Source organism: Nocardia inohanensis NBRC 100128, assembly GCF_001612945.1.
Taxonomy (GTDB): Bacteria; Actinomycetota; Actinomycetes; order Mycobacteriales; family Mycobacteriaceae; genus Nocardia; species Nocardia inohanensis.
The window spans coordinates 1-56741 of the sequence record NZ_BDBK01000017.1; the positions used below are offsets into that span (position 1 = coordinate 1).

General features: G+C 67.7%; 59 protein-coding genes (1 of these 59 running past the window's edge). 38 read left to right on the plus strand and 21 right to left on the minus strand.

Going from position 1 to position 56741, the window contains the following annotated elements; genetic code table 11:
• Positions 1–106: 106 nt before the first annotated feature.
• From NI1_RS30690 to NI1_RS30700, 3 genes are read left to right on the plus strand one after another with little or no spacing between them, the layout of a single operon-like run.
• On the plus strand, positions 107–766 hold the full coding sequence (locus tag NI1_RS30690; RefSeq protein WP_067827900.1) for a hypothetical protein: 660 nt from the start codon (positions 107–109) through the stop codon (positions 764–766).
• A 9-nt stretch (positions 767–775) separates the two neighbouring features.
• A complete protein-coding gene (gene nucS, locus NI1_RS30695; protein WP_067827903.1) occupies positions 776–1456 on the plus strand; it encodes an endonuclease NucS in 681 nt (226 codons plus the stop codon).
• A gap of 10 nt (positions 1457–1466) precedes the next feature.
• On the plus strand, positions 1467–1772 hold the full coding sequence (locus NI1_RS30700) for an Rv1322 family protein (RefSeq protein ID WP_067827906.1): 306 nt from the start codon (positions 1467–1469) through the stop codon (positions 1770–1772).
• Between the two features lie 142 nt (positions 1773–1914).
• On the opposite strand, the gene NI1_RS30705 is transcribed toward NI1_RS30700, so the two are convergent.
• On the minus strand, positions 1915–2886 hold the full coding sequence (locus tag NI1_RS30705) for a coiled-coil domain-containing protein (RefSeq protein ID WP_067827909.1): 972 nt from the start codon (positions 2884–2886) through the stop codon (positions 1915–1917).
• A gap of 86 nt (positions 2887–2972) precedes the next feature.
• On the minus strand, positions 2973–3443 hold the full coding sequence (gene mce, locus NI1_RS30710; protein ID WP_067829059.1) for a methylmalonyl-CoA epimerase: 471 nt from the start codon (positions 3441–3443) through the stop codon (positions 2973–2975).
• A 116-nt stretch (positions 3444–3559) separates the two neighbouring features.
• Here mce and NI1_RS30715 point away from each other — a divergent pair, with 116 nt between their 5' ends.
• From NI1_RS30715 to NI1_RS30730, 4 genes are all read left to right on the plus strand, one after another.
• On the plus strand, positions 3560–4741 hold the full coding sequence (locus NI1_RS30715; protein ID WP_245663486.1) for an acetyl-CoA C-acetyltransferase: 1182 nt from the start codon (positions 3560–3562) through the stop codon (positions 4739–4741).
• Between the two features lie 355 nt (positions 4742–5096).
• Positions 5097–5465 (plus strand): DUF3817 domain-containing protein, encoded by a 369-nt coding sequence (locus tag NI1_RS30720; protein WP_439957325.1) that lies wholly within the window; start codon positions 5097–5099, stop codon positions 5463–5465.
• Positions 5466–5523: 58 nt separating this feature from the next.
• Positions 5524–6384, plus strand: coding sequence for a tetratricopeptide repeat protein (locus NI1_RS30725; protein WP_067827917.1), 861 nt, complete (start codon positions 5524–5526; stop codon positions 6382–6384).
• A 131-nt stretch (positions 6385–6515) separates the two neighbouring features.
• A complete protein-coding gene (locus NI1_RS30730) occupies positions 6516–7145 on the plus strand; it encodes a TIGR03086 family metal-binding protein (RefSeq protein ID WP_067827919.1) in 630 nt (209 codons plus the stop codon).
• Positions 7146–7190: 45 nt separating this feature from the next.
• On the opposite strand, the gene NI1_RS30735 is transcribed toward NI1_RS30730, so the two are convergent.
• The 4 genes from NI1_RS30735 to NI1_RS30750 form a co-directional block, all read right to left on the minus strand.
• Positions 7191–7373, minus strand: coding sequence for a hypothetical protein (locus tag NI1_RS30735; RefSeq protein ID WP_067827922.1), 183 nt, complete (start codon positions 7371–7373; stop codon positions 7191–7193).
• A 204-nt stretch (positions 7374–7577) separates the two neighbouring features.
• Complete coding sequence (gene glgB / locus NI1_RS30740) at positions 7578–9725, minus strand: 1,4-alpha-glucan branching protein GlgB (RefSeq protein WP_067827924.1); 2148 nt, start codon at positions 9723–9725, stop codon at positions 7578–7580.
• The gene (locus NI1_RS30745) at positions 9722–11725 is read right to left on the minus strand and encodes an alpha-1,4-glucan--maltose-1-phosphate maltosyltransferase (protein WP_067827927.1); all 2004 of its coding nucleotides are present in this window, start codon (positions 11723–11725) and stop codon (positions 9722–9724) included. The genes glgB and NI1_RS30745 overlap by 4 nt, the downstream gene beginning before the upstream one ends.
• Positions 11726–11793: 68 nt before the next feature.
• The gene (locus NI1_RS30750; RefSeq protein ID WP_067827930.1) at positions 11794–12453 is read right to left on the minus strand and encodes a PaaI family thioesterase; all 660 of its coding nucleotides are present in this window, start codon (positions 12451–12453) and stop codon (positions 11794–11796) included.
• A gap of 203 nt (positions 12454–12656) precedes the next feature.
• Here NI1_RS30750 and glgP point away from each other — a divergent pair, with 203 nt between their 5' ends.
• Positions 12657–15224 carry an alpha-glucan family phosphorylase gene (glgP, locus tag NI1_RS30755; RefSeq protein ID WP_067827932.1) on the plus strand — a complete coding sequence of 856 codons (2568 nt, stop codon included), beginning with the start codon at positions 12657–12659 and terminating at the stop codon, positions 15222–15224.
• A 4-nt stretch (positions 15225–15228) separates the two neighbouring features.
• Here glgP and NI1_RS30760 read toward each other — a convergent pair whose 3' ends face one another.
• The gene (locus NI1_RS30760) at positions 15229–17283 is read right to left on the minus strand and encodes an AMP-binding protein (protein ID WP_067827935.1); all 2055 of its coding nucleotides are present in this window, start codon (positions 17281–17283) and stop codon (positions 15229–15231) included.
• 267 nt (positions 17284–17550) lie between these two features.
• Here NI1_RS30760 and NI1_RS30765 point away from each other — a divergent pair, with 267 nt between their 5' ends.
• Together NI1_RS30765 and NI1_RS30770 are read left to right on the plus strand one after the other, a co-directional pair.
• On the plus strand, positions 17551–18918 hold the full coding sequence (locus NI1_RS30765) for an NCS2 family permease (RefSeq protein ID WP_067827938.1): 1368 nt from the start codon (positions 17551–17553) through the stop codon (positions 18916–18918).
• A 158-nt stretch (positions 18919–19076) separates the two neighbouring features.
• Positions 19077–19625 carry a DoxX family protein gene (locus NI1_RS30770; protein ID WP_169815653.1) on the plus strand — a complete coding sequence of 183 codons (549 nt, stop codon included), beginning with the start codon at positions 19077–19079 and terminating at the stop codon, positions 19623–19625.
• A 164-nt stretch (positions 19626–19789) separates the two neighbouring features.
• Here NI1_RS30770 and NI1_RS30775 read toward each other — a convergent pair whose 3' ends face one another.
• Both NI1_RS30775 and NI1_RS30780 read right to left on the minus strand, forming a co-directional pair.
• Positions 19790–21832: an ATP-dependent DNA helicase gene (locus tag NI1_RS30775; RefSeq protein ID WP_067829064.1), complete on the minus strand. Its 2043-nt coding sequence runs from the start codon at positions 21830–21832 to the stop codon at positions 19790–19792.
• A gap of 67 nt (positions 21833–21899) precedes the next feature.
• On the minus strand, positions 21900–22469 hold the full coding sequence (locus NI1_RS30780) for a nicotinamidase (protein ID WP_067827941.1): 570 nt from the start codon (positions 22467–22469) through the stop codon (positions 21900–21902).
• 119 nt (positions 22470–22588) lie between these two features.
• On the opposite strand from NI1_RS30780, the gene NI1_RS30785 reads away from it, so the two are divergent.
• Positions 22589–22849, plus strand: a complete 261-nt coding sequence (locus NI1_RS30785; protein WP_067827944.1) for a hypothetical protein — start codon at positions 22589–22591, stop codon at positions 22847–22849.
• Here the strand turns inward: NI1_RS30785 and NI1_RS30790 are convergent.
• Entirely contained in the window at positions 22824–24137 is a 1314-nt protein-coding gene (locus tag NI1_RS30790; protein WP_067829067.1) for a nicotinate phosphoribosyltransferase, read from the minus strand. The genes NI1_RS30785 and NI1_RS30790 overlap by 26 nt on opposite strands.
• 174 nt (positions 24138–24311) lie before the next feature.
• Between NI1_RS30790 and clpS the strand changes: the two genes are divergently transcribed.
• The 10 genes from clpS (at position 24312) to NI1_RS30840 (ending at position 31154) form a co-directional block, all read left to right on the plus strand.
• On the plus strand, positions 24312–24668 hold the full coding sequence (clpS, locus tag NI1_RS30795; RefSeq protein WP_157535428.1) for an ATP-dependent Clp protease adapter ClpS: 357 nt from the start codon (positions 24312–24314) through the stop codon (positions 24666–24668).
• A 22-nt stretch (positions 24669–24690) separates the two neighbouring features.
• Positions 24691–25260, plus strand: a complete 570-nt coding sequence (gene aosR, locus NI1_RS30800) for an oxidative stress transcriptional regulator AosR (protein ID WP_067827950.1) — start codon at positions 24691–24693, stop codon at positions 25258–25260.
• 21 nt (positions 25261–25281) lie between these two features.
• Positions 25282–26343: a P1 family peptidase gene (locus NI1_RS30805; protein WP_067827953.1), complete on the plus strand. Its 1062-nt coding sequence runs from the start codon at positions 25282–25284 to the stop codon at positions 26341–26343.
• A gap of 107 nt (positions 26344–26450) precedes the next feature.
• Positions 26451–26861: a M67 family metallopeptidase gene (locus tag NI1_RS30810; RefSeq protein WP_067829071.1), complete on the plus strand. Its 411-nt coding sequence runs from the start codon at positions 26451–26453 to the stop codon at positions 26859–26861.
• An 18-nt stretch (positions 26862–26879) separates the two neighbouring features.
• On the plus strand, positions 26880–27158 hold the full coding sequence (locus NI1_RS30815; RefSeq protein ID WP_067827956.1) for a MoaD/ThiS family protein: 279 nt from the start codon (positions 26880–26882) through the stop codon (positions 27156–27158).
• A 2-nt stretch (positions 27159–27160) separates the two neighbouring features.
• Positions 27161–28123, plus strand: a complete 963-nt coding sequence (locus NI1_RS30820) for a PLP-dependent cysteine synthase family protein (protein ID WP_067827959.1) — start codon at positions 27161–27163, stop codon at positions 28121–28123.
• A 60-nt stretch (positions 28124–28183) separates the two neighbouring features.
• The gene (locus NI1_RS30825; RefSeq protein ID WP_245663487.1) at positions 28184–28888 is read left to right on the plus strand and encodes a rhomboid family intramembrane serine protease; all 705 of its coding nucleotides are present in this window, start codon (positions 28184–28186) and stop codon (positions 28886–28888) included.
• A gap of 69 nt (positions 28889–28957) precedes the next feature.
• Entirely contained in the window at positions 28958–29722 is a 765-nt protein-coding gene (locus tag NI1_RS30830; RefSeq protein ID WP_067827961.1) for a cyclic nucleotide-degrading phosphodiesterase, read from the plus strand.
• A 53-nt stretch (positions 29723–29775) separates the two neighbouring features.
• On the plus strand, positions 29776–30546 hold the full coding sequence (rph, locus tag NI1_RS30835; protein WP_067827964.1) for a ribonuclease PH: 771 nt from the start codon (positions 29776–29778) through the stop codon (positions 30544–30546).
• Positions 30546–31154, plus strand: a complete 609-nt coding sequence (locus NI1_RS30840) for a non-canonical purine NTP pyrophosphatase (protein ID WP_067827966.1) — start codon at positions 30546–30548, stop codon at positions 31152–31154. Before rph ends, NI1_RS30840 begins: the two co-directional genes overlap by 1 nt.
• Positions 31155–31287: 133 nt before the next feature.
• Here the strand turns inward: NI1_RS30840 and NI1_RS30845 are convergent, their stop codons facing one another.
• The 4 genes from NI1_RS30845 to NI1_RS30860 all read right to left on the minus strand — a co-directional run bounded on the left by NI1_RS30845 (position 31288) and on the right by NI1_RS30860 (position 34110).
• On the minus strand, positions 31288–31629 hold the full coding sequence (locus NI1_RS30845) for a DUF3817 domain-containing protein (protein ID WP_067829077.1): 342 nt from the start codon (positions 31627–31629) through the stop codon (positions 31288–31290).
• Between the two features lie 44 nt (positions 31630–31673).
• Entirely contained in the window at positions 31674–32117 is a 444-nt protein-coding gene (locus tag NI1_RS30850; protein WP_169815654.1) for a transcriptional regulator, read from the minus strand.
• A 71-nt stretch (positions 32118–32188) separates the two neighbouring features.
• A complete protein-coding gene (locus NI1_RS30855; RefSeq protein WP_067827972.1) occupies positions 32189–33064 on the minus strand; it encodes an oxidoreductase in 876 nt (291 codons plus the stop codon).
• A gap of 125 nt (positions 33065–33189) precedes the next feature.
• Positions 33190–34110, minus strand: a complete 921-nt coding sequence (locus NI1_RS30860) for a sigma-70 family RNA polymerase sigma factor (RefSeq protein WP_245663488.1) — start codon at positions 34108–34110, stop codon at positions 33190–33192.
• Between the two features lie 89 nt (positions 34111–34199).
• Between NI1_RS30860 and NI1_RS30865 the strand changes: the two genes are divergently transcribed.
• On the plus strand, positions 34200–34865 hold the full coding sequence (locus NI1_RS30865) for a TetR/AcrR family transcriptional regulator (RefSeq protein WP_067827977.1): 666 nt from the start codon (positions 34200–34202) through the stop codon (positions 34863–34865).
• Positions 34866–34930: 65 nt separating this feature from the next.
• On the plus strand, positions 34931–36970 hold the full coding sequence (locus NI1_RS30870) for an MDR family MFS transporter (protein WP_067827981.1): 2040 nt from the start codon (positions 34931–34933) through the stop codon (positions 36968–36970).
• Between the two features lie 21 nt (positions 36971–36991).
• Here NI1_RS30870 and NI1_RS30875 read toward each other — a convergent pair whose 3' ends face one another.
• From NI1_RS30875 to NI1_RS30885, 3 genes are all read right to left on the minus strand, one after another.
• On the minus strand, positions 36992–38197 hold the full coding sequence (locus NI1_RS30875) for an FAD-dependent monooxygenase (protein WP_067827984.1): 1206 nt from the start codon (positions 38195–38197) through the stop codon (positions 36992–36994).
• Positions 38198–38396: 199 nt separating this feature from the next.
• A complete protein-coding gene (locus tag NI1_RS30880; RefSeq protein WP_067829083.1) occupies positions 38397–39059 on the minus strand; it encodes a PadR family transcriptional regulator in 663 nt (220 codons plus the stop codon).
• 77 nt (positions 39060–39136) lie between these two features.
• A complete protein-coding gene (locus NI1_RS30885; protein WP_067827986.1) occupies positions 39137–39934 on the minus strand; it encodes a helix-turn-helix domain-containing protein in 798 nt (265 codons plus the stop codon).
• A 129-nt stretch (positions 39935–40063) separates the two neighbouring features.
• Here NI1_RS30885 and NI1_RS30890 point away from each other — a divergent pair, with 129 nt between their 5' ends.
• From NI1_RS30890 to NI1_RS30905, 4 genes are all read left to right on the plus strand, one after another.
• Positions 40064–40507, plus strand: a complete 444-nt coding sequence (locus tag NI1_RS30890) for a hypothetical protein (RefSeq protein WP_067827989.1) — start codon at positions 40064–40066, stop codon at positions 40505–40507.
• Between the two features lie 30 nt (positions 40508–40537).
• Positions 40538–41557, plus strand: a complete 1020-nt coding sequence (locus NI1_RS30895) for a zinc-dependent alcohol dehydrogenase family protein (protein WP_067827992.1) — start codon at positions 40538–40540, stop codon at positions 41555–41557.
• Positions 41558–41766: 209 nt separating this feature from the next.
• On the plus strand, positions 41767–42267 hold the full coding sequence (locus NI1_RS30900; protein WP_067827995.1) for a hypothetical protein: 501 nt from the start codon (positions 41767–41769) through the stop codon (positions 42265–42267).
• A gap of 33 nt (positions 42268–42300) precedes the next feature.
• Entirely contained in the window at positions 42301–42963 is a 663-nt protein-coding gene (locus NI1_RS30905; protein WP_067827998.1) for a hypothetical protein, read from the plus strand.
• On the opposite strand, the gene NI1_RS30910 is transcribed toward NI1_RS30905, so the two are convergent.
• Together NI1_RS30910 and NI1_RS30915 are read right to left on the minus strand one after the other, a co-directional pair.
• Entirely contained in the window at positions 42924–43670 is a 747-nt protein-coding gene (locus tag NI1_RS30910) for a VIT1/CCC1 transporter family protein (RefSeq protein ID WP_067828001.1), read from the minus strand. The genes NI1_RS30905 and NI1_RS30910 overlap by 40 nt on opposite strands.
• A gap of 79 nt (positions 43671–43749) precedes the next feature.
• On the minus strand, positions 43750–44202 hold the full coding sequence (locus NI1_RS30915) for an SgcJ/EcaC family oxidoreductase (protein ID WP_067828006.1): 453 nt from the start codon (positions 44200–44202) through the stop codon (positions 43750–43752).
• A gap of 97 nt (positions 44203–44299) precedes the next feature.
• On the opposite strand from NI1_RS30915, the gene NI1_RS30920 reads away from it, so the two are divergent.
• The 11 genes from NI1_RS30920 (at position 44300) to NI1_RS30970 (ending at position 54826) form a co-directional block, all read left to right on the plus strand.
• Positions 44300–44743, plus strand: coding sequence for a MarR family winged helix-turn-helix transcriptional regulator (locus NI1_RS30920; protein ID WP_067828008.1), 444 nt, complete (start codon positions 44300–44302; stop codon positions 44741–44743).
• 75 nt (positions 44744–44818) lie between these two features.
• Positions 44819–45901 (plus strand): calcium:cation antiporter, encoded by a 1083-nt coding sequence (locus NI1_RS30925; RefSeq protein ID WP_218026855.1) that lies wholly within the window; start codon positions 44819–44821, stop codon positions 45899–45901.
• Between the two features lie 297 nt (positions 45902–46198).
• Positions 46199–47071, plus strand: coding sequence for an ABC transporter permease (locus NI1_RS30930; protein WP_067828013.1), 873 nt, complete (start codon positions 46199–46201; stop codon positions 47069–47071).
• Complete coding sequence (locus NI1_RS30935) at positions 47071–47934, plus strand: ABC transporter permease (protein WP_067828016.1); 864 nt, start codon at positions 47071–47073, stop codon at positions 47932–47934. The genes NI1_RS30930 and NI1_RS30935 overlap by 1 nt, the downstream gene beginning before the upstream one ends.
• Positions 47935–47938: 4 nt before the next feature.
• The gene (locus NI1_RS30940) at positions 47939–48967 is read left to right on the plus strand and encodes an MlaD family protein (protein WP_067828019.1); all 1029 of its coding nucleotides are present in this window, start codon (positions 47939–47941) and stop codon (positions 48965–48967) included.
• Positions 48964–49962: an MlaD family protein gene (locus NI1_RS30945; protein ID WP_067828022.1), complete on the plus strand. Its 999-nt coding sequence runs from the start codon at positions 48964–48966 to the stop codon at positions 49960–49962. The genes NI1_RS30940 and NI1_RS30945 overlap by 4 nt, the downstream gene beginning before the upstream one ends.
• Positions 49959–50972, plus strand: coding sequence for an MlaD family protein (locus NI1_RS30950; protein WP_067828025.1), 1014 nt, complete (start codon positions 49959–49961; stop codon positions 50970–50972). Before NI1_RS30945 ends, NI1_RS30950 begins: the two co-directional genes overlap by 4 nt.
• Positions 50972–52048, plus strand: a complete 1077-nt coding sequence (locus tag NI1_RS30955) for an MlaD family protein (protein WP_067829086.1) — start codon at positions 50972–50974, stop codon at positions 52046–52048. The genes NI1_RS30950 and NI1_RS30955 overlap by 1 nt, the downstream gene beginning before the upstream one ends.
• Positions 52049–52155: 107 nt before the next feature.
• A complete protein-coding gene (locus tag NI1_RS30960) occupies positions 52156–53220 on the plus strand; it encodes an MlaD family protein (protein WP_084524046.1) in 1065 nt (354 codons plus the stop codon).
• Positions 53217–54173 carry an MlaD family protein gene (locus tag NI1_RS30965; RefSeq protein ID WP_067828028.1) on the plus strand — a complete coding sequence of 319 codons (957 nt, stop codon included), beginning with the start codon at positions 53217–53219 and terminating at the stop codon, positions 54171–54173. Before NI1_RS30960 ends, NI1_RS30965 begins: the two co-directional genes overlap by 4 nt.
• 17 nt (positions 54174–54190) lie before the next feature.
• On the plus strand, positions 54191–54826 hold the full coding sequence (locus NI1_RS30970; protein WP_067828031.1) for a hypothetical protein: 636 nt from the start codon (positions 54191–54193) through the stop codon (positions 54824–54826).
• 55 nt (positions 54827–54881) lie between these two features.
• Here NI1_RS30970 and NI1_RS30975 read toward each other — a convergent pair whose 3' ends face one another.
• Both NI1_RS30975 and NI1_RS30980 read right to left on the minus strand, forming a co-directional pair.
• Positions 54882–56471 carry a GMC oxidoreductase gene (locus NI1_RS30975; RefSeq protein ID WP_067829092.1) on the minus strand — a complete coding sequence of 530 codons (1590 nt, stop codon included), beginning with the start codon at positions 56469–56471 and terminating at the stop codon, positions 54882–54884.
• Between the two features lie 103 nt (positions 56472–56574).
• Positions 56575–56741, minus strand: the 3' end of a protein-coding gene (locus NI1_RS30980) for a YdcF family protein (RefSeq protein ID WP_157535429.1). Its footprint extends 379 nt past the window's final position; the window shows 167 of its 546 coding nt (coding positions 380–546); the start codon falls outside the window, past its right edge; the stop codon is at positions 56575–56577.

The following is a 56741-nucleotide window of genomic DNA, read 5'->3' on the forward strand; positions in this document are numbered from 1 at the left end:
CATTCGCGAAACCCCCTGACTTCGGTCAGGGGGTTTCTGCGTTTTCAAGGCAGCTCTGCGTAGTCCTACGCTGTTGCCGCGCAGCCGATCCCGCGAAGCTCTTCCCATGAAGCAATACTGGGGGCTTTTCTGGGCCGGCGCGGTGATGGTGATAGCGGTTGTGGCTCTTACGGTTTGGGCGGATCTCGACACGCACACTGTCGTCGCAGTCAGCCTCGGCCTCGTGGCCTTCTTCTGGCTCCTGGTCATCCTCACTGTCCCGTGGAATCTCTATTACGCCGCCCGGCAGGCCGCTCATCGCATGAGTTCGGCTCAGCGCCAGGAGATCCCGGTCCCACCGACCAACACCGCCGAACTCTTCGCTCTCACCAAACGCCTCCTGGCCATGGCCGTCGGCTCCCACATCATCTCGGCGCTGATCGCCGTCATCATCTCGATCGCCTTCGGCTACATCCTCGGCTACTACTTCGCCGCCTTCTTCCTGCTGAGCGTCGTATTCCGCCCGGTGGCAGCGTATTTCGCCTACGTCCGCGCCCGCATCGCCGCGATCTCCTACGAGGCCGACTACCCGCCCGACACGGTCCTGGCTCTCCGCTCCGAGGTCCAGGAGCTCGCCCATCGAATGGACGAACTGCAAGCCTCGGTCCGCACCTGGCAGTCCACCGCCGACTCCGCCCTGCTGGATCAGCGCGAGATAGTGGCCGGTCTACGCGCCGTGGCGCGCCTGCTGCGCACCGGTTCGGATCCGGCGCCGGGCACTCACTAGAGTGGACCGGTGCGCCTCGTGATTGCTCGTTGCCAAGTCGACTACGTTGGCCGTCTCACCGCCCATCTGCCGATGGCCCGTCGCCTCATCATGGTGAAGGCCGACGGCTCGGTGCTCGTCCACTCCGACGGCGGTTCGTACAAGCCGCTCAACTGGATGAGCCCGCCCTGCTGGCTGGAGGAGCGCGAAAGCGATTCGGAGACAGCGAAAGCCCTGTGGGTGGTGACCAACAAGGCCGGCGAGGAACTCCGCATCACCCTGGAGGAGATCGAGCACGACTCCTCGCACGAGTTCGGCATCGACCCCGGTCTCCAGAAGGACGGCGTCGAAGCCCATCTCCAGGAGCTGCTGGCCGAGCACATCGAAACCCTCGGCGCGGGTTACACACTCATCCGCCGCGAGTACATGACCGCCATCGGACCGGTGGACATCCTCTGCCGCGACGCCGACGGCGCGACGGTCGCGGTCGAGATCAAGCGCCGCGGTGAGATCGACGGCGTCGAACAGCTCACCCGCTACCTGGAGCTCCTCAACCGCGACCCCCTGCTCGCCCCGGTGGCCGGCGTCTTCGCCGCCCAGCAGATCAAGCCGCAGGCGAAGACTCTCGCCACCGATCGCGGCATCCGCTGCGTCACCCTCGACTACGACGCGCTACGTGGCACCGAGAGCGACGTTTTCCGGCTGTTCTAACCTCGATTACATGCCCCGCCGGAAACCTCGGCCCAATCCCGCCGCGGCGCGGTTCCAACAGGAGCCGCGCCCGATCTCCGATTCCTTCGGGCGGACGGAGGAGGGCCCCGACGGTGAGACCTATCAGGTCCGCAATATCGCCGGCTCCCGCGCGACCAAGACCTACCGCTGCCCGGGCTGCGATCACGAAATCATGCCCGGCGTACCCCATCTCGTAGCCTGGCCCGCCTACGGCGGCGAGGACGACCGCCGCCACTGGCACACCGGTTGCTGGAACGGCCGCCGCACCCGCACCATCACCCGTAAGTGGTCATGAACCGAAAGTAACTGTCCGGCTGGGCAACTCGTCTGGATGCTGCGCGTAATGCGCCGATCCGGTGCGGCCGGAGACATAAGGAAGGCCGCCTCCTGGAAAGGAAGCGGCCTTCGAACGGTGGGTGTCGCCCGGGCGGGTGGAATTAGCTGGAGATGTCGGCGTTTTCGCGCTCTTCGTCGACGATCTCGTCGTCCCGAACATCGGAGATGGCCTTGCGGCCCTTGTTGGCCAGGGAGCGCTGTTCCGGTGCGCCGTCGAGCAGTTCGCTCTCGCGGTTGACGGCGGCGAGCATGGCCGGGACCGAGTCGAGCTGGCCGCGGATGCCGAGCAGCTGGGCCAGGACGCGGCCGCGCAGCACGCGCATCTCCTCGGCGAGCTCCTTGGCGTGCGCGATCTTGCGATCGGCGGTGTTGGTCGCCGAGGTGATGAGGCGGTTGGCCTCGTCGGTGGCGTCCTTGATGCGCTGGGCGGCCTCGGCGCGCGAGGTGGCCTCCAGCTCCTCCATGGCGCGGGTCAGCTTGGTGCGACGCTCGGCCATGGTGACCTCGAAGTCCTGCTGCGTGGCCTTGCGCTTGGCCTCGGACTCCTTGGTGAGGCGGTCGGCCTCGGCATTGGCGGCTTCGACGATCTTCGCGGACTCGGAACGCGCGTTGGCGAGGGTCTGCTCGAATTCGATCTCGAGCGCTTCGCGCTTTTCCTTGGTCTCGGAGAGGAGCGATTCGTACTTACCCCGCATTTCGGTCGCCTGCTGTTCGGCGATCGAAATCATTTCGGCGGCCTCGGCCTGGGCCTGCGCGCGCACCTCGGAAGCCTCGTCGGAGGCCAGGCGCAGCATGCGCGAGATGCGATCGGACATGCCCTCGGCGGTGGTCGGCGGCACGGACAGCCGGTCGACTTCCTTACGGAGCTCGTCGATCTCGTCGCGGGCGTCCTCCAGCTGGGCCGCCAGGTTGCGGGCCTGGGCTGCGGCGGCATCGCGATCGGTCGCGGTGACCCTTAGCTCGGCATCGAAACGGTCGAAGTAGTTACGCACCTCGTCACGGTCATAGCCCTTCCGCACAACGGTAAAGGGCAGTGCAACGAAGCGATTACGATCGGGCTCAGTGGACGACATGCCCCACAAACTACAGCCTGCCGACCACTGATGGTGACCCGACCGCGAATGTTGTTACAGCCTCTTTAGGGAGCTGAACTCCGGTACTAGTGAGTAGTTTTCGCGGCCGGTTCGACGAGTTCGACCAGCACACCACCAGCATCCTTGGGGTGGATGAAATTGATGCGGGAACCTGCGGTTCCGGCGCGCGGGGCGTCGTACAGCAAACGCAAGCCCCGTTCACGAAGTTGCTGCGAAACAGCCTCCACATCGGTGACCCGATAGGCCAGCTGTTGCAGGCCAGGCCCGTTTCGGTCGATGAACTTGGCGATCGTGGACTCATCGTTGAGCGGGGACAGCAACTGAAGCGCAACCGAACCGGCGGGAGCGCCCGCGACGGACAGCATGGCCTCGTGCACGCCCTGCGCCTCATTGATCTCGCGATGCGTCTCGACCATGCCGAGATTGTCTCGGTACCAGGCCACCGCGGAATCGAGATCGGGCACCGCGATACCGACGTGATCGACAGCGGTGACGTATTCCGTGGGGATGAATTCGGTGTTCTCGGTGTTGCTCACATCATCGACCGTAGCGCGCACCCTCGGAAGGTTGCGGACGTGCCGCACGTTACCTTTGAGTAAAGGCTCCGATGGTTGGCGGGGCCGACTCATCTGACGTAAGCGAGGCCCCCATCGTGACCACCACCTCCGTCATCGTCTCCGGTGCGCGTACCCCCGTCGGGCGACTGCTCGGTTCGCTCAAGGACTTCAGCGGCTCGGATCTCGGCGGCATCGCCATCAAGGGTGCGCTGGAGAAGGGCGGCGTCGCGCCCGAGCTGGTCGATTACGTGATCATGGGTCAGGTGCTGACCGCCGGCGCGGGGCAGATCCCGGCTCGGCAGGCGGCCGCGGCCGCGGGCATCTCCATGGATGTTCCGGCGCTCACCATCAACAAGGTGTGTTTGTCCGGTATCAACGCAATCGCCTTGGCGGATCAGCTGATTCGCGCCGGTGAGTACGAAGTCGTCGTCGCGGGTGGCATGGAGTCCATGACCAATGCCCCGCACCTGCTGGAGAAGTCCCGCGAGGGCTTCAAGTACGGCGACGTGACCCTGCGCGACCACATGGCCTACGACGGCCTGCACGACATCTTCACCGATCAGGCGATGGGCTTGCTCACCGAGCAGCGCAACGACGCCGACGTGATCAGCCGCGCGGACCAGGACGCGTTCGCCGCCGCCTCGCATCAGAAGGCCGCCGCCGCGTGGAAGAACGGCGTCTTCACCGACGAGGTCGTGCCGGTCTCCATCCCGCAGCGCAAGGGTGACCCGATCCAGTTCGCCGAGGACGAGGGCATCCGTGCCGACACCACCGCCGAATCGCTCGGCAAGCTGCGCCCCGCCTTCCGCAAGGACGGCACCATCACCGCCGGCTCCGCCTCCCAGATCTCCGACGGCGCGGCCGCGGTCATCGTCATGAGCAAGGCCAAGGCCGAATCCCTCGGCCTGTCCTGGATCGCCGAGATCGGCGCCGCGGGCGTCGTCGCCGGCCCCGACTCCACCCTCCAGGACCAGCCCGCCAACGCGATCGCCAAAGCCTGTGCCAAGGAAGGCATTTCGCCCGCCGACCTCGACCTCGTCGAGATCAACGAAGCCTTCGCCGCGGTCGGCATCGCCTCCACCCGCAAGCTCGGCATCGACCCCGAGAAGGTCAACGTCAACGGCGGCGCCATCTCCATCGGCCACCCCCTCGGCATGTCCGGCGCCCGCATCGTCCTGCACCTCGCCCTCGAACTGAAGCGCCGCGGCGGTGGCGTGGGCGCCGCCGCCCTCTGCGGCGGCGGCGGCCAGGGCGACGCCCTCATCGTCCGCGTCTAACCCCCACCTTCAGCGACCGCTGCGGCCAAGGCCGCAGCGGTCGCTGCGTTAAAGGGGAGCGGGGGCAAAGCCCCCGGACCCCCTTGGGCTGACGCCCGACCCTGTCGGTGGGCTGGCGCCCGATGTCGTTGGTGGGCTGGCGCCCGATGTCGTTGGTGGGCTGGCGCCCGATGTCGTTGGTGGGCTGGCGCCCGGCGTCGTTCGTGGGCTGGCGCCCGGCGTCGTCGGTGGGCTGGCCGCATCCCACCTTGGGGGTTCGGGGGCTTGCCCCCGAGGAACCTTCTTCTGCCCGCGTAAGCGGGCTGTGACGGGCTCCACTACGAGTCGTCGTAGCTATTCCGGCACAATGGGGGCCGTGGAAATCTTCGATCTGAGCACTGTTGCCAAGCGGGTCCGGTTCTTCGGGATTGTGGAGGCTCCCTCGTGGGCGCTGCTACTGCTCGGGTCGGTGTTGAAGCGTGCTGACACCTTCGGGATCGCGGATGCGCCCATCAAGTGGCCGGTGATGGTGTTCGGGCTGCTGCACGGGATCGTGTTCGTGTTCTATGCGATCAGCGTGCTGCTGGCTTCGCGCGAGTTCGAGTGGCCGGGCAAGGTCACGTTGATCGGGTTGGCCTCCAGCGTGATTCCGTTCTCCTCGGTCTTCTTCGAGCGGTGGGCGATCAACTCCGGACATCTGGGTGAGCTGAGCCAAGCCGCGAACCCCGCCGCCGCGCGTTCGTGACAGACTGGAGGGCGTGACTCGACCTGCACGCCGTCCTTCCGCCGCAGTTGCCGCCGCTATGTCGGGCGCGGTGGATTTGTCCGCTCTGAAGCAGCCCGCTGCCGCCGCCGCGGATGTCCCCGGAGGCCATGCCGTCACCGAGGCCAATTTCGAAGACCAGGTGCTGCGCCGTTCGGCACAGGTGCCCGTCGTGGTGGCCCTGTACTCGCAGCGCAGCCCCGGCAGCGTCGAACTGGTGCGCCTGCTGGAGAAGCTGGTCGCGAACAGCGGCGGCGACTGGGATCTGGCCACGGTCGAGGCCGAGGCGAACATGCGCATCGCGCAGGCCTTCCAGGTGCAGGGCATTCCGACCGTGGTGGCCGTCGCCGCGGGCCAGCCGTTGGCCGACTTCACCGGTAATCAGCCGGAGGAGCAGGTCACCCAGTGGCTGGCCGCCGTTGTGGACGCGGTGCGCGGCAAGCTCCCCGGTGTGGGTGCGGGCGGCGCGGAGGCCGAGCCCGAGGTGCCGGAGGATCCGCGTTTCGTGGCCGCCGAGGAAGCCTTGGAGCAGGGCGACTTCGACAGCGCCATCGCCATCTATCAGGACATCCTGAACGCCGAACCGAACAATGCCGACGCCAAGGCCGCGCTGCGCCAGGTGCAGTTCATCGCCCGCGTGCAGCAGGTGGACCCGGATGCGCTCGCCAAGGCCGACGCCGACCCGGCCGACCTGGATGCCGCGCTGGCCGCCGCCGATCTCGAAATGTTCAACCAGCAGCCCGAAGCCTCCTTCGATCGCCTGATCGCGCAGGTCAAGCGCACCGCCGGGGATGACCGCACCCGGGTGCGCACGCATCTGCTGGAGCTGTTCGAGCTCTTCGATCCGGCCGAGCCGATCGTGATGGCGGCGCGCCGCAAGCTCGCCGCCGCGCTGTACTGACCCGCGCCGCAAGACATCTCGTGGTCCCCTCCCGGTTCGGGAGGGAACCACGAGTATTCCCGGGCGCGCGGCGAAATCTCTCACAGGCGGTTCGGGAGGCAGATCGCGAGCCACGAAAATAGGCTCGTGCCATGACGTCTCGCACCTACGAAGCTCTATTGGCCGACGGCCCCGCACTGGTCGCCTTGAACGCACGCGCGGTCCGCACCAGCATCGACGTCGTGTCCGGGCTGACCACCGACGACCTGGACGCCCCCACCCCCTGCGCCGGCTGGGTGCTGCGGGATCTGCTGGAACACATGATCATTCAGCATCACGGGTTCGCGGCGGCCGCCCGCGGTGGTGCGGAGGACCTGGCGTTCTGGAAGCCCCGCCCGCTCGGGCCGGATCCGATCGCCGAATACCGCGCCGCCGCCGAGCAAGTGCTCGCGGCCTTCGCCGAGGACGGCGTGCTGGAGCGCCGCTTCCCGTTGCCGGAGGTGCGCGATGGTGCGAAGCTGCCCGCCCCGCTGGCGATCAGCTTCCATTTCGTGGATTACGTCGTCCACTCCTGGGACGTGGCAAAGACTTTGGGTACGACCGTGAGTTTCGATCCGGAGATCCTGGGGGCCGCGCTGCTGGTCGCCCGCGCCGTCCCGGGCGGCGATTCCCGGACCGCGCCGGGTGCCGCGTTCGCGCCGGAGGTGAAGACCGGCGACGACGCACCCGACCTGGATCAGGTGGTGGCGGTGCTCGGCCGTACACCCGGCTGGCCGCACTGACCGGGCGGTTCCCCACCGATGGGGAGGGTGGGGAACCGGGCTCGGCTACTTGGTGGTGCCGGAGCTCAGGGAGGGGAGCAGCTTGGCGATCTCGGTCACGATGGACGAGGAGCCGGTGCCGCTCGGATCCGGCTCACCAACCGCCACGACGGGCTCCAGCTTGACGGCGTCGGCCGAGGCCAGCCCCGCACCGGCGGTGACGAGCGCGAAAGTACCCAACTTCTTCATGCGAATTTCATTCCTGTTCAAGAGAATTGAGTGGAAGGGGTGACACCCCTTCCGGCCCCTTTGGCGGGGTTCGGGGGCATAGCCCCCTGAGTTGCGGCCGCGTCTCAGTCCTATCACGATCGGAAGCCCGACCGTTCGACATCGATTCTGTTGCCCACCGATCTGGGGGCGGCAAGTCGCGGGAATCGGACCGAATCTTGCAGATCACTCCGGCAGCAGCCAGATCCCGCTGTTGGGCGGCAAGGTGATCAGCGCCGAGGCGGGCCGTCCGTGCGCCGGTTCGTTCGTCGCGTCGACAGCCCCGAGATTCCCGATCCCGTTGCCGCCGTAGGTAATCGCATCGGTATTGAGGATCTCCCGCCAGCGCCCCGCGACGGGCAGCCCGACCCGATGATCGCGATGCTCCGACCCCGAGAAGTTGTAGATGCACGCGATGATCGACCCGTCGGTCCCGTACCGCAGGAACGACAGCACATTGTGATCCCGGTCGTCGGCATCGATCCAGGCGTACCCGCCCGGCGAGGTGTCCTGACTCCACAGCGCGGGCTGCGCGGCATACAGCCCGTTCAGATCCCGCACCAGCGTCTGAATCCCTTGGTGCAGCGGGTTTTCCAGCTCGTACCAGTCCAGCCCGCGATCGTGGTCCCACTCCCGGAACTGCCCGAACTCCTGCCCCATGAACAGCAGCTGCTTCCCCGGATGCGCCCACATGTACGCCAGCAGCGCCCGCACCCCGCCCGCCTTGGCGAAATCGTCGCCGGGCATGCGCGTCCACAGCGTCCCCTTGCCGTGCACCACCTCGTCGTGGCTGATGGGCAGTACGTAGTTCTCGCTCCACGCATAGGTCAGCGAGAAGGTGATCTCGTTGTGGTGCCAGGCGCGATGCACCGGATCGTGCGCCAGATATCCGAGCGTGTCGTGCATCCAGCCCATATTCCATTTCATGGTGAATCCCAGCCCGCCGACCTCGGTGGAGCGGGTGACTCCCGGCCAGGTGGTGGATTCCTCGGCGATGGTGAGCACGCCCGGATGGTGCTTGTGCACGGTCGCGTTCATCTCTTGAAGGAACGCCATCGCCTCCAGATTCTCGCGTCCCCCATGGATATTGGGCTCCCAGTCGGGCCGTGAGTAGTCGAGATAGAGCATCGAGGCGACCGCGTCCACGCGCAGCCCGTCGATATGGAACTCCTCGATCCAGTAGCGGGCATTGGCGACCAGGAAGTTGCGCACCTCGTGCCGGCCGAAATTGAAAACGTAGGTGCCCCAGTCGAGTTGCTCGCCGCGGCGCGGGTCGGCGTGTTCGTAGAGGGCGGTCCCGTCGAAGCGTGCGAGGGCCCATTCGTCGCGCGGGAAGTGCGCGGGCACCCAGTCCAGGATGACCCCGATGCCATTGCGGTGCAGGTGATCCACCAGGAAACGGAAGTCGTCGGGTGAGCCGAACCGGGCGGTGGGCGCGTAGTACGAGGTGACCTGATAACCCCAGGAACCGCCGAACGGATGCTCGGCCACCGGAAGCAGCTCGACATGGGTGAAGCCTTGGGCCAGTACGTATTCGGCCAGCTGCGCGGCCATCTCCCGGTACCCGAGCCCGGGCCGCCAGGACCCCAGATGCACTTCGTAGATGCTGACCGGTGCGCGATTGGGATCGGTCGCCGCCCGCCCGCGCAGCCACTCCTCGTCGTCCCAGGCGAATTCGCTGGTCGTGATCACCGAGGCGGTCGCGGGCGGCACTTCGGTCGCGAAGGCGAACGGGTCGGCGTGATCGACGATGCGCCCGTCCGCGCCGTGCACCCGGTACTTGTATTTGTCGCCGACCCCGATTCCGGGCAGGAACACTTCCCACACCCCGGAACCGCCGAGTTTCCGCATGGGCGCGGTGTTTCCGCTCCAGCCGTCGAAGTCCCCGGTGACGGCGACCCCGCGGGCATTGGGCGCCCACACCGCGAACGCGGTCCCGGTCACCTCGCCGTCCATGGTCTCGTAACGTTCGGGATGCGCCCCCAGCACTTCCCAGAGCCGCTCGTGCCGTCCCTCGCCCAGCAGATGCAGATCGAATTCGCCCAACGTGGGCAGGAATCGGTACCCGTCGGCGTCGATGACGGTGCGCCCGTGCGGATACGTGGTGACGATCCGGTAATCCCACAGCTCCGCGAACGGCACGACACCCTCGAAAACCCCGTGCCCCAACGGTTCCAGCGGATGATCGACCTCGCCGATCCGCGCGACCGCGGTTTCGCCGTGCGGCCGCAGCACCCGGATGACGGTCCCCTCCGGATGTGAGTGCGCGCCGAGCACCGTATGCGGATCCGGATGGGTGCCCGCCGCCAGCAGCAGCAGATCGCGCCGGTTCATCGGAACGATCGTCTATAGGCGAGGTCGTTGCGCGCGGCGGCGGGCACGGGCGGCAGGGCGAGGATGTGCGCGGCCGCGCGCGCGGGATCCAGGCGCACGTAATTGCTTTGGCCCCAGTGGTATTCCTCGCCGCTGATCTCGTCGACGACCACCGGCCGGTCATGCCATTCGCGGCCGATGGCGGGCAGATCCAGCGACACCATGGCGTGCTCGGTGCCGAACGGATTCAGGTTCACCACCACGAGCACCGCGTCCCCGGTGGTCGGATCGAACTTCGAAAAGGCCAGTACCGCATCGTTGTCCACGTGATGGAAGTGGATGCAGCGCAGCTGTTGCAGCGCCGGATGCGCCCGCCGGATCTCGTTGAGCCGAGTGATCAACGGCTCCAGCGATTCTCCGCGCGCGGCCGCCTCCGCGAACCGGCGCGGCCGCAGCTGATACTTCTCCGAGTCGAGGTACTCCTCGCTGCCCGGCCGCACCGCCTGATGTTCGTAGAGCTCGAATCCCGAGTACACACCCCAGGTCGGCCCCAGCGTCGCCGCCAGCACCGCCCGGATCGCGAACATGCCCGGCCCGCCGTGTTGCAGTGATTCGTGCAGGATGTCGGGCGTATTCACGAACAGGTTGGGCCGCGCCTCATCGGCCTTGGCCGCCAATTCCATTCCGAACTCGGCGATCTCGTGTTTGTGCACCCGCCAGGTGAAGTAGGTGTACGACTGGCTGAACCCGCGCCGCGCCAGCCCGTAGAGCCGGGCCGGGCGGGTGAACGCCTCGGACAGGAATACGATCTCCGGATGGTCGCGATGCACCTGCGCGATCAGCCATTCCCAGAAGTCGGCCGGTTTGGTGTGCGGGTTGTCGACCCGGAAGATGGTGACGCCCAACCCGATCCAATGCCGCACCACCCGCAGGATCTCGGCGTACAGGCCGTCGGGATCATTGTCGAAGTTGATCGGGTAGATGTCCTGGTACTTCTTGGGCGGGTTCTCCGCGTAGGCGATGGTGCCGTCCGGCAGGGTGGTGAACCACTGCGGATGCTGTTTCACCCACGGATGGTCGGGCGCGCACTGCAAGGCCAGGTCGATGGCGACCTCCATGCCCAATTCCCGTGCGGCCTCGACGAATTCGGTGAAGTCGGCCTCGGTCCCCAGCGCCGGATGGATGGCGTCGTGCCCGCCCTCGTCCGATCCGATGGCCCACGGCGAACCCACATCCTCGGGTCCGGCGGTCAGCGAGTTGTTGGGCCCCTTGCGATTCACCTTGCCGATGGGATGCACCGGCGGGAGATACACCACGTCGAACCCCATGGCGGCGATACGAGGCAGCTCCTTCGCGGCGGTCGCGAAGGTCCCGTGCACCGGCTTGCCGTCGGCATCCCAGCCGCCGGTGGAGCGGGGAAAGAATTCGTACCAGGACCCGAACAGCGCCCGCTGCCGCTCGACCAGCACCGTCTGCTGCGGACCGTGAGTCACCAACTCCCGCAAGGGCGTAGCTCGCAGGATCTCGCCCACCTCGGCGCTGAACGCCGGCGCGACCCGCGCGGGCAATTGCGCGTCGCTGCGCAAAGCCGCTGCCGCCGACCGCAATACCTCCCACTGCTTCTTCGGCACCGCCTGCGCGGCCCGCTCCAGCAGCTGCGCCCCGATCTCCAGATCATTGGCCAGATCGACCGCGCTCTGCCCGACCGCGAGCTTGGCCTCCACGCCCGAGCGCCAGGTGGTGAGCGGATCGCTCCAGCCTTCGATGCGATACGTCCACGTGCCCGGCTTCCCGGGCGTGAACACCGCATTGAACACATCGGGCTGATACTCCGGCGTCATCCGGATCCGCTGGGTGCGTGACGAACCGGGCGCGCGCACCGCCAGGGTGGCGGCCACCGCTTCGTGCCCCTCCCGCCACACCACGGCGCGCACCGGGAAGACCTCGCCGACCACGGCTTTCGCCGGACGGCCCCCGGGGATTGCCGGGGCGATGTCATCGATTGCGATGCGGCCGGTCACCCGTTCGAACTTACCGGGTGACCGCGCGGGACGGCGTTCCGGACCTGCGAGCGCTCCGGCCGAACGGTTTACTGCTGGCCGGGCTTGAGGAGAACGAAGAGGCCGTTGGCCTCCGCGCACAGCCGGTCGCCGTCGTGCAGGGTGGCGCGGACGAAGATCTTGCGGCCTTCCTGGCGCTCCACCCAGCCGTGCACCTTCAGCTCCTTGTTCAGGGGCGTGATGGAGCGGTAGTCGACGTGCAGGTAGGCGGTGCGGGTGGCGTTGCCGGAGTAGACGGCCGCGGTCATGCCGAGCAGGTCGTCGAAGCCGAGGGCGATGTGGCCGCCGTGGGCCGCCGCATTGCCGCCCAGGTGGAAGGTGCGGAAGGTGATGCGGGCGTGCACACCCTCCTTGCTCACCTTGTCGACCAGGAACGGCGGCAGCGTGATGTTGCCGCGGGAGGGCAGGTCGGTGCGGTGCCAGGTGGGGGCGGACCATTCGTCCACCACGGCCGCCTCGAGCTTGGCGTTGAGCTCCTTCAGCATGGCGATGGCGTCGAGCGCCAGGTCGTCGTCGGGGCTGACCAGGCGGGCGTTGTCCATCAGGGTGCGGACCTGGTCGATCAGCTCCCCGTAGTGGGGGCCGCCGACGCTGTTGTCGCGCGCCAGGTCCCGGATCGGCCGGAACCCGCCCTCGTGATGCTCCTGGGTGGGGTCTGCCTCGACCGCCTGAACCTGCTGCTCGCTCATATGAAACACGTTATCGGTTGCTTGCCGGATGCTCATGTCCGGGATGCCGGATCGCCGACACCGCGTGGACCAGCAAGTTCGCGGCCCGGCTCGGTCTGGACCGAGTGGAGCGGAGGAGCGAAGCGGGGGAGTGGAGGGAGGGAAGAACGAGACTTTGGGGCCGCGAACCCGCCCGGAGCGAAGCGGAGGGCAGAATAAGCACCGTGAAGGCACTGCGTCGTTTCACCGTCCGCGCTCATTTGCCCGAGCGACTCTCCGCGCTGACCGAGTTGGCGACCAATCTGAGGTGGTCGTGGCACGGGCCGACGCAGGACCTGTTCGCGGAGCTGGATCCGCACCTGTGGTCGGAGGTCGCGCACGATCCGGTGCGGATGCTGGGGGAGGTGCCGGCCGAGCGGCTCGACGAGCTGGCGGCGGACGCGGCGTACACCCGGCGGGTCGATGCCGCCGCGGCGGATCTGGCCGACTATCTCGCACGTCCGCGCTGGTTCCAGAAGCAGGTGAGCGGGCCGCGGGGAATCGCGTACTTCTCCATGGAGTTCGGCGTCACCGAGGTGTTGCCGAACTACTCCGGCGGGCTCGGAATTCTGGCGGGCGACCATCTCAAGGCCGCCTCGGATCTGGGTTTGCCGCTCATCGGTGTCGGATTGCTTTACCGCTCAGGGTATTTCCGGCAGTCGCTGACCGCCGACGGCTGGCAGGCCGAACGGTATCCCGCGCTGGATCCGCAGGGGCTGCCGTTGCGGCTGCTCACCGAGGGCGGCGCGCCGGTGCTCATTCACGTGGCCATGCCGGAGGGGCGGGTGCTGCGGGCGCGGGTGTGGATCGCGCAGGTGGGGCGGATTCCGTTGCTGCTCTTGGACTCCGATATCGCCGAGAACGATCCGGAGCTGCGCGCGGTCACCGACCGGCTGTACGGCGGTGATCAGGATCATCGCATCAAACAGGAGATTCTGGCCGGTATCGGCGGGACTCGCGCGGTGCGCGCATACACCCGCGCCAACGGCCTGCCCGATCCCGATGTGTTCCATATGAACGAGGGTCATGCCGGGTTCCTCGGCATCGAGCGGATTCGTGAATTCATGTCCGCCGGAATGGATTTCGACGCCGCCCTGGCCGCCGTCCGTGCCGGGACGGTGTTCACCACCCACACCCCGGTGCCCGCCGGTATCGACCGCTTCGCCAGTGCGCTGGTGCGCCGCTACTTCGGTGGGGCGCACGGTGAGCGCGAATCCCCGGTGCTGCCGGGTGTTTCGGTGGATCGCATCCTGGCCTTGGGTCGCGAGGCCGACCCCTCGGTGTTCAATATGGCCCACCTGGGTCTGCGACTCGCCCAGCGCGCCAACGGTGTTTCGAAGCTGCACGGCGAGGTCAGCCGCGATATGTTCGCCCCGCTGTGGCCGGGCTTCGATATCGCGGAGGTGCCGATCGGTTCGGTCACCAATGGCGTGCACGCCCCGACCTGGGCCGCGCGCGAATGGATCGACAAGGCCCGCGAGCTCATCGGCGACGAGCTGGTGGAGGAGGCGCGGGGCTGGGAACGGCTCTGCGATGTGGATCTGGGTGAACTGTGGTCCACCCGGAATGCCTTGCGCGCCATCCTGGTCGGCGAGGTCCGCCGCCGGCTGCGCAATTCCTGGCTGGAGCGCGGCGCGGCGCCGGCGGAGCTGGGCTGGGTGGACGAGGTCTTCGATCCGCGGGTGCTGACCGTCGGGTTCGCGCGGCGCGTCCCCACCTACAAGCGGCTCACCCTCATGCTGCGCGACCCGGATCGCCTGCGCGCCATGCTGCTCGATCCCGAGCATCCGGTGCAGCTGGTGGTGGCGGGCAAATCGCATCCGGCCGATGACGGCGGCAAGGCGCTGATCCAGCAGATCGTGCGCTTCGCCGACGATCCGGCGGTCCGGCATCGCATCGTCTTCCTGCCCGACTACGACATGTCCATGGCCCGCTACCTGTACTGGGGATGCGATGTCTGGCTGAACAATCCGCTGCGCCCGCTGGAAGCCTGCGGCACCTCCGGCATGAAGTCGGCCCTCAACGGCGGCCTCAATCTCTCCATCCGCGACGGCTGGTGGGACGAGATGTACGACGGCGAGAACGGCTGGGCCATCCCCACCGCCGACGGCGTCCGCGACGAACACCGCCGCGACGACCTCGAGGCGTCGGCCCTCTACGAACTGCTCGAACGTGCGGTGCTGCCGCGCTTCTACGATCGCGACCACGACGACGTGCCGGTGCGCTGGATGGAAATGGTCCGCCACACCCTGCGAACCCTGGGCCCGAAGGTGTTGGCGTCCAGGATGGTTCGCGACTATGCCGTCGACTACTACGCTCCGACCGCGGCCGGTTACGCCGCGGTCGCCGCCGACGATTTCAAGGGCGCCCGCGAGCTCGCCGAGTACCGCCGCCGCATCGAATCCGCTTGGCCGGCGGTGAAAGTCGTGCAGGTCGACAGCTCCGGCCTGCCCGACACCCCGGTCATCGGCGCGAACCTGGCCCTGCGCGCCCGCATCGATCTGGGCGGTCTCGCGCCCTCCGACGTCTCCGTACAGGCCGCCCTGGGCCGTGTCACCCCGAGCGACGACCTCACCGACGTCCACACCATCGAGATGACACCCAGCGGAACCGATTCCGGCACCGACGTTTTCACCGTCGAAACCCCGGTCCCGGTCTCGGGTGCGGTCGGCTACACCATCCGCATCCTGCCGCACCATCCGCTGCTGGCCGGTGACGCGGAGTTCGGCCTGATCGCCACCCCCAGCCCGTAGCGGCTCAGGTCGGCAGGATCAGGGTGCGCTTGAGGATCTTGCCGGTGGCGTTGCGCGGCAGCGATTCCAGGAAGGTGACGTCGCGGGGCACCGAGAACCGGCTGACCCGGTGCCGGATGTAATTGCGCACCATCTCCGAGTCCAGGCCGGAGCCGGGGCGTTTGACCACGAAAGCCGCCAGCCGCTGGCCGAACTCGCGGTCCGGCACCCCCACCACGGCCACCTCGCTGACCTGCGGCAGATGCGACAGGGCCTCTTCGACGGCGCGCGGGAAGACGTTCTCGCCGCCCGAGATGATCATCTCGTCGTCGCGGCCGGAGACGAACATCTTGCCGGTGGCGTCCAGATAGCCGATATCGCCGGTGTCGAGCATGCCGTCCGCCTCGTCCGGGGGCGTGGCATCGGTGTAGCCGTCGAAGAGCATGTGATTGCCGACGAAGATCCGCCCGATCGCGCCGATCGGCAGCGGCCGCCGATCCGGGCCCAGCACCGCGATTCTGGTGCCCAGCGGCGGCCGCCCGGCGGTGGTGGGGGACAGGCGCAGATCGGCCGGGTCGGCGATGGACGCCCACGACACCTCGGTGGAGCCGTACACGTTGTAGAGGATGTCGCCGAAGGTCTCCAGGAATTTCAGCACCACCGCACCGGCCAGCGGCGCACCGCAACTGGCCACCACCTTCAGGCTCGACAGGTCGTAGCGTTCGCGCACCTGCACGGGCAGGTCGAGGATGCGATTCACCATGACCGGCACCACGATCAGCGCCGTGATGCGCTGCTCGGCGATGCGCCGCAGGCACTCCTCGGCATCGAAGCGATCGGCCAGCACCACGGTGGCGCGGATGGCGGTGGAGATCTGCAAGGCGGCCAGGCCCCAGGTGTGGAACAGCGGGGCCGGAATCAGCATGGTTTCGTTGACGCCGAACGGGATTCGCGACAGCAGCGCCGCCACCGTCCCGAAGCCTTTGGGATGCGGGCGGCGCGCGCCCTTCGGCGTGCCGCTGGTGCCGGAGGTGAGCACCACCAGCCGCCCCGGGCGCGGGGCTTTGCGCGGCGGCTCCTGCCGCATGGCGATCAGCTCTTCGAGGGTGGTGCGCCCGGGTTCGGGCGCGGTGTCGTCGGCGGTGAAACGCGGCAGGTCCGAGGGCAGGTATCGCACCAGATGCTCGAACTCGTTGTCCACGAACAGCGCCGAGAGCTGATGCCGCTGCACGATCTCCTCGATCTGCCGCGCCGGCAGCCCGGTATTGAGCAGCACCGCGTCCGCGCCCGACTTGCCCGCCGCCACCATGCATTCCACCATCCCGGTGTGATTGCGGCACAGCAGCCCGATGGAGGTCCCCGCTCCGAAACCGAGCGCGGCGAACGCCCCGGCGAGGGCATTGCTGCGCGCGTGCAGCTGCTCGAAAGTGCTGCTGTAGCGGTCGTCGACCACGGCCGGGCGCTGCGGGGAGTGCGCGGCCGCGGCGGCGTATCCGCCCGCCAGGCTGAAGCCCCATTTGGCCAGGCTGCCGATCTGCCGCAGCCCCACATCCGGCCGGAAGGTGCGCACGACTCCGGACGCCACCATCTGTTTGGCAACGCCCGCTTGCAGTTTCATCGGCGAGTCCTCGCCGTTGACGATCACCGCGGTGGGCGCGCCCGTGATCAGTTCCGCGACCCGCCGCAGCCCCTGCTGCACCCAGGCCGTCACCGCCGAATTGGGCAGTTCGGTCAGCAGCGGATGTACGTGGCTCGCCTTGAAGCAGGTGACCAGCACCCGGGTCTGCGCACCGGTCTCACTCAGCCGGATGGCGGCGAAGCTGCCGTAGTCGGGGCAGTGCAGTTCCAAGCTCTCCTGATGCCGCGCGATCCGCAGCAGGACGCGCAGGGTCCGGATCTCGATGCCGTGGCCGCCGATCCGCAGATTCAGCGTCTGATGTTCTTCGGCGGTATCGGGTGTTTCACACGCGCCGATTCCGGGAAATAGCCGGGGGTAGGTCTGTGGCTCGACGAGCACATCCCAGATTGCTTTACGGGCGATCGGGAATTCGGCGATCGCATCGATGACGTCGGTAACCACGGGCTTGCATACTCTCGTCGGCCGGTTCCCCTGTTGTCCGGCGATAACGCATTTGTAACGTCCCAGACAGTTTAGGTCAAGACTCAATAATTACCGGTCGGTAATCAGTTAAATTGCGGGGTAATTGCGCAGCTGGTCACGTGAATTCAAGGGTGTGGCAGTCGCGATTGCCAACGGTTCGCCGGGTCGGGTGCAGACCGGATGAACAGGACAAGTACGGTGCCCAGGGCATCCTTCTACCTCCTGCCGACTGGAGACAGCACACTCATGAGCACCGGCGTCCTCACGCGCACCAAGGGGCGCGTCGACGAGTACTTCGGCATCAGCCAGCACGGATCGACCGTCAAACGTGAGCTCATGGCCGGGACCATCACGTTCCTGGCCATGTCGTACGTGCTGGCCGTGAACCCGTCCATCCTCGGCGACGGCCCCAACGGCGCGCTCGGCGACAAGGGCATGCCGGTGCAGGCGGTCTTCACCGCCACCGCCGTCGCCGCCGTCTTCGGCACCCTGGTCATGGGCCTGTGGGCCAAGTACCCGGTGGCGCTCGCGCCCGGCATGGGCCTCAACGCCTTCTTCGCCTACAGCGTCGTGCTCGGCATGGGAATCCCCTGGCAGGAAGCGCTTTCGGGCACCTTGCTCTCGGGCATCATCTTCTTCGTGCTCGCCGTCACCAAGGTGCGCGAGAAGATCATCGACGCCATCCCCATGCAGATGAAGCTGGCCGTCGGCGCGGGCATCGGCATGTTCGTGGCCTTCCTGGGCTTGAAGAACTCCGGCATCGTGGTGGCCAGCGACGCCACCTTCGTGCACCTGGGCAACTTCCACCACGGCACCACCCTGCTGGCGGTGTTCGGCCTGGTCGTCACCGTCGTGTTCCTGGTGCTGGGCTGGCACGGCGCGGTGCTCTACGGCATCCTGTCCACCACCCTGCTCGGCATCGTCTGCGGTCTGGTGGAGCTGCCGAATTCCCTTGCCGCACTGCCGCACGGGCTGGACAAGACCTTCGGCCAGGCGGTCATCCACCTGCCCGACGCCTTCACTCAGCAGATGATCATCGTCGTGCTGACCATGCTGTTCGTCGACTTCTTCGACGCCTCCGGCACTTTGATCGGGGTGGCCAATCAGGCCGGGCTGCTCACCAAGGACGGCAAGCTGGATCGCGCGGGCCAGGCCCTGGCCGCCGACTCGGTCGGCACCGCCGCGGGCGCCATCATCGGCACCTCCACCACCACCGCGTACGTCGAATCCACGGCGGGTGTTTCGGCGGGCGGGCGCACCGGTCTGACCGCGGTCTCCACGGCCTTCTGGTTCCTGATCGCCATGTTCTTCTTCCCGCTCTTCGCGGTGGTCGCGGGCGTGCCGGCGGTGACCGCGCCGGCCTTGATCGTGGTCGGCGTGCTGATGGCGCGGGCCCTGGGCGAAATCGAGTGGGCCAAGCTGGAGTACGCGGTCCCGGCCTTCCTGACCGTGATCATGATGCCGCTGACCTACTCCATCGCCAACGGCATCGCCATGGGCCTGCTGTTCTATCCGGTGGTCATGGTCGCCAAGAAACGCTGGCGGGAAGTGCATCCGGTGATGTGGGTGCTCGCCCTGATCTTCCTGTCCTACTTCTGGTTCCTCGCGGAGTAATCCGGCAGCGGTGACCCAGGTCACCGCCGCGGCGGGGCGGCAGCGGAATAGGCTGCCGCCGAGGTCGGTTGAGTCTCACCGTCGGCAGCGATACGGACCATGGTCCGTTTTCAGATCGCGGCCGGGACGCAGACCGACCGACGAGGAACGAGCACGCCATGACCACCTTCGAGACGACAGTCGAGAACGCCATGACCACTCAGAACGCCCCCGCCACCACCACTTCCGTCGCCGCGAGCGATATCGGCCTGCTGATCGCCCGGGTGGGCTTCGGCGGCCTGCTGGCCGTACACGGCTCCCAGAAACTCTTCGGCTGGTTCAACGGCTACGGCTGGGACGCCACCACCCAATCCTTCGACGGCATGGGCTACAACCCCGGCAAGTTCTTCGGCACCCTGGCCGGGCTCACCGAATTCGGCGGCGGGCTGCTCCTGCTGCTGGGCCTGCTCACGCCGCTGGCGGCCGCCGCCGCGCTGGGCACCATGATCAATGCCGCCAACGCGGTGTGGAGCGGCGGCTTCGCCATGTGGGAGATGCCGGTGCTCTTCGGAATCGCGGCTACCGCATTGGCTTTCACCGGACCGGGCCGCTTCTCGCTCGATCACGGCCGGCCGTGGCAGCGGCAGGGTGTGGTGTGGGGCGCGGGAGCCGTGGCGCTGGCCGTCGTGGCCGCGATCATCACGCTCGTCCTGAAGTCGGCGCTGTAACAAAAAGTTTCGTGTCCCCGCGCCGCGTGCAGGGCTTGGCGCGGGGACGGACGACACATCCGATGTGGGAATTGGGGGGTCACCGGAGTATCGACAGCCAATTTACTTCTGATCGGAAGCATGGGCCACCCCTGTGAGTGTTCTCACAGACGTTCTTGCATTTGTCAGCTCGTTTTAGTAAGTCGCGCTAAGGCTTTCACCACAACTTGGGGATCGGATGTTTCCCAATACGGCGGCAGTGAGGCGCGAAGATATCCGCCATAGCGCGCGGTAGCCAGTCGAGAATCCAGAATTGCGATAACTCCGCGATCGTCCACACTGCGCAACAAGCGCCCCGTCCCCTGGGCGAGCAGCAGCGCCGCGTGATTGGCCGCGACCGAGAGAAAACCGTTGCCGCCCCGCGATTCCACCGCGCGCTGGCGAGCCACCAGCAGCGGATCGTCCGGGCGCGGGAACGGAATCCGGTCCAGGATCACCAGACTCAGCGACGGGCCCGGCACATCCACGCCCTGCCACAGCGAAAGCGTGCCGAACAGTGAGGTTTCCGGGTCGTCGGCGAACTTGCGGACCAGCGCGCCGGTGGCATCGTCACCCTGGCACAGGATCGGGGTGTCGAGGCGCTCGCGCAGCAGCTCGGTGGCGGCCTTGGCGGCGCGCATGGAGGAGAACAGGCCCAGGGTGCGGCCGCCCGCGGCGGTGATCAGGCGCTCGATCTCGTCCAGGTACGGCTGCGGCAGGCCGTCGCGGCCCGGGGCCGGAAGATGCTTGGCCACGTACAGGATTCCGGATTTGGCATGGTCGAACGGGGAACCCACATCGACCGATTCCCAGCGCAGCTTCTTCTCGTCCGACGGCGCCTCCTTGCCGGTGGCCAGCGCCGGATCCACCTGATTGGCGGATTTGGGCGGCAGGCCCCAGGTGACGGCCAGATTGTCGAAGGAGCCGCCGATCTGGAGGGTCGCGGAGGTCAAAATCACGGTGGCCTCGGCGAACAGGCGGCTGCGCAGCAGCCCGCCGACCGAGAGCGGGGCCATGTGCAGGGTGCGGCGGGCGACGCCGCGCAATTCGTCGGAGGCCAGCCAGACCACATCGCGATGGGCCGCCGGATCGGGTTCCTCGAAGGTCTCCAGCACCCGCACCACCGCGTCGTGCACCTCCTCCACGGCGGCCAGGGCCTGATTGCGGGCGGCCGCGCCCTCCGGATCCCCTTGCGGCGCACTGGAACCCTGCGGATTCAAGGCGGTCCGGCAGTTCCAGGCGGCATCGCGGACCAGCGCCAGTACCGGCGCCGCGCCGTCGGGCAGGCGATCCCAGCGGCCCGGGTTCAGGTCGTCGAGCAGGGTGTGCCAGGCCTCGGCCGCGCCTTCGAGGCGATCGACCTCCTGCTCGTCGATGAGCTTGGTGCAGCGCTTGGCGGCCGCCGTTATCGAAGCCGTGGACAGTTCGGCGGTGGCCACCCCGGTCACCCGGTCCACCAGCTCGTGCGCCTCGTCGATCACCACCACATCGTGCTCGGGCAGCACCTGGATCCCGCTGATGGCGTCGATGGCCAGCAGCGCGTGATTGGTCACCACCACATCGGCGTTCCCGGCCTCGGCGCGCGCCTTCTCCGCGAAGCAGTCCTGCCCGAACGAGCAGCGCGACTTGCCGAGGCATTCACGGGAACTCACGCTCACCTGCCGCCAGGCGCGGTCGCTCACCCCCGGCGTCAGCTCGTCCCGGTCCCCGGTCTCGGTATCGGAAACCCATTCGTTGAGCCGCTGCACCTCCCGCCCCAGCCGTGAGATGGCGAAGGCATCGAACAGCTCGGCCTCGGCGGGTTCGTCCGGAATCGCGCTGTTGACCTTGTTCAGGCACAGATAGTTGTTGCGCCCCTTGAGAATCGCGAACTGCGCCACCCGCCCGAGCGGCTCCGCGAGGGCCTCCGACAGCCGCGGCAGATCCCGATCCACCAGCTGCCGCTGCAAAGCGATGGTCGCGGTCGAGACGACGACCGTCCGCCCGGTCCGCACCGCGTGCCGCAGACTCGGCACCAGATACGCGAGCGACTTACCGGTGCCGGTCCCGGCCTGAACCGCGAGATGCTCCCCGGTATCGATGGCATGCGCGACGGCCGCGGACATGGTCTGCTGACCCTTGCGTTCCTTCCCTCCCAGCGCCTGTACTGCGGTGGCCAAGAGCTTCGGTACGGGAGGGATTTCGGGCACGGCGGCCAGATTACTGCGCTCCGCCGACAACCTCACGCAAACCTCCGCGAACGGGGGTTTCGGGTGGTCAGCCCTCCAGCGTCCCGGCGAGTTCGACGCCCGCGGCCCGCAGCTTGTCCAGGGCGGTGTCCACCGTCGCGGGGGAGACGGCGGCGGTGAGGCCGAGCAGGACGCGGGTGTCGAAGCCGGCGGCGCGGGCGTCCAGGGCGGTGGCGCGGACGCAGTGGTCGGTGGCGATGCCGCAGACGTCGACCGCGTCGATGCCGTGCTCGCGGAGCCAATCGGCGAGGGTGGTGGCGCCGTCGGTGGCGGTGCCCTCGAAGCCCGAATAGGCCGCCGTATAGGCCCCTTTGGAGAAGATCTCCTCGATCGGGGCGAGGTTCAGGCCGGGGTGGAACTCGGCGCCCGCGGTTCCGGCGCGGCAGTGCGGGGGCCAGCTGTCGACGTAGTCCGGGGTGGCGGAGAAGTGCGCGCCCGGGTCGATGTGGAAGTCGCGGGTGGCCACCACGGCGCTGTAATCGGACACCCCGAGGTATTCGCTGATGCGCTCGGCGACCGCCGCACCGCCGGTGACGGCCAGCGATCCACCCTCACAGAAATCGTTCTGCACGTCGACGACGATCAAGGCCCGGCTCATGGGCTTTCCTCCCGATGTCAGCGGCTGAACCCGGGCGGTCCGGCTCTCGTATTGCATTGTGCCGCCCGGCTCCCGGCCGGTCCACGCGGCGTCATCGGCCCTTGCCCGGGAGGAACGACATGACGGCGAAGCAATACGGCTGGATCCTGCGTGCCGCGTTGGTGGGCGTGTTCGCGTACACCTTCGGCACCATCGGCGGGACGGTGTACTTCGGCGACGCTCCGGGCGCTGCCGCCGGATGGGCCGGGCTGATCACGCGGTCACTGCTCGGCGGCGTCGCCTACGCACTGATCATGATCATTGCGGTGTATGTCGTGGTGACGGTGCGGGCCAAGCTGCGGGCACGCCGTGCGGTCAGTTCAGAAACGTCGTCGGAATAGCCGGGTCGCCGTCCGAGAGTTTCAGGCCCTCCCACGGGAGACTCACCAGGCCGCGCGCCACCAGCTCCCGGCTCTCGTGCAGTGTCGGCTGATCCGGCAGGACCTCGCCGCCGCGCACCAGCGGGGTTTGCAGTTCGCGGATCTGGTAGCCGTTGGGCGCGGGCTGGGGCGCGGCGGCCGGATAGACGATCTCCTCGACGATGGTGCCGGTCTGGCGTGACAGTCGCACGGCCTTCTTGGTTCCGCCGCGAGACTCCTTGTGCGAGCTGCGTTTCGCCACCGGCACGCCCTCGACCTCGACCAGCTTGTAGACCATGCCGGCGGTCGGCGCACCGGATCCGGTGACCAGCGAGGTGCCCACGCCGTAGACGTCGACCGGTTCGGCGCGCAGGGCGGCCATCGCGTACTCGTCCAGGTCGCCGGAGACCACGATGCGGGTGCGGGTCGCGCCCAGGCCGTCGAGCTGTTCGCGGACCTGCCGCGCCAGTACCCCGAGATCACCGGAATCGATTCGCACGCCACCCAATTCGGGTCCGGCCACCTCGATGGCGGTGGCCACGCCCTTGGTGATGTCGAAGGTGTCGACCAGCAGCGTGGTCCCGACGCCGAGCGCCGCCACCTGACTGCGGAACGCCTCGGCCTCGTGCGCGCCGTCGGATCCGCTGTGCAGCAGGGTGAACGCGTGTGCACTGGTGCCCGCGCTGGGCACGCCGAAGGTGCGGGCCGCCTCCAGATTGGAGGTGGCGTCGAACCCGGCCAGATAGGCGGCGCGAGCGCTGGCGGGGGCGGCGAATTCGTGGGTGCGCCGCGAACCCATTTCGATGGTGCGGCGGCCGGCGGCGGCGCTGATCATGCGTGCCGCCGCGGCGGCGATGGCGCTGTCGTGGTTGTAGATCGACAAGATCAAAGTCTCGAGCAGGACGCATTCGGCGAAGGTGCCGCGCACGGTCAGGATCGGCGAGCCCGGAAAATACAGCTCGCCCTCCCGATACCCGTCGATATCGCCCGAGAACCGGTACGTACGCAGCCATTCCAGCGTGCGCTCGTCGAGGAATTTCGAGACCACCGCGAGTTCGTCCGGCCCGAAACGGAATTCGGTCAGCGCCGCCAGCAACCGCCCGGTCCCCGCGACCACGCCGTAACGCCGGCCGTGCGGCAAGCGCCGGGCGAATACCTCGAAGGTGCACTGCCTTTGCGCCGAACCATCGGACAAGGCCGCCGCGAGCATGGTCAGCTCGTACTGGTCCGTCAGAAGCGCGGTACTGGTGACCCCGTCAGCGATCTTCACAGTGCCTATCTTGCCCTCCGCTTCGCTCCTCCGCTCCACTCGGTTCAGAACGAGCCGGGCCGCGAACCAGGGGGTTTTGAGGGGCACCGGCGGAGACACGCTGCTCTTCCAACTCGGCGCTCCGGCGTGTCGCGGACTGTTGTTTCTCAGTGGTCGAGTCGTACCCTGGACGTTATGGGTCTGTGTACAGATGACACTGTCCGGGTCGCCGCCGGTCCGGCCGGTGGGAACGTGACACTGTCGGCGGCACAGGCGACCCCCGAGGCGATCGAGTACGCGGAAATCCTGGAGGCCGAGGATCGGCCCTGGGTAACGGTCGTTTGGGACGATCCGGTCAACCTCATGCACTACGTGACGTACATCTTCCAGAAGCTGTTCGGTTACAGCAAAGGCAAGGCAACCGAGCTGATGCTGAAGGTGCACAACGAGGGCAAGGCCGTGGTGTCCTCGGGCTCGCGCGACAAGATGGAACACGACGTCCAACGCCTGCACGCGGCCGGACTGTGGGCGACCATGCAGCGTGACGACTGAACCGGGCGACTACGGTGAACCCGTGCGGAAGTGGAGCAGAAAGAACTCCCTGGGCGGGTTGAAACTGCGTTCGGAAATGGACGGCCACGAAGCGGAGGTGCTGCGTTCGCTCGTCGGGGCGGTCACCGGACTGCTCACCGACCGGGCCCGCTCGGCCCCCGAGGACGATCTGGCCGCCCTCACCGGGCTACAGCTCGGCAACAACACCCCGCCCGACGACCCCCGATTGCGCAGGCTGCTGCCCGATTTCCATCGCAGCGAACCCGGATCCCCCGACGCCGAACGCGCCGATATGAACAGCGCGCTGCGCAGCCTGCACGAACCGGAGATCATCGACGCCAAGGTCTCGGCCGGGCTGGTGGTGCTGGAGACGCTGCCCCCGCAGGGCGGCAAGGTGGTGCTCACCCCCGAACAGGCGGATGCCTGGCTGAACGCGCTCAACGACGTCCGGCTGGCGCTGGGCACCGCGCTCGACATCGATGCCGACACCCCCGAGCAGCTGGATCCCGAAGACCCGCGCGCGCCCAGCCTCGAGGTCTACCACTGGCTCACCTGGATGCAGGACTCCCTGCTGCAAGCCCTCGCGCCGTAACGCCCCGGACAGGAGAACCGCGTGAACAGTGTTGCCGGACCACGCAATTCGATCACCGATGTGGCGGGTGTGCTGGTGGGGCACCATCACGCGCTGGATGCGAACGCGACCATCGGCTCGGGCGCGGCCACCGGCTGCACGGTGGTGCGGGTGCCCGGCGGCGCGGTGGCCTCGGTGGATGTGCGCGGCGGCGGGCCCGGAACCCGGGAGACCGACCTGCTGGATCCGGGAAACACTGTGCGGCAGGTGAATGCGATCCTGCTGACCGGCGGCAGCGCCTATGGACTGGCCGCCGCCGACGGCGTGATGCGCTGGTGCGAGGAGCACAAGGAGGGCATCCCGATGGATCCCGCCGATCCGGCCCGCGTGGTGCCGATCGTCCCGAGCGCCGTCATCTTCGATCTGCCGGTGGGCGCGTGGAACATTCGCCCCGACGCCGACTTCGGTTTCATGGCAGCCGATTCCGCGAGCCCGGACTTCGCGCGCGGTTCGGTCGGCGCGGGCGTCGGTGCGCGGGCGGGTTCCATCAAGGGCGGAATCGGCACGGCCAGTGTGAAATTCACCGACGGACCGGCGGCGGGCGTCACGGTCGGCGCGGTGATGGTCGCCAACCCGGTCGGCTCGGTCTTCGATCCGCGCACCGGATTGCCGTGGGGCAGCGGCACCGACGGCCCCGAGCATTTCGCCCTGCACCCCGCCACCGCCGAACAGCTCACCGTCGCCAATGCCCTGGCCGTGAAGGGCACCGTGCTGAACACCACCATCGGCGTGGTCGCCACCGACGCCGCCCTGGACAAGGCGGCCTGCCGCCGCTTGGCGGCCACCGGTCAGGACGGTATCGCCCGCGCGGTCCGCCCGGCGCACTCCCCGCTGGACGGCGACACCATCTTCGCGCTGGGCACCGGGCAGGCGCAGCAGCAGCCGAATTACCCACTGCCCCCGGCCTTCCCCGCCGATCTGCTGCTGCTCGACCAGCTCTGTACCGCCGCCGCGGTCTGCGTGGAGCGCGCCATCGTGGACGCCATCCTGTCCGCCACCTCGGTCGCGGGCATACCCGCCTACGGCGACCTGTTCGGGGCCTGACCATGGGGTGTGACCGGGCCCGCCGGGAATACCCGAATATTCTCACCTGTTGACGACAGCGTTTGGCCGCCACGGCCGGGCCGCGTCGTGAGCGGAAGGATGCGACAGTGCTGGTGATCAGGGCAGACCTGGTGGACGCCATGGTGGCGCACGCCCGCGCGGACCATCCCGACGAGGCGTGCGGCGTCATCGCCGGGCCGGAGGGATCCGATCGGCCCGAACGCTTCATCCCCATGATCAATGCGGCGCGTTCGCCGACCTTCTACGAGTTCGACTCCGGCGAACAGCTGAAACTCTGGCGCGAGATGGATGCCGCCGACGAGGAGCCGGTGGTCATCTACCACTCGCACACCGCGACCGAGGCGTACCCGAGCCGCACCGATATCTCCTTCGCCGCCGAACCCAACGCCCACTACGTGCTCATCTCCACCCGCGATCCGGAGCGGCACGAGCTGCGCAGTTACCGCATTCTCGACGGCCAGGTCCACGAAGAGCCCGTCGAGATCGTCACCACCTGAGAGCAAGGAGTCCCAGTCATGCCGGTCACCGTGTCGATTCCGACCATCATGCGCCCGATCACCAAGGGCGAGAAGCGAGTTCAGGGCGAGGGCGCGACCCTCGCCGCGCTCATCGACGATCTGGAAACCAACTACCCGGGGCTGAAGGAGCGGCTGCTCTCCGACGGCAAGCTCAACCGGTACGTCAATATCTACATCGACGACGAGGACGTGCGCTTCTCCGGCGGGCTGGATGCCGAGGTCACCGACGGCGGCACCGTGACCATCCTGCCGGCGGTCGCCGGCGGCTCGCGCTAACCGTGGCCCGCTACGAATCGCTGATCGCGACGCTCGGCGACACCCCGCTGGTCGGGCTGAAGAACCTGTCCCCGCAATGGGACGGCGAGCAGCATGTGCGGTTGTGGGCCAAGCTCGAGGACCGCAATCCGACCGGCTCGATCAAGGACCGCCCGGCGTTGCGCATGATCGAGCAGGCCGAGGCCGACGGCCGGCTCACCCCGGGCTGCACGATTCTGGAACCGACCAGCGGCAATACCGGCATCTCACTGGCGATGGCCGCCAAGCTCAAGGGCTACCGCCTGATCTGCGTGATGCCGGAGAACACCTCGGTGGAGCGGCGCCAGCTGCTCACCATGTTCGGCGCGGAGATCATCGATTCTCCGGCGGCCGGCGGCTCGAATCAGGCTGTGGCCCTGGCCAAGCAGATCGCCGCCGAGCATCCGGACTGGGTGATGCTCTACCAGTACGGCAATCCGGCCAACGCGCTCGCGCACTACGAGACCACCGGCCCGGAGATTCTCGCGGATCTGCCCGAGATCACGCATTTCGTGGCGGGGCTCGGCACCACCGGAACCCTGATGGGCACCGGCCGTTTCCTGCGCGAGAAAGTGCCCGGCATCGAGATCGTGGCCGCCGAACCGCGCTACGGCGAGCTGGTCTACGGTCTGCGCAATCTCGACGAGGGCTTCGTGCCCGAACTCTACGACGAATCGGTGCTGACCTCGCGGTTCTCGGTCGGCCCCTACGACGCGGTGCAGCGCACCCGGGAATTGGTGCTGGAGGAAGGCATTTTCGCGGGCGTCTCCACCGGGGCCATCCTGCACGCCGCCCTCGGTGTCGCCAAGAAAGCCCAGAAAGCGGGCAGGACCGCCGATATCGCGTTCGTGGTCGCCGACGGCGGCTGGAAATACCTCTCCACCGGCGCCTACGACGGCACCCTCGAGGAAGCCGAGGAGCGCCTCGACGGGCAACTCTGGGCTTGATCACGGCTTGCGGCCGGGGAACGTCGGTACGCTCGGGGGCAAGCCGAGGAGGTGCTTGCGATGAGCGGCGGCATGGGAGCTTCGTTCGATCCGGACCGGATCGCGCGGCTGCGCGGGCAATCGGAGAACAAGCCCGGCGCGGGGCCGCGCGCCACCGGTGCGGTGAAGCTGTTGTGGCAGCGCGCCATTGTGATCATTCTCGGGTTTACCGGTCTGCTGTACGGGGTAGAGACCGTCGATCAGCTCAGCGGTGACCGCCTGCAATACGACGGCGGGGTGGCCCCGCGCGAACTCGACGGACTCGACGGCATCCTGTTCGCGCCTGTGCTGCACGGCGATTGGGGACACCTGATCGGCAATACCCTCCCGGTCCTGGTGCTGGGACTGCTCACCCTGCTCAGCGGTATCGGCCGCGGGCTGGCCGCGACCGCCATCATCTGGGTGATCGCCGGGGTAGGGGTGTGGCTGGTCGGGCCGGCCGGATCCGTGCACGTGGGCGCCTCGGTGCTGGTCTTCGGCTGGTTCACCTATCTGCTGTGCTGGGGCTGGCTGGCGCGGAACTGGGCCTTCGTCGGCGTCAGCGTGGTGGTGGGGTTGCTGTACGGCTCGATCCTGTGGGGAGTGCTGCCCGGACAGCCCGGAATCTCTTGGCAAGGGCATCTTTTCGGGGCGGTGGGTGGTCTGGTTGCCGGATGGGTACTCTCTGGGAATGAACGTCGTCATCGTCGCGGGGCCAACGCCGGCCGCCCTGTTACGTCGGGGTGACGCTGGACCCGGTCGGCGATTTGGGGGATCCCTCCTTTGAGCGAGACAGCAGCGTGGCAGCATGGGGGAATGCGCCTCACCGTCATCGGGTGCTCGGGCAGTGTGTCCGGCCCGGATTCCCCGGCGTCGGGATACCTGCTCACCGGCCCGGACATGACTCCCACCGTGATCGATTTCGGCCCCGGAGTGCTGGGCGCGTTGCAGCGCTATCTGGATCCCGGTGAGGTCGATATCTTCCTGACCCACCTGCACGCCGATCACTGCCTGGACCTGCCGGGCCTGCTGGTGTGGCGGCGCTACCACCCGAATCCGCCGACCGGGAAGGCCATCGTCTACGGGCCCTCCGATACCTCGCTGCGGATCGGCAATGCCTCGGCCGAGATCGGCGGCGAGACCGACGACTGGTCCGACGTCATCGACATGCGCCAATGGGTGACCGACGCGCCCATCGGCTTCGGGCCCGGTCACACCATCGAAGCGCGCCGCATGTTCCATCCCCCGGAGTCCTACGGCCTGCGCATCAACACCGCCAATGGCCGCACCCTGGTCTACACCGGTGACACCGCGCTCTGCGACGAGGTCTTCGCGCTCGCCCAGGGCGCCGACGTGCTGCTCGCCGAGGCTTCCTGGACGCACGATCCGGCCAATCGCCCGCCCGGCATTCACCTCTCGGGCCACGAAGCCGGTTTGATCGCCGCCCAGGCCGGCGTCGGTGAACTGCTGCTCACCCACATCCCGCCGTGGACTTCGCGCGAGGACGTCATCGCCGAGGCCAAGGCCGTGTACTCCGGTCCGGTGCATGCCGTCTCGCCCGGCGAGGTCTTCGACATCTGAGGCCGGGGGCGGGCCTTTGTTCACTTGTCCCGGCCCGCCGCTAGGCTACGTTCGTGTCGAAACGAGCCGATGGACGTGCGGATGACGAACTCCGCGAGGTAAAGATCACCCGTGGGTTCACCACGCATCCGGCGGGTTCGGTGCTGGTGGAGTTCGGGCAGACCCGGGTGATGTGCACCGCCAGCGTCACCAATGGCGTGCCGCCGTGGCGTCGTGATTCCGGATTGGGCTGGCTGACCGCCGAATACGCCATGCTGCCCGCCGCCACCCACACCCGCTCCGGTCGGGAATCGGTGAAGGGCAAGGTCGGTGGCCGCACCCAGGAGATCTCCCGGCTGATCGGGCGTTCGCTGCGCGCCTGCATCGATCTGTCGACCATCGGCGAGAACACCATCGCCATCGACTGCGATGTGCTCCAGGCCGACGGCGGCACCCGGACCGCCGCCATTACCGGTGCGTACGTTGCGCTTTCGGATGCCGTCACCTATCTGGCGGCCGCCGGTCAGCTCACCGACCCGCAGCCCATCTCCTGCGCCATCGCCGCGGTCAGTGTCGGCGTGGTGGACGGCCGGGTCCGCCTGGACCTGCCGTACGAGGAGGATTCGCGCGCCGAGGTCGATATGAACGTGGTCGCGACCGATACCGGGACGCTGGTGGAGATCCAGGGCACCGGTGAGGGCGCCACCTTCCCGCGCTCCACCCTGGACAAGCTGCTCGATTCCGCGCTCGCGGGGTGTGAGCGGATCTTCGCGATCCAGAAGGAAGCCCTCGCCCTCCCGTACCCCGGCACCCTGCCGGAGCCGGAAGAAGCGAAGAAGCGGTAATGCCGCGCCGGGTGCTGGTGGCCAGCCGAAATGCCAAGAAGCTCAACGAATTGCGCCGCATTCTCGATGAGGCCGGGATCGCCGGGATCGAGATCATCGGCCTGAACGACGTGCCGCCCTACGAGGAGGCGCCCGAGATCGGCGCGACCTTCGAGGAGAACGCCCTGGCCAAGGCTCGCGATGGTTTCGCCGCTACCGGATTGGCCTGTGTCGCAGACGATTCCGGTATCGCGGTGGATGCCCTGAACGGCATGCCGGGCGTGCTCTCGGCGCGCTGGTCGGGGACGCACGGCGACGACGAGGCCAACAACACGCTGCTGCTCGCGCAGCTCGGCGATGTCCCGGACGAGCGCCGCGGTGCGCAGTTCGTCTCGGCCTGCGCGCTGGTGGCCGCGGGCGTCGAGGAAGTGGTGCGCGGTGAATGGCCGGGCGTGATCGCCCGGAAACCGGTGGGCGACGGCGGTTTCGGCTACGACCCGCTCTTCGTCCCCGAAGGCGGCGAGGTCTCCTCGGCGCAGCTCACCCCCGCCGAGAAGGATGCGGCCTCCCATCGCGGCCGGGCGTTGCGTCAGCTGCTGCCCGCGCTCGCCGCGCTGGCGCAGGACTGAATTTCGAAGATGCGCCCCCGTCATCCCGGCATGTTCTCAGCCCCCGTCATCCCGGCATGTCCTTAGCCGGGATCCACACGGCGACAGTGGATTCCGGCCGAAAGCACGCCGGAATGACGGGGCTGGCGCAGTCCTACAGCCCGAACGAACCCTTCACTTCCTGAGTCCGCTTGTGCTCGAACACGAACGACAGGAACGGCACGGTGCCGGCCAGGCAGGTGAGCAGCGTGGTCACCGGCTTCCAGCGCGCCTTGATGCCCAGGTCGATGGTCATCACCAGGTACAGCATGTAGAACAGCCCGTGCACCTGGCCGATGTAGAAGAACCAGTGCGGAGCCGTGCTGCGGTCCTCCAGCAGCAGATACTTGTAGATGATCTCGCCGGTCAGCACCAGCAGCCAGATACCGGTGATCCAGGCCAGGATCCGGTAGCGCAGCAGCGCGCCGCGGATCTTCTCGGTCGCGGCGGCGCCGATCGGCCGGGGCGCGACGGTGGATTCAGTCGAATTGTCGCTGGTGGTCAACCGGCGTTCCTCTCGGTATTGCGCAGCCCCGCGTCCTGGATCCGCTGATCCATATCGTGGGCGTGCAGATCGGCCAGGTATCGGTTGTACTCGGCGAGCTCCGGATCGTCGTCCTTGACCGCCTTGGGGCGTTCGGGCAGCAGTCCCTCGGGAATCTCGCGCGGTGCGACCGGCTTCACGCGCTTGGGGCGCGGGGCGGTCTCGTCGGGCGCCTGCGGGGTTTGCTCCGCTTCCGCATCGCGCTCCAATCGCACGAAACGGAAGTACGCCCAGATGACGAAGCCGGCGAAGAGCGGCCACTGCAAGGCGTAGCCGAGATTCTGGGCGGTGCCCGTGCCGGATTCGAAGCGCCCCCACTGCCAGTAACCCAGCCCCAGGCACGCCGCTGCTGCCACGACCACGAACAGGATCAAGGCCGGGCGGCGTTGGGGAGCGGACACGCCCCCCACGGTACCTGCCTACTACGCGCCGCGTAGTAGGAGGTCCGGCTCACCCGGGACCGACGCCGCGCTCAGAACTTGTACGTGACCCCGGTCAAACGCTCGGACTCGGCCCACAGCCGCTGCCAGAGTTCGCGATTCTGCGACAGGCGGCTCGACGAGCACGGCTCGACCGGGCCCTGGGTGCCGCGGAAGCGGTTCGGACCCCAGTAGACGGTGGGATCGGCGTCGGGCTCGGTCGCCGCGAAGAGCGAGGAGTGCGCGGCCCGCGCGGGGGAGTGCCCGACCAGCCGGACGAACGGCTTGGAGATCTTGTCCAGGGGCGTTTCGGTGCGTGCGAAGAGATCGGTGGCCGAGACACCCGGGTGCACCCCATAGGAGCGCTTGGCCGACCCGGCCTCGGTCAGCCGGCGCTGGAACTCGCGCGCGTACATGAGATTCGACAGCTTGGACTGCGCGTACGCGAGATTGCGCTGGTAGCGCCGGTTCTCGTAGTTCAGGTCATCGATCCACAGCTTGGGGGTCTGCCGATGCGCGATGGAGGCGAGGGTGACCACCCGGTCCCGGATCTTGTCCAGCAGCAGCCCCGCGAGCGCGTAGTGGCCCAGATGGTTGACGCCCCACTGGGTTTCGAACCCGTCCTGGGTGCGCGAGAACGGAATGTTCATCAGCCCGGCGTTATTGATGAGCACATCGATCTCACCGCTCTTCTCGGCGAACTCCCGCACCGAGTCCAGCGAAGCCAGATCCAGCGCCGCGACCCGCACATCGCCGTCGATCTTGTCCGCTACTTCCTGCGCCTTCGCGACATTGCGGCAGGCCATCACGACCGTCGCACCCTTGCTCGCGAGCACCTTGCTGGTCTGCTCACCGATACCGCCGTTCGCGCCGGTGATCACGAAGGTGCGCCCGGACTGATCCGAGATTTGGCTGGGCTTCCATGCCATGGCTGATGACCTCACAGGTTCGGCGTTCGATGTGCACCGTCGCACTCGCTCCGCCCTACCTTACTCCAGAGTAAGTTCCCGGGGAAGGTCCGGCCCGCCGCGCGGACTGGACCGTCTGGGCCGGATCAGCTCAACAGATCCGCCAACCCCTTGGTGCGGGACGGCTGGCGCAGCTTCCGCATGGCCTTGGCCTCGATCTGGCGGATGCGCTCCCGGGAGACGCCGAATACGCGGCCGACCTCTTCCAGGGTGCGCGGCTCCGCGCCATCCAGACCGTAGCGCAGGCTGATCACCTGCGCTTCGCGTTCGGGCAGGGTGGCGAGGGCGCGCTTCAGCTGGCCGTGCGCGGCGGCATCGGTGACGGTCACCGAGGGGTCCGGCGCATTGTCGGGAATGAGCGCGCCGAGCTCGGTGGCATCCTCCTCACCGATCGGCAGGTGCAGCGAAAGCGGTTCGCGGTCAAGGCGAATCAGCTCGCGGACCCGTTCGACCGGCAGCCCCACCTCGGCCGCCACATCCTCGGCGGTGACGGCCCGGCCGAGCTTCGTGGCCAGGGCGCGCTCGGTACGCCTGACCTTGTTGAGCACCTCGACCACGTGCCCGGGCAGCCGGATGGCGCGGCTCTGCTCGGAGAGCGCGCGGCCGATGGACTGCCGGACCCACCAGGTGGCGTAGGTGGAGAACTTCAGGCCGCGCCGATGCTCGAACTTCTGCGCGGCGCGGATGAGCCCGAAGGTTCCCTCCTGGGTCAGGTCCAGCAGGGACATGCCGGTGGGTGTGGAGTAGTGCTTGGCGATGGAGACCACCAGGCGCAGGTTGGCGCGGACCATATGGTCCTGGGCGCGCCGGCCGTCGGCGGCGGTATGAGTCAGCGTGCGGCGCTCCTCGTCGGTGAGTTCTGTTGCGGTGGTGCCGGATTCGTCGAGCCGCGCCTGGGCGAGCAGGCCCGCTTCGATGCGTTCGCCGAGTGCGTACTCCTCGGCGGCGGTCAGCAGGGCGGTGTGCCCGATCTGCCGCAGGTAGTCCTTGATTGCGTCTTCACTCACGGTTGCGATAGCCATCGCGAACAAACTTAGAGCAGACATAAAAATATGTCAAATATGAACTTGGGCCAGATTTAGTTATAGTTGTCAATATGAGCGCGCCAACCGCCGAGACCGGCACCCGCCCGCTGGGCCTGCGTGAGCGAAAAAAGCAGCAGACCAGGCAGAACATCTCCCATACCGCCACCCGGCTGTTCCTGGAGCGCGGCTACGACACCGTCACCATCGCCGAGATCGCCGAGGCGGCCGACGTCGCCAAGATGACGGTCACCAACTACTTCCCGCGCAAGGAAGACCTGGTGCTCGATGTGCACGACGTGTTCGTCGAGAGCCTGGCGCAGACCGTGCGTGAACGCGGGGCGGGGGAGTCGGCGCTCGCGGCGCTGCGCCGGGCCTACCTGCGCGCGGCGGCCGACCGGGACGCGATCATCGCGGGCTTCTCCGGCCCGGAGTTCGCCCGGCTGCTCACCGGCAGTCCGGCCCTGGTGGCGCGTTTACGCGAATTCCACGAAGAGCGGGAAAGGTTGCTGGCCGAGACGCTGGCGGCCGAAACCGATGCCGCGCCGGACGATCTCACGCCGCGCATCGCCGCCACCCTGCTGGCCGGTCTGCATCGCGCCCTCTTCGAGGAGACCCTGCGCCGGACCGTCGCCGGAGAGTCCGACGACGCCATTGCCGCGGTATTGACGACGCAGATCGCCACCGCTTTCGATCTGCTGGAGCCCGCGCTCGGCGACTACGCGGTGCGCGCTTCCTGACCCGCCACGCCAAGTTAGCCGTGTCGTTGCCGGATCAGGGCTGGTGAGCGCCACATACTGGGCCGATGACGGGTGCCAGCGCCACCGCCGATGTCCCTGCCGCACCTGCTCAGCTCGGCCGCGGCCGCCGCGACATCATCTTCGCCACCGTGGCGCTCGGCATGCTCATGTCGGCGCTCGACTCCACCATCGTGGCCACCGCGCTGCCCACCATCGTGGCGGATCTGGGCGGGGCCGGGCATATGGCCTGGGTGGTCACCGCCTACCTGGTGGCCGAGGCCATCGCGACGGCGCTCTCCGGCAAGTTCGGCGATCTCTTCGGCCGCAAACTGGTCTTCCAGCTCAGCGCCACCATCTTCATCGTCGGCTCGATCATCGCCGGCTTCTCGCACGATATGACGCTGCTGATCATCGCGCGCGCCGTGCAGGGGCTTGGCGCGGGCGGGCTGATGGTCACCTCCATGGCGCTCATCGCCGATGTCATCCCGCTGCGCGAGCGCGGCAAGTACCAGGGCGCGCTGGGCGCGGTCTTCGGCATCACCACCGTCATCGGCCCGACCCTGGGCGGTCTGTTCACCGATCATCTGAGCTGGCGGTGGTGCTTCTACGTGAACGTGCCGCTGGCCATCGTGATGATCGTGGTGGCGGCGCGCACCATCCCGATGACCCGGGCGGCCACCAAACCGATCATCGACTACCTCGGCATCGCGCTCATCTCCATCGGCGTCACCTGCCTGATCCTCGGATTGGATTGGGGCGGAAACGAATACGCCTGGGGCTCGGGGATGATCATCGGCCTGTTCGCCACCGCGGCGGTGATGACGGTGCTGTTCGTGATCACCGAATTCCGGGCTGCCGAACCCATGCTGCCCATGCACCTGTTCCGCAGCAATGTCTTCACCGTCTGCTCGATCCTGAGCTTCATCGTCGGTTTCGCGCTGCTCGGTGCGATGACCTATCTGCCCGCGTATCTGCAATACGTGGACGGGGTTTCGGCCACCGCGTCCGGCATCCGCACGCTGCCGCTGGTGGTCGGGTTGTTCGGCACCTCCATCCTGTCCGGTGTGATCGTCGGGAAGACCGGGCACTACAAGGCGTTCCCGATCATCGGCACCGCGATCATGGCGGTCGGGCTGTACCTGATGTCCACCATGGGCGCGGGCACGCCGTTCTGGCAGCAGGGCCTGTACATGCTGATCCTGGGGCTGGGTATCGGCCTGGCCATGCAGGTGCTCACCATCGCGGTGCAGAACAGCGTGCCCTACGCGGACCTGGGCACCGCCACTTCGGGGGTGACGTTCTTCCGCACTATCGGATCCGCTTTCGGTACAACGGTTTTCGGCACCCTCTATGTCAATCAGATCACGCCGAAGCTCGGTGCGGCGGTGATGGCGGCCAAGGTGCCGCCGGAGGTCGCGTCGAATCCCGAACTGTTGCGGCAGCTTCCGGCCGAGCAGGCCGCGCCGATCATCACCGCCTACGCCGACTCCATCGACTATGTGTTCCGCTGGGTGGTGCCGGTGGCCGTGCTCGGCTTCATCGTGGCGTGGTTCCTGAAGCAGGTGAAGCTGCGCGACAGCGCGCGGGCCGAGGCCACCGATGTGGGCGAGGGCTTTTCGATGCCGGACTCCCCGGACCGAGTGGTGCAACTGGAGCGGGCGGTCGGGCGGGTGCTGCGCAAACTGCGCGACAATCAGCTGCCGGATCCGGAAATCCTCAGTGCCGCAGGCAGTTCGCTGACCCGCGATGAGGCGTGGGCGCTCGGCCAGATACGCATGTTCGACAAGGTGCGCGGCGCGGCGACGGTGAACGAAGTGGCGCACACCTACTGGGTGCCCAAGGAGGTCGTGGCCCCGGTCTACGAGAAGGCCGAACGCGACGGCTTCATCCGCAACGACGGCGGCACACTGACTCTCACCGACAAGGGCGTGCAGGAATTGGACCGGGTCCGGGGTGCCTGGCGGCGCTGGCTGGAATCGCAGATCGATGACTGGGATGTCGCCAATCCGAGGGATCGGGATCTGCTGGAACAGGCCATGGACAATATCGCCGCCAAGCTGCTGGACGAGGCCGACAGCCCGGACTCCCTCACCGCCCACCATTAGCGGGCGGTGGGGGAGCGCCGCTCATACGAGCGTGCGGACCGGCTGAACCGTTGCGTCCCAATCGATCCGGAAGCGCTGTTCGGGGCCGAACGCCTTCTCCGGATTCATCGCCTTGAACATCAACGGCATCACCAGGCCCATGGCCGCCCGGACCACCGGCCCCGCGGCCTTGGTCTGATTCATCCGGGCCACCCGTGCCGCGACCCCCTCCACCCGTGGCCGCCGCAGCGCCTCGTAGGTGGGGAAAGCCGTTTCCGGATCCGGGATGTCGCGCAGGCAGCGGGCCAGTTCGATGGCGCTCTCGATGGCCAGCGACGCGCCCTGCCCCGAGGTATTGCTCGGCGCGTGAATGGCGTCCCCGGTCAGCACCATCCGCCCGCGATACCAGTGCGGCACCGACGGCATGATGTGCAAGGCTCCCGTCGTCATCAACTGCTCCGGCGTCGTATTGCGGGCGAGCCGCTCACCGGGTTCGTCCCCGGCATAGGTTTCCCGCAGGATCTTCAGCCATTGCTCGGCGGGTACGGTGCGCGCCTCGGTGAGCGAAAGGTATTGCTGGTGCGGCAGATTCGCGCCCCAGGCGATGCGCCCGTCGGGCATGGCCCAGTACAGATAGTAGGCCCGCTTGCCGAACGCGAACACCATGCTCTGCTCGGGCAGATCCAGCCCCGGCACGTCGGTGTAGGCGCCGAAGCCCAGCATGCGCAGATAGGTCGGCCCGGGCGCTTTCGGATCCACCAGCGTGCGCACCGCGGACCGGATGCCGTCCGCACCGATCAGCACATCCGCGGTGGCGGTGCTGCCGTCGGCGAAGATCGCGGTCACGCCGTCGGCCCGCTCCTCGACGTCCACGAGGCGCCGGTTGTATTCGAACGGCACCCCGGATTCGACGGCATGGTCGTGCAGCACCCGGTGCAGGTCCGGCCGGTCGACCAGTTGCAGCGGTTCGACATCGGCCAGCATGGGCGCACTGATCATCTTCTTGCCGACGGACATCGACTGATGTGCGAGCGGAGCGGCCACGGCGCGCACCGCGTCGGCGACCCCGATCAGTTCCAGCGCGGCCATTCCGTTGGGCGCCAGGGCCAAATTGGATCCGATGCCGTAGGCGGGCCCCGGATACGCCTCGTAGACCCGGGCGTCGATTCCGGCGCGGCGCAGTGCGGTGGCCGCCACCGGACCGGAGATGCCGCCGCCGATGACGATGGCGGAACGAATGGTGGACATGGTTGTCTCCCTGAAGGTTCGAAGTATTACCCCGAACCGGGACGCGTGCGGAGAACCCAGTTATCCTGTAGTTGCCAAACTCGGTGCCGAGTTCGCCTGCACGGACGCGGTTCGAGACGGTATATGACCGGGCTTCGGCGGTGGTGTTGCAGCACCGGCGCCGGGGTCCGGTTTCTCGTCGGATTTCAGCTTCGGTGGATCAGTCCTGCCGGGCCGACTGCTCCGGCTCGCCCCCTTCCAGTAGTGCGGCGAACTCCGCGGGCATGACGCCGTCGCGGTGGAACGCGCGCCAGGCCTCGAGGTCGGGGAAGGTGCCGTCCCGCAGTTCCGCCCGCAGTGCGGTGGACCAGCGCAGTTCGGCCTCCAGCAGGGCCAGCTCGTAATCGTCTTCGATGGTGAACAGGCGCGGCAATGTGCCTGCCAGCGCGGCTGATTGGGCCCGGTGCGCGGCAATGGCGGTCTCGAGCTTGCCGATTCGCGCGGTGAGCAGTTCGGCGACCTCTTCGGGCGGCAGCACCGACAGCACCGACAGGCCGGCTCGGAAGGGGCGCTGCTCGGGGACCGGTTCGGCGATGAGTTCGCGGGTCCAGTCGGAGAGTTCGGCGCGCCCGGCCTCGGTGATGCGATAGATGGTGCGCTCGGGCCGTGCGCCGTCGCGTTCGCTGCCGGCGACCTCCAGGAACCCGTGCTTGGTGAGGTTCTCCACGACGGTGTACAGCGAGCCCCATTTGACACCCATATCGGTGTCCTTGCCCCACTGCCGCAAACGACTGGCGATCTCGTAGCGATGCCCGGGTTGCACGCCCAGGGTGGAGAGCACGGCCAGGCCCATGAGGTTGCCGACCTTGCGTTTGCGAGCCATCTCGAACACCTCCAATACTCGTAGACAAATATACGTCTACGAGTATTCGGCGACAAGTATTCGTTCGAGGTGGAGCGTCAGGCGTCGGCGAACCGCGCCCGGAGGATGTCGGCTGTCGCCTGGTCGGCGGGCAGGAACGCTTCCAGATGCAGTTCCGAGAGGGTGATATCGGTGGCGGTGGCGAAGGAGGTGAGCGTGGTGATCAGACGCAGCTCGCCCTCCTCGCTCCGAAGCCGCAGGGGCACAGCGAATCCCACATGATTCGGGCCCGGATCCACCGGCGGCAGATATCCCTCCAACTCCACGATGAACTCGCTCAGCAGCGGATCCGGGCTGCGCGCGGCCCGATTGCGCAGGCTGTCGACGATGTGGCGGCCCCATTCCGGCAGGTTCAGCACCCGCCGCGCCAAGCCGTCCGGGTGCAGGGCCAGGCGCAGCACATTGACCGGGGATTCCAGCAGCTCCGGCGCGCAGCCGTCGGTGAGCAGCTCGAAGGCGGGATTGGCGGCGACCAGCACGCCGAACGGGCGGGTGACCACGGCGGGATAGGGGAGATGCCCTTGCAGGATGGTCTCCAGCGCGTGCCGTACCGCACCGAGTTCCGGTGCGTCCAAGGTGGATTCGGGAAACGCGGGCGCGTATCCGGCCGCCAGCAGCAGGCTGTTGCGCTCACGCAGGGACAACCCGAGCGATTCCGCCAGCCGCACCACCATGGTCCGGCCCGGATGCGATCGCCCCTGCTCCAGGAAACTCAGATACCGCTGGCTGGTCTCGGCCTGAATCGCCAAGTCCAGCTGGCTGATTCGCCGCAGCCCGCGCCAATGCCGCAACTGCTGCGCGAACGGGGTCGCCTCCACTACCGCCATGGTCGTCATGCCTCCACTCTCCGGGTCCGCCCGCCGCTCCGCGATTCCCCGGAGGGTATGAGGGAAGACGCTCGCGTCCGGCCGATCATTCCCTGCGGGGAATCGCACAGCCTCCGTTCGGCGGACAAACTTCTCGGCATGAGCAACCGACTGGATGAAAAAGCCCTGATCAACCTCACCGAGCAGTACGTGGCGCTGTGGAACGAGGCCGACCCGCAGGCCCGCCGCAAGCGGATCGCCGAACTGTGGGCGGCCGGCGGCACCCAGGTGCTGACCGACCCGCCGCAGGAGATCCGCGACGCGGCGGCCGCGCTGAACTTCCCGGTGCCCTACCTGGAGGTGCGCGGGCACGACGCCCTCGACGCCCGGGTCACCCGCGCCTACGAAATGTTCATCGCACCAGGTGAATACGTCTTCCAGGCCCGGGGGCACGCGACGCGGCTGGCCGAGAACCTGGTCGGGCTCGGCTGGGCGATGGTCGCCACCGCCGACGGTTCCGAAGGCGGCGCGGGCTACGACGTGCTCGTCCTGGACGAGGACGGCCGCATCCGCAGCGATCACCAGTACATCGGCCCCGCGTAATACCAGCTTCCAGTTTCAGGAGAACGAATCATGAATGCCTTTGCCTACCATGCGGAATCGCTGCGCGGACTCGACGGGCTGAGCCGCCGGGCACAGCCGGTTCCGGCGCCCGGACCGCACCAGGTGGTGGTCCGGGTGCGGGCCACCTCGCTGAACCGCCGCGACATCATGCTGCTGGAAGGCACCTACCCGCTGCCGTTGACGGCGGACATCGTGCCGCTGGTCGACGGCGTCGGCGAGGTGATCGCCCTGGGCGACGGGGTGACGCGCGCCGCCCTCGGTGACCGGGTGGCCGGCACCTACTTCGTCGGCTGGGTGGACGGCCCGCAGACCCTGGCTCTCGCCGCCCGGCAGTACGGCGCGAACCAGGACGGCTGGCTGGCCGAATACATTGTGCTGGAGGAGAAGTCGGTGGTGCACGTGCCCGCGCACCTCACCGACGAGGAGGCCGCCGCCCTCACCTGCGCCGGCCTGGTGGCGTGGTCCGGCGTGGCCAAGCCGATCCCGGCCGGGCCGGGCGACACCGTGCTGACCGTCGGCACCGGCGTGGTCGGGCTCTTCGCCGTCCAGCACGCGAAAATGCTGGGCGCACGGGTCATCTCGATCACCTCGACCACCGACAAGGCCGATCGGCTGCGCAAGCTCGGGGCCGACGAAGTGGTGGACCGGGCGACGACGCCGGACTGGGAGCATGCGGTACAGGAGCTGACCGACGGCCTCGGCGCGGATCATGTGGTGGACGCGGTCGGCCCGCTCACCCTCCCGAAATCCGTTGCGGCAGCGGCCTATGACGCCCGGGTCACGCTGATCGGCGCGTTCCCGGCCCCCGCCGACGCCCCGCAGACCGACGTGTTCGGCGGCAAATACCTCTCCATCCGGCGCGTCGCGGTCGGCAGCCGCCGCGACTACGAGGCCATGAACGCCACCATCGCCGCGCACGGTATGCGCCCGGTGATCGACAGTGTCTTCCCCTTCGACCGCGCCGCGGACGCCTACCGCCACTTCGTCGAGGGCGACCCCTTCGGCAAGGTCGTCATCACGATCCCGTGAGGCTCATCGGCACCGCACCCCGCGCTCGTCGGTTCCGGGTTTGCGCAGCCCATCAGCGATCTTTCGGCAATCGTTATCTATAGATACTGAGCTGGAACAATTCCGTACCGTGTAGTCCGTTCTGCATCTCGGCAAACCTGTGTACCGTCCGTGAAGAACGAGCTTTTCTGATCGGCGTCGGTACGCGCTTCGAGCTGAAGGGGTTCGCGTTGGCACTCGGTGCGGTGCGGGAGAAGCCCGCCGCGGGTACGACCGGCGACACTCCCGGTGTCACGGCGCCGGGTGAAATGTCGCCGCGCGTGCTCGTAGTCCTGCTCGTACTGTCGATGGCCCTGGTGGTCACCCTGATCGGTGGCACCCTGAAGGCCGGTTTCCACCGCCCGGCCGGCGAAACCGCCGAGGTCACCCCCGTCACCCCCACCACGGCCCGATCCAGCTCGGCGACCCAGCCGGTCAATGCCGCGCCCCCGCCGCCCCCGGCCGCCCCGCCGCCGCCCGCGCCTGCCGAACCGGTGCAGGCCCCCGCGCCCGCTTACACCCCGCCATCCCAGCCGGTCGATATCGCCCCGGCGCCGGCCGCGCCCGAACCCGCACCCCAGGCCCCGGCACCGGCACCGGCCGCGCCGCCGCCGGCGCCCATCCCGGATATCCTCGCGCCCCTGATTCCGTTCCTGATTCCACCTCCGCCCCCTCCGCCCCCGGCCCCTTGACCGGCACGGCCCGGAATCCGAAGGAGCACAACGATGCTCGGTAGCGTCGAACCCGAACGGCCTTCCGGCACCGGCGATATCGATCCGCGCAGCCTGGGCGTGGTGGTGCTGGTCTCCGGCCTCATGGTGCTGGCCGTCGGCGGCGGCATGCTGCTCACCGCCTCCGGTGACGAGGGGCGGCCCGCGAGCCCACCCGCAGGTTCGGAATCCATTGACGAACAACGGGTTCCGGCTTCCCGGCTACCGGCAGGGGCGGCGGATCCGGCCAGTGTGCCGACCGGTGCGGTCGTTCCGCGCTCGCCCAACGGACCGGTGGGCGCGGCCCCCGTCCCGACGAGTCCGCCACCGATCCCGGCGCCGACGCCGGCCGTACCCCATCCCGTCGAGCGGCCGGTGGTGATCGGGGCGCAGCGGCTCGCCGTACTACTGCCGGTGATCGCTCCGGTGAACGCCGCCGTCCCGGTCGGCGGCCCGGGCTGTACGCAAGCCGCCCTGCTGCTTCCGGTAACCCTCCCCAACGGCGGTTGGGTCTGCACCGACCCGATACCCGCCGCCGAACAGCCCCGTCTCGGCGCGCCTTGTCTCACGAACAGCCCTGCCGCGCATTGGGATCTGCTGCCCGTCGCCCGCTGGGTGTGCGTGCCGCAGTCGGTGGCTCAGATCCCGGAAACGTCTGCCAGCTGGCCGATTCCGTAGGTGACGGCCATGGCGAGCGCGCCGCCGATCACCACGCGCAGCACCGCGCGTCGGGGGTCGCTGCCGCCGAGTCGTGAACTGACCGAACCGGTTAGGGCCAATGCCACCAGCACGGCGACGAAGGTGACGGGGATCCGCCACGGCACCGGCGGCAACAGGATCGCCAGCAGGGGGAGCAGGGCGCCGAGAGTGAAGGAGCCGGCGGAGGAGATCGCCGCGTGCCACGGGTTGGTGAGATCGTTCGGGTCGAGCTTCAATTCGGCCTCCGCATGCGCGGCGAAGGCGTCGTGGGCGGTGAGCTCCTCCGCGACCTGCCGGGCGGTCGCATCGGAAAGCCCCTTGTCGCGGTAGATCTGGGTGAGCTCGGCGAGTTCGAACTCCGGTTCCTCGGCCAGCTCCCGCCGCTCCTTGGACAGCAGCGCCCGCTCGGTATCGCGCTGCGTGCTGACCGAGACGTACTCTCCGGCCGCCATCGAGATGGCACCGGCCGTGAGCCCCGCGATACCCGCCGTGAGGATCGACGAGGTCTCGGTGGTCACCGCGGCCACCCCGACCACCAGCCCGGCCGTGGACACGATCCCGTCATTGGCGCCCAGCACGCCCGCCCGCAACCAGTTCAGCCGCGCGGCCAGACTCTCGTCGTGCGGTTCGTGCGGATGGGGTAGCGCGGTCTCCGGTTCCGAGCCGCCGTCTTTCGTCTCGTCCACCCCAGCAGCCTATGCCAGCCGCGTCCCGGTATCCGGCACCACAGATCCGGTACTTCCGATACCCGGCGGTCGTGCGCCGTCAGGACGAGATCGCGGCCGGGCGGGAGGCGGGCTGGAACTTGAAGGAGATCGCCTCCATGATCGGCTTGTGCCGGGTCTTCTGCACGGCCGCGATGCGCCACTGGTCGTCGGTATCGCGAATCACGGTGTAGGTGGCCAGTTTTCCGAGCTTCTTCGGGTTGCCCTTCGAGGATTCGCCGCGGGTGACCACGATCGCGGTATCCCGGCCGTAGCGACGGATCTCCAGAATCTCGACGGTCAGCCGGGTGCCTTTGAGGAAGCTGTCGAACAGCGCCTGGTGCGCGCCGCCGATCTCGTCCCCGCCGCGGTAGAGGGTCCCGACATAGGTGACATCGGTGGCGTCGCTGGTGAAGCAGGCCCCGTAGGCGGTGCCGTCACCGCGGTTCCAGGCGTCCTGGCTGCGCTCGATCAGGGCGCGAATGGCGGTGGTGTCGGCGTCGGTGGTGTGCATGGCGGTGTTCCTTTTTTGCTAGTCTTCTGCGTTGGAGATGTTTCTTCTTTGGAGAAGTATCTTCGTTGAGGAAGAGATTACGAGACTGGAGCGAGCCTTGTCAACGCCTGCCGCGGGAAATCCGCACGAGGTCTTCCGCCGCTATCTGAGTGCTGTGGTGCTGCACGCCCAGGCGGGCGCGCGAGCGGTCGGATTGGGTGCGACGGATCTGTACGCGCTCAACATCCTGGAGCTGTGCGGGGCCATGACCCCGGGCGAGCTCGGCACCCGCGCTGGGCTGACGACCGGACCGACCACCCGGCTCATCGATCGTCTGGAGCAGGCCGGTTATGTGCGCCGCGCCCCCGATCCGGGGGATCGCCGCAAGGTGATCGTGGAACCGGCCGGGCACTCCGCCGAGCTGGATGAGGTGTTGGCTCCGGCGCGCCGGGCCATCGGCGAGATCATCGCCGGTTATACCCCTGAACAGCGGGAATTGCTCTTCGACTACTTCGGCCGCGCCGCAGTCGCTTTCGAGCAGGCGGCCCGCGCCATCGAATGATGCGGCGCGGCGCGCGGGGAGGGATGGCTCTCGTTTCGGTGTGGGTGCGACCGATTTGCTGGAACGATGAAGATCATGGTCGGTCTTCTCTCGCGCTACTGGTCTGTCGTCGTACCGCTCCTGGCCGCGGTTGTGCTGGCCGTTTCCTGGGGGCGCGAACCCGGCCCCGTCGCCGCCGCCCTGATCGGTGTGGCCCTGATCGGCGCGGTGCTGTCGGCGGTCAGTCACGCCGAAGTGGTGGCGCATCGGGTCGGCGAACCCTTCGGCTCGCTCATTCTGGCCGTCGCGGTGACCATCATCGAGGTCGGACTGATCGTCACGCTCATGCTCTCCAGCGGTGACAAGGCCGCCTCCTACGCCCGCGATACCGTCTTCGCTGCCGTCATGATCACCTGCAACGGCATTTTCGGTCTGTCGCTGCTGGTCGGTGCGGTGCGCCGCCGGGTGGCCGTCTTCAATGCCGAGGGCACCGGCGGCGCGCTCGCGACGGTCGCGACCCTGGCCACGCTGAGCCTGGTGCTGCCGACCTTCACCACCACCGAGCCCGGCCCGGTCTTCTCCGGTGCGCAATTGGCCTTCGCCGCCGTCGCGTCCCTGGTGCTCTACGGCGTGTTCGTCATGGTGCAGACCGTCCGTCACCCCGACGACTTCATGCCGGTGGAGGAGACCGGCGACGACGACGAACTCGGGCACATGCCGACCAAGAAGCAGGCGTTGCTCAGCCTCGGTCTGCTGCTGGTGGCCTTGATCGGCGTGGTCGGGCTGGCCAAGACGGTGTCGCCGTCCATCGAATCCGGTATCGCCGCAGCGGGTTTGCCGGCCTCCGCGGTCGGTGTGGTGATCGCATTGCTGGTGCTGTTGCCGGAGACCATCGCGGCGGTGCGGGCCGCGCGCGGCGGCCGGGTGCAGATCAGCCTGAATCTGGCGCTGGGATCGGCGATGGCGAGCATCGGCCTGACCATTCCGGCGATCGCGCTGGCTTCGATCTTCATCGAGGGCCCGCTCATGCTCGGCCTCGGCGCGACCCAAATGGTCTTGCTGGCCTTGACCGTCGTGGTCGGCGCGCTCACCGTGGTGCCGGGCCGCGCCACCCTGTTGCAGGGCTGTGTGCACCTGGTGCTGTTCTCGGGCTTCCTGTTCCTGGCGGTAAGTCCTTAGCGCGCTGGGCGTTCCAGCGCTGGATTCGGCGCAATCGGTTGAATAGCTGACAGTTCACTCTCGAGGGCCGTCAGGTATGGCTCACCCCGTTGAATGCCCTCGGCTGGAGGTTCGCGGACCCGGTGCGAGAAGTCATAGCCATGCCGATCCACTCTGATAACACGTTACAGATTGCCTGGTCAAGCTGGTGATATAGGCCATGGCCAGCCCTGTTTCCCGGTGTACCGGACAGTTGCGGAGAGGTCTGTGTCACACCTGGAGCGGATTTGTTGTAACTCGGCGTAACCATTAGCTTTGATGGCAGGCAGTGTTGCCGATCACGGAGAAGAAATTTTGAAGCTCGTCACCAAACAAGAGAGTGCTGTCCGCATCGTGCGCGACAACTTCTCCGGCACCGTGGTGGCCTCGCTGCGCACCTTCGGGCGTGCCGCCGGTATCGCACAGGAATCGGTGGCGGGCACGTTCTCCGATCTCGCACGCGGGCAGTTCCAGTGGAAAGAGGCCGTCCTCCAGGCGTGGCGGCTGATCACGGTCACCGCGATTCCGGCCATCCTGATGGCGATCCCGTTCGGCGTCATCGTCTCGGTGCAGGTCGGCAACCTCATTCACACCCTGGGCGCGGATTCGCTGCTCGGCGCGACCGGCGGCCTGGGCGTCATCAAGCAGGGCGCGCCCCTGGCCACCGGCTTCCTGCTGGGCGGCGCGGGCGCGGCGGCACTGGCCGCAGATCTGGGTGCGCGCACCATTCGCGAGGAGATCGACGCGCTGAACACCATGGGCATCAGCCCGATTCACCGCTTGGTCATCCCGCGCATGGTCGCCATGATCTTCGTGGCCCCGCTGCTGAACGTGCTGATCATCTTCGTCGGCGTGCTCGCGGGCTATCTGGTCGCCATCGGCGGTCAGGGCGTCACGCCCGGTTCCTATTGGGCCACTTTCGGTTCCTTCACCACCACCGCCGATGTCTGGGTGTCGCTGCTGAAGGCGGTCATCTTCGGCTTCCTGGTGGTGGTGATCGCCTGTCAGCGCGGGCTCGAGGCGAAGGGCGGACCGCGGGGTGTCGCCGATGCCGTGAACGCCGCCGTCGTGCTGTCGGTGGTGTCGATCGTGACCGTCAATCTGGTCGCCACCCAGATCACCACCATGTTCCTGCCCACGAGGCTGGCCTGATGTCGGCTACCTATGTGCCCAAGGGTTTGGGCTGGGCCGCTCGCGCCTATCGCCGCCGCGGCTTGATCCTGCGCCGGGTCGAGAACCTGGGCTTCACGCTGGCTTTCGTCTGGCAGGTGCTGTCGTCGATTCCGTTGACGCTCAAGCGCTATCGCGACGAGACCATGCGCGCTATCACCAATATGACCTGGGGCCGCGGGTCCATCATCGTGGGCGGCGGCACCGTGCCGATGATGATCGTGCTCGGCCTGGTCATGGGTGCGTCGGTGGCGGTGGAATCCTTCGCGACGCTGGACATGCTGGGTATGGGCCCGGTCACCGGGCTGGTGTCGGCGTACGCCACCACGCGTGAGCTCGCGCCGATCGCCGCGGCCATCGGTTTCGCCGCGCAGGCGGGCTGCCGAATGACCGCCGAGATCGGTTCCATGCGCATCTCCGAGGAGATCGACGCCATCGAATCGCTGGGCCTGCGCTCGGTGCCGTTCGTGGTCACCACCCGCGTGCTGGCCGGTGCGGTCGCTATCATCCCGACCTTCCTGATCGCGCTGATCCTGTCCTATGCGGCCTGCCGCGGGCTGATCACGCTGGTGCACGGGTCGGCGGCCGGTGTGTACGACCACTACTTCTTCCAATTCGTCTCCGGCTTCGATGTGATCGCAGCCGTGGTGAAGGTGGCCATCTTCGCGGTGGTCGTCATCCTGATCCACTGCTACTACGGCTTTTTCGCCACCGGCGGTCCGGAGGGTGTGGGTATCGCCTCCGGTAAAGCGGTGCGCGCCTCGTCGGTGGCGATCATCGCCATGGACATGGTGCTCTCGCTGGCGCTGTGGGGCTTCAACTCGGCGATCACGTTCACGGGGTAGGGGAATGGCGAACTACGGAATGCCGGGTGTGGCCGTCAACCGCAAGCAGGCGATGACGGTCGGGGCGGTCGCGCTGGCGATCGTCCTGGTCGTGACCGCGGTGTGGACGGCGTACCGGTCGCAGAAAACCGAACCGGGCCTGCCCATTTCACTGCGGACCGAGCAGATCGGCGACGGCGTGCTGGTCGGCACCGAGGTGCGGGCCAATGGCGTGGTGGTCGGCAAGGTCACCGCCATCGATCCGGATCAGCAAGGCACCCAGCGGATTTCGCTGCGCCTGGATGATTCCCGCATGTTCGGGCTGGACGACAGCCTGCTGGTGGATTACGCGCCCGCCAACCTGTTCGGCATCAGCGAGGTCGAATTGCGTAAGGGGCCGGGCGGTTCGCCGCTGCGCTCGGGAACGGTCATCGACCTGACCGGGCGCAAGGCGGCCGACGTGTACGACGCCACCATGGGATCGATTCTGCGCAGCATGTCGCAGATGGGCGGCTCGGTGCTGACCCCGCAGATGGCCTCGGTCATCGCGCAGGCCGCCGCCGACACCCAGGCGCTGACGCCGCTGGCGCAGGCGCTGATCACCGCGCAGCGCACCATCGCCGACAACCAGAAGATGCCGCTCTCCCAGCTGATGGGTGAGCTCGGCCCGGCCTTCGACGGCGGCGGCCGGTTCGCGGGCGCGACCGTGCAGGTGATCGACCTGATCCGCAGTATGCAACGGCTGCAACAGAATCGCGCCGAATACGACCAGGGCGTGGCCATCGTGACCGGGCAGCTGTTGCCGATCCTGGCGAAGACTTTGGGCACGGCCGGAACTCAGCTGTCGGGGACCACCGATGCCTTGGTGCCGCTGCTGACCGCGCTCGCCCAGATGGTGCCCGCCCCGCAGCAGTCCTCGGCCGAATTGCGCACGCTGCTGGAGCGTTTGCGCGCGGCCATGCCGGACAACGGACAGGGACCGGTGCTCAATGTGGAGGTCGAACTGAAGAGCGTGCCCGCGGTCATCGCGCCACTGCTGGGAGGTATGCGATGAGCGTGAAAGGCGCGGCCTGGCGGCTGGCGTTGTTCGCGGGCGTGATCGTGGTGGTGCTCATGCTGGTGCTGACCGCCATCCAGCGGCCGGTATCGGGTGAAACCAACTCGCACGACGCCCTTTTCACCGATGCCAACGGCTTGAAGGTCGGCGACGACGTGCGCATGTACGGCGTGCAGGTCGGCAAGGTCAAGGGCATCGCGCTGGAGGGGAATCAGGCCAAGGTCAGCTTGACCGTCAAGACCGACGCACCCGTCTACGACAACTCCAAGCTGGCGATTCGCTATCAGAACCTGACCGGGCAGCGCTATATCGATCTGCAACAGCAGCCGCAGCCGGGCAAGGCCATCGCGTCGGGCGCACGCATCGGCACCGATCGCACCGTGCCGTCCTTCGATGTGACCAGCCTGTTCAACGGCCTGAAGCCGGTGTTGCAGACCATCTCTCCGGAGGCCATCAACCAATTCAGCGCCAGCATGGTCGCTGTGATCGAGGGTGATGGCAATGGCGTCGGCCCGGCCATGGACGCCATCGGCAAGCTGGCCGCGCATGTGGACAACCGGCAGCAGGTGATCGGCACGCTGATCCGCAATATGTCGGATCTGTCGGATCGGCTGAGCGGCCGCGTGCACTACCTGGTGCCGCTGCTGGCCCAGCTCAGCAATATCTTCGAGGCATTGCAGCAGAACATCGGCGGCCTGGCGCAGTTCGCGGCGACCGCGCCGTCGGTGCTGCGGCCCATCGACGCGCTGCTGCGCACCATCGGCATCAACAGCGGTCAGGATGTGGACAGCCTGATCCGCCAGATCTTCCCCGATGGCAAGCAGGCGGTGGAGCTGCTCGGCCGCCTGCCCGCCGTGCTCGCGGCCGCGGACGCCTCGCTGCCGTCCGGCCCGACCGGCTGGAAACCGGTGTGCAGCAAGGGGAATGCCGAACTGCCCGGCATGCTCAAGGTGTTGATCGGCGGACAGCAGGTGACACTGTGCAACGGATGAGACTGCCCCGCTTGCGCTTCGGCGACGATCGGGTCATCGACGAGCCCACCCGGGCGAAACGGGAACTGCGGCGCGGCATTATCGGCGCGGTGCTGCTGACGGTGGCGCTGCTGGCCGCCGGTGCGCTGTATGTGCTGCCGCTCGGTAAGCACACCTACACCGCGGAACTCTCCGAGGCGCAGTCGGTGAAGGCCGGCGACGACGTGCGGGTGGCGGGCATCTCCGTCGGCGAGGTGAAATCCCTGGAGCTGAAACCGGACAAGGTGATCATGAAGTTCACCGTGGACTCCGACGTCTTCATGGGTGACCAGACCTCCCTCGACATCCGCATGCTGACCATCGTCGGCGGCCACTACGTCGCGGTGTTCCCGGCCGGTTCACAAGCCTTGGGGGACAAGGCGATTCCGGCCGATCGCGTCCGGCTGCCCTACAGCCTGTCGCAGACCTTCCAGGACGCGGCGACCCCGCTGGCCAAGCTGGACGGCAACAGCCTCAATCGCAATCTGGCCGCGCTCGGCGATTCCTTGCAGAACGCCCCGGACAGCCTGCGCACCACGCTGACGACCGTCTCCAACTATGTGGACGCGCTCGACCGCCAGCGCTCCCAGGTCTCCAATGCCGTCGCGGTGGCGGACGAGTACGTGCGCATGTACGACGGCGCGAAATCCGATCTGGGCCGCCTGATGGACAGCGCCAACCTGCTGGTCACCGTGCTGGAGGCCAAGCACACCGAAATGGCCGAGGCGCTGCGGCTGCTCAGCGACGTGGTCGGGCGACTGGCCGGCGCCGCGCCCACCTGGGACGAATCGCTGAAGCCGAAGCTGAACGCGGCCATCGAACAGCTCGAGCAGCTGGGTGAGAAGTTCGCGCCCACCCTCACCGCCGCGCACAGCCTGCAAACCAAGCTGTCCGAGCTGGTGATTCCCGAGGGCGGCGTCACCGTCGACCAGTCGGCGCAGACGGTTCCGCTGCCGCCGATCTGCATCCCGGCGCCCGGGAAGGAGTGCTGATGCTCAAGCGAATGCTCGGCTCGCAGGCGTTCATGTCGGTCGCCGGTGCGGTCCTGGTGGTGGTGCTGGCGGTGGTCGGCTACTTCATCTACTTCGATCCGATGAAGAAGACCCAGGCGTACTGCGCGCTCATGCCCGACGCCGTTGGCCTGTACGTGGGCAACAAGGTCACCATGCGCGGCATCCCGGTGGGTTCGGTGACATCCATCGAATCCGAGGGCGCGAAGGTCGCGGTCGAGTTCGAGGTGGATGCGAAGTACCCGATCTATGCCGATGCCGCCGCCACCACGGTCGCGGATTCCATTGTGGCGGACCGGAATCTGGCGGTGCTGTTCAGCGGTAAGAACCCCGCGCGCTGGAATCCCGGCGAGTGCATCACCAAGACGCTGACGCCCAAGAGCATCACCGAGACGCTGACCGCGCTGGCCGATCTCTCCTCGCAATTGCAGGCGGCCTCGGCCCCGGACGCGCTGGAACGTGGTCTGGGAGCGTTGGATTCGGCGACCGCCGGCGCCGGGCCGGAGATCAACGCCATCGTCAAGAAGCTCGGTTCGTCGCTGTCCGCCCCGGACGCCGACATCGGCCATCTGGCAGGCATTTTCGATGCCTTCGCCTCGGTCGGCCAGAAGGTCGAAGCACACTGGGGCGACCTGCGCTCCATGCTGCTCCGACTGGCTCCCGCTCTGAACAACGCCAGCACCGAATTGATCGGCCCCGGTGCGGAATTGATCGATCGGCTGGGTCAGGCACTGCCCATGCTCAACGACCTGGTGACCATCGCCGGTGATCCGATCATGCGTGCCCTGAGCGACACCCTGCCGTTGATGCGCCTGCTGCGCGCCAATGTCGGCTCCATGTCCGAGATCATGCAGAAGCTCCCGGTGCTGACCAGCGCCGCCGAGCACATGATGGGCTCCGGCATCACCTACGGCTCCCCACGAGTCGCCCTGTCCCAGGAGCAATCCGAGCAGACCTGCGCGGCGCTCAACGCCTTGCAGCCGGGCCGCTGCGCCAAGCCTTCGGACATCGATATCCCACTGGTCCCGCTGGTGGTCGGAATGGCAGGTGCGCGATGAGAACCATCACCCTCCGGTTTCCCGCGATGGTCTCCCTCCGTCATCCCGGCATGCTTTTAGCCGGGATCCGAAGTGGGCGTGTGGATTCCGGCCAAAAGCACGCCGGAATGACAGGGCGGGGCGCCGGAACGACGAGGCGGGCGGTCGGCGCGGTCGCGGTGGCTGCGGCTCTGACCGCTGGTGGCTGTGCCTTCGATCCGTCGTCGGTCCCGGTGCCGGGCACCTCGGTGTCCGGCCCGACCTACGACATCCACATCGAGTTCGGCAATGTGCTGAACCTGCCCGCGCGCGCCAAGGTGATCGCCAATGGCGCGCAGGTGGGCACGGTTACCGGTGTGCGCGTGGTGGATTCGGCGCACTCCGGTGGTAAGGGCGGCTACGTGGTGGTCGACGCCGAGATCTCCAGCAAGGTGCAGCTGCCCACCAAGACGGTGGCCGAACTGCGGCAGAACACCGTGCTCGGTGACATCCACCTGGCGCTCACCACGCCGCCCGGCGGGTTCGATTCGCTGTTGCGCGACGGCGGCACCATCGGGCAGGAGTACACCCGCCCGCCGGTGCAGCTCGAGGACACCATGGCCGCGCTGGCCGCCTTCACCCAGGGCGGTGCGATCAATCAGTTGCAGGACATCATCAATCGCTTCAACGCCGTGCTGCCCGCCGATCCGGCCGAGACCCGCCGTATCGCCGAGAACGCGGGCGGCAACTTCCAGGATCTGGCCGCGAACCTGGACGCGGTGGACTCGCTGCTCAACGGCCTGGGCACCAATGCCCAAGTGCTGCACGACGGTGTGGACTATCTGGATCACCAGCTGAGCCAGGAATCGGTGGACGCCATGACCGGTGTCACCAATTCGATCAGCGGCGTGGCCGGGCTCTTCACCGCGCTCGGTCAGCTCGGCTCCTCGCTGACCTGGCTGGCTCCGCTCGCCACCTCCGGCAATGCCGCCGCGCAAGCCTTTGTGCCGCTGGCGCTTTCGGGGCAGGGCCTGGATCTGTCCAAGCCCTCGAACCTGTCGCTGCTCATCGCCCTGCTGCGGGACAAGCTGATTCCCTTCGTGGAGCAGGGCCCGAAGGTGAATGTCACCGGGGTGCAGGCGGATTCGGTATCCAAGGACGACAAGGTGAACGCGATTCTTTCCGGCCTGCGCGTGATCGGAGCGGTGCGATGAAGTGGGGACCCATCGCCTCGCTGGGCGGTATCGCCGCGGTCACCGTGCTGGGCGCGAGCTATCTGACCTTCGGTGTGGTGCGGGCGGATCCGTTCGCCGAATACACCCGCGCCTCGATGGTGCTGTCGAATTCCGGTGGGCTGAGCGTCGGTTCGCCGATTCTGCTCACCGGTATGAAGGTCGGCAAGGTGACCTCCATCGACGGCACCGCCGCCGGTATCGAGGTCGGTTTCCGGGTGGACGCGGATCGCAAGGTCCCCACCGACAGCGTGATCAGCATCGAACAGCTCTCGGCGCTGGGCGAACCGTACGTGGAGATCCGCCCCAAGACCGGCGGCGGCCCCTACCTGCGTGACGGGCAGCGCCTGGACACCGCGACCGTGAAATCGCCGCTCTCGATTCCCGAGGTGTCGCGGCTGGTCAACAAGGTCATGAACCAGCTCGATCCCAAGGTGGCCGCCTCGCTGGCGAGCACCCTGGGCGCGGCCTTCCACGACACCGAATCGTCGATGCCGTCGCTGACCCGTGCGGGCGACCTGCTGGCCGCGGCGATCATGAGCCGCGAGCCCAAGATCGCGCAGCTGCTGAACAGCTTTCAGGCCGCGGCCGCCGATATGGACGGCATGGGCGCGGCCACCGCCGCCGCGGCCCCGGCCTTCGTGCGCTTCGAGAAGTCCCTGGAAGACCTGGTCGACGCGGTCGGTAGACTGGTGGACCGCGCGCCGGGCCCGCAGGTCTATCTCGAAGACAACGGCCTGGTGCCGTTCCTGTCCAAGCTGAGCGACTGGCTCCAGCAGGCGGGACCCGAATTGCAGATCCTCGCGCCGCAGCTCCGCCCGCTGGTGGACTCCACTCGCGCCGCGGGATCGCAGATCAATATCAGCGGCCTGATCACGCAGGCGCTGGCCAATACCGGTGACCACGCCGTGCGCGTGCAGGTCGACGTCAAATAATGAAGGAAGGTACGCGGATGTCCGAGGACACCGAACCGAAACGGGCGGTCGACGCGGAGTCCGCCGCCGAGACCGAGCCGAAGGCCGCCGAATCGAAGGCCGCCGGGCCGAAAACGGCCGAGCCCGGGGGCAAGACCATTCAGCTGAAGGTCTCGACGCTGGCCCTGACCGCGGCGGCCGTGGTGCTGATCGGCGCGCTGGTCACCATGACGGTGCTGTGGTCCTCGGCCCGCGGCGAACTGCGTGACCGCGACGCCCAGGCCGCCGACGACAAGCACGCCGAGCAGGTCGCCACCGATTACGCGGTCGGCGTCTCCACGGTCAACTACACCGACTTCAACGCCTGGATCGCGCGCCTGCAAAAGAACACCACCCCGAAGCTGGGCGCGGCCTTCGACGCCGGCAAGGGTGAGTTGCAGCGCTTCATGGTGCCGCTGCAATGGATCTCCAGCCCGACCCCGCTGGGCGCGCAGATCGTGAACCGCGACAACGGCGCGTACAAGGTGAACGTCTACCTCAACGTCAACACCAGCAATACCGAACGCCCCGACGGCTTCCTCGCCACCGTGTACTACACGGTCAGCGTCGACCCGAAGGAAGACTGGAAGGTCACCGAGGTCAGCAGCATCGACCTCCCGCTGCCCAAGCAGTAGCGAGCCGCGAACGGCCCCCGCCCGCACATCCGGTACGGGCGGGGGTTTTCTCGCTTCAGCTCTGCCGCAGCTTGTCCGCCAAGCGAACCGCGAGCGCCACGATCGTCAACGTCGGATTGGCGTGCCCGTTGGTCGGGAACACCGAACTGCCCGCGATCCACAGGTTCTCCATGCCGTGCACCCGGCAGTCGGCATCCACCACCCCGGCGCGGGGATCGGCCGACATCCGGGTGGCCCCGGTGGGATGCGCCCAGTCGGTGAGCCGCACGGGCAGCGAACTGTCTTCGCGCACCCAATCATCCAGCTCCGGCGGCGTGAAGCCCAGTCGCGCGAACTCTCCGGCCAGCAACTCCGCGGCCCGGCGCACGGTCCGGTCCTCCTGCGCGCTCAGCCGCCAATTCACCCGCGGCAGCGGCATCCCGAACCGATCCACCCTGTCGCTCAGGGTGATCCGGCTCTCCGGGTCCGGCGCCTGCTCCACCATGCAGCGCAACTCCACCAGTTCCAGTTTGCGCGGCAGCCCCGTGTGATCGATGAGCCGTCGTTTCGCTCCCGACAGCAGCAGTCCGGGATTGCTCGCCACCGCCCGCGCGTCGTGCAGGTTCATATGCCCGCGCAGCAGGTTCTTCACCGATTCCCACGGATCGTCCTCGGCGGGCACCTCCTGAATCCACAAGGCGCAGTTGAGCAATCCCTCCTCGGCCTGGATTTCCGGCGACAATGCCACGCCGTGCAGGAAGGTGTGTTTTCCGCCGCGCGTTTTCACGACGTATTTGCCGAATCGGTCGCGCGCGGCCGCGGAACTCAGCGGATCGAGGGTGCCGACCACCCCGCAGCGATGATCGAGCAGGTATCTCCCGACCATATCGTGCCGATTCCCGACACCGGCCGGAAGTTCGCGATTGGAGGCGAGCAATAACCTGGCATTCTCGATTCCCCCGGCCGCCAGGACAATTCGCTGCGCGTGCACGCTGCGCGGTTTTCCGTCGGCATCGCGCACCCGCAATCCGACTACCTGTCGGCCGACCGGATCGGTATCGATATGGACGACGGTGGCATTCAACGCGATTCGTACATTCCCGGCCGGAATATCGGCCAGGTGGGCCCCGAACCGCTTGCTGTCGAAGGGATCCGCCGGGTCCTTGCTGATCTGCCAGAAGAACGGTCGCAGCCGGCTGCGGTCCAGCTGCCGGGCGGGTGGTGTGCGGTCGGCGAGCTCCCAGAACCGGTCGTCGGTGAACCGGCCGCCGGGGCCCAGGCCCAGGTGAGCGGCGGCCCGATCCAGATACGGTTCCACCTGGTCGGTTCCGATCGGCCAGCCGGAGCCGGGCACCCACGGCCGCGCCGCGTAGTCCAGCGGGTCCAGCGGGGCGCAACGCCCGCTCCAGGTATGCGAGCTACCGCCCAGAATTCTATTGCGCGCGTTGCGATATGGTGTCGCGCGCACCGCCCCGACATTCTCCATATCGTTGAGTTCGTCGGATTCGGGCGAGAGTTCGAAACCCCCGCTTTCCAAAATTAGTACGCGCAGCGCGCAGCCCGCGAGTTCGGCGGCGAGGGTCGACCCGGCCGGGCCCGATCCGATTACACACACATCCGCGGTGAGTTCGCTGTCCCGGATCGAACGCAAGTCGTCGATACGCACCGGAAATCCTTCCGCACCCCGCATCCACCCCCGAGACGGACGCACTCGACTGGTCCGCGCTCATCGTAACCGTTCAATTGCGTGGCCGGGCCACAACTTTCGATCAACAACCGGCCTGTGCGAATGCGCGCACATATCCCGCCGACTGCCGTACATACATCCAGGCCCAGAACGCCGCACCCGAATCACTGGGGCTCGCCACCATGGTGATCTCCCCGTCGAAACACTTCTGCACGATGTAGCGCGCCCGCGACACGTGCGGGGTGTAGG

Bases quoted from the DNA above. Each gene is read 5' to 3' on its own strand.
- NI1_RS30825 (WP_245663487.1), top strand. From the start codon at position 28,184: ATGAGCGGCGGCATGGGAGCTTCGTTCGATCCGGACCGGATCGCGCGG.
- NI1_RS30915 (WP_067828006.1), bottom strand. From the start codon at position 44,202: ATGCACACCACCGACGCCGACACCACCGCCATTCGCGCCCTGATCGAG.
- NI1_RS30875 (WP_067827984.1), bottom strand. From the start codon at position 38,197: ATGTCCACCATTCGTTCCGCCATCGTCATCGGCGGCGGCATCTCCGGT.
- NI1_RS30870 (WP_067827981.1), top strand. From the start codon at position 34,931: ATGACGGGTGCCAGCGCCACCGCCGATGTCCCTGCCGCACCTGCTCAG.
- NI1_RS30765 (WP_067827938.1), top strand. From the start codon at position 17,551: ATGAGCACCGGCGTCCTCACGCGCACCAAGGGGCGCGTCGACGAGTAC.
- NI1_RS30865 (WP_067827977.1), top strand. From the start codon at position 34,200: ATGAGCGCGCCAACCGCCGAGACCGGCACCCGCCCGCTGGGCCTGCGT.
- NI1_RS30840 (WP_067827966.1), top strand. From the start codon at position 30,546: ATGCCGCGCCGGGTGCTGGTGGCCAGCCGAAATGCCAAGAAGCTCAAC.
- NI1_RS30925 (WP_218026855.1), top strand. From the start codon at position 44,819: ATGGTCGGTCTTCTCTCGCGCTACTGGTCTGTCGTCGTACCGCTCCTG.
- NI1_RS30750 (WP_067827930.1), bottom strand. From the start codon at position 12,453: ATGAGCGAGCAGCAGGTTCAGGCGGTCGAGGCAGACCCCACCCAGGAG.
- NI1_RS30885 (WP_067827986.1), bottom strand. From the start codon at position 39,934: ATGACGACCATGGCGGTAGTGGAGGCGACCCCGTTCGCGCAGCAGTTG.
- clpS (WP_157535428.1), top strand. From the start codon at position 24,312: ATGGGTCTGTGTACAGATGACACTGTCCGGGTCGCCGCCGGTCCGGCC.
- NI1_RS30700 (WP_067827906.1), top strand. From the start codon at position 1,467: ATGCCCCGCCGGAAACCTCGGCCCAATCCCGCCGCGGCGCGGTTCCAA.
- NI1_RS30725 (WP_067827917.1), top strand. From the start codon at position 5,524: ATGTCGGGCGCGGTGGATTTGTCCGCTCTGAAGCAGCCCGCTGCCGCC.
- NI1_RS30945 (WP_067828022.1), top strand. From the start codon at position 48,964: ATGAGCGTGAAAGGCGCGGCCTGGCGGCTGGCGTTGTTCGCGGGCGTG.
- NI1_RS30735 (WP_067827922.1), bottom strand. From the start codon at position 7,373: ATGAAGAAGTTGGGTACTTTCGCGCTCGTCACCGCCGGTGCGGGGCTG.
- NI1_RS30965 (WP_067828028.1), top strand. From the start codon at position 53,217: ATGAAGTGGGGACCCATCGCCTCGCTGGGCGGTATCGCCGCGGTCACC.
- NI1_RS30950 (WP_067828025.1), top strand. From the start codon at position 49,959: ATGAGACTGCCCCGCTTGCGCTTCGGCGACGATCGGGTCATCGACGAG.
- NI1_RS30905 (WP_067827998.1), top strand. From the start codon at position 42,301: ATGCTCGGTAGCGTCGAACCCGAACGGCCTTCCGGCACCGGCGATATC.
- NI1_RS30880 (WP_067829083.1), bottom strand. From the start codon at position 39,059: ATGGCTCGCAAACGCAAGGTCGGCAACCTCATGGGCCTGGCCGTGCTC.
- NI1_RS30705 (WP_067827909.1), bottom strand. From the start codon at position 2,886: ATGTCGTCCACTGAGCCCGATCGTAATCGCTTCGTTGCACTGCCCTTT.
- NI1_RS30930 (WP_067828013.1), top strand. From the start codon at position 46,199: ATGGCAGGCAGTGTTGCCGATCACGGAGAAGAAATTTTGAAGCTCGTC.
- NI1_RS30785 (WP_067827944.1), top strand. From the start codon at position 22,589: ATGACGGCGAAGCAATACGGCTGGATCCTGCGTGCCGCGTTGGTGGGC.
- NI1_RS30730 (WP_067827919.1), top strand. From the start codon at position 6,516: ATGACGTCTCGCACCTACGAAGCTCTATTGGCCGACGGCCCCGCACTG.
- NI1_RS30830 (WP_067827961.1), top strand. From the start codon at position 28,958: ATGCGCCTCACCGTCATCGGGTGCTCGGGCAGTGTGTCCGGCCCGGAT.
- NI1_RS30960 (WP_084524046.1), top strand. From the start codon at position 52,156: ATGACAGGGCGGGGCGCCGGAACGACGAGGCGGGCGGTCGGCGCGGTC.
- NI1_RS30940 (WP_067828019.1), top strand. From the start codon at position 47,939: ATGGCGAACTACGGAATGCCGGGTGTGGCCGTCAACCGCAAGCAGGCG.
- NI1_RS30970 (WP_067828031.1), top strand. From the start codon at position 54,191: ATGTCCGAGGACACCGAACCGAAACGGGCGGTCGACGCGGAGTCCGCC.
- NI1_RS30855 (WP_067827972.1), bottom strand. From the start codon at position 33,064: ATGGCATGGAAGCCCAGCCAAATCTCGGATCAGTCCGGGCGCACCTTC.
- NI1_RS30895 (WP_067827992.1), top strand. From the start codon at position 40,538: ATGAATGCCTTTGCCTACCATGCGGAATCGCTGCGCGGACTCGACGGG.
- NI1_RS30780 (WP_067827941.1), bottom strand. From the start codon at position 22,469: ATGAGCCGGGCCTTGATCGTCGTCGACGTGCAGAACGATTTCTGTGAG.
- glgB (WP_067827924.1), bottom strand. From the start codon at position 9,725: ATGAACCGGCGCGATCTGCTGCTGCTGGCGGCGGGCACCCATCCGGAT.
- NI1_RS30890 (WP_067827989.1), top strand. From the start codon at position 40,064: ATGAGCAACCGACTGGATGAAAAAGCCCTGATCAACCTCACCGAGCAG.
- NI1_RS30770 (WP_169815653.1), top strand. From the start codon at position 19,077: ATGACCACCTTCGAGACGACAGTCGAGAACGCCATGACCACTCAGAAC.
- NI1_RS30955 (WP_067829086.1), top strand. From the start codon at position 50,972: ATGCTCAAGCGAATGCTCGGCTCGCAGGCGTTCATGTCGGTCGCCGGT.
- NI1_RS30815 (WP_067827956.1), top strand. From the start codon at position 26,880: ATGCCGGTCACCGTGTCGATTCCGACCATCATGCGCCCGATCACCAAG.
- NI1_RS30690 (WP_067827900.1), top strand. From the start codon at position 107: ATGAAGCAATACTGGGGGCTTTTCTGGGCCGGCGCGGTGATGGTGATA.
- NI1_RS30935 (WP_067828016.1), top strand. From the start codon at position 47,071: ATGTCGGCTACCTATGTGCCCAAGGGTTTGGGCTGGGCCGCTCGCGCC.